This is a genomic window from Ensifer sp. EB106-03-01-XG145 (genome assembly GCF_058792075.1).
Genome location: NZ_JBYTEC010000010.1, coordinates 225,012 through 282,056, shown reverse-complemented (window position 1 = coordinate 282,056; position 57,045 = coordinate 225,012). Strand labels below are relative to the sequence as shown.

At 61.7% G+C, this 57,045-nt stretch carries 45 protein-coding genes, 1 tRNA gene and 1 pseudogene (1 of these 47 cut by a window edge); 25 read left to right on the top strand and 22 right to left on the bottom strand.

Features of this window, described 5'->3' with window-relative positions:
• Positions 1-479, top strand: a pseudogene (locus AC3WWH_RS23195) (ISNCY family transposase); the annotation flags it as partial.
• 273 nt (positions 480-752) lie between these two features.
• Here AC3WWH_RS23195 and AC3WWH_RS23190 read toward each other — a convergent pair.
• Positions 753-1,481, bottom strand: coding sequence for a sulfite exporter TauE/SafE family protein (locus AC3WWH_RS23190; RefSeq protein WP_058324190.1), 729 nt, complete (start codon positions 1,479-1,481; stop codon positions 753-755).
• Between the two features lie 113 nt (positions 1,482-1,594).
• Complete coding sequence (locus AC3WWH_RS23185) at positions 1,595-1,942, bottom strand: GNAT family N-acetyltransferase (RefSeq protein ID WP_058324189.1); 348 nt, start codon at positions 1,940-1,942, stop codon at positions 1,595-1,597.
• A 177-nt stretch (positions 1,943-2,119) separates the two neighbouring features.
• Here AC3WWH_RS23185 and AC3WWH_RS23180 point away from each other — a divergent pair, with 177 nt between their 5' ends.
• Positions 2,120-2,542: a DUF4864 domain-containing protein gene (locus AC3WWH_RS23180; RefSeq protein ID WP_058324188.1), complete on the top strand. Its 423-nt coding sequence runs from the start codon at positions 2,120-2,122 to the stop codon at positions 2,540-2,542.
• 33 nt (positions 2,543-2,575) lie between these two features.
• On the opposite strand, the gene tgt is transcribed toward AC3WWH_RS23180, so the two are convergent.
• The 5 genes from tgt to coaD form a co-directional block, all read right to left on the bottom strand.
• On the bottom strand, positions 2,576-3,706 hold the full coding sequence (gene tgt, locus AC3WWH_RS23175; protein WP_057250314.1) for a tRNA guanosine(34) transglycosylase Tgt: 1,131 nt from the start codon (positions 3,704-3,706) through the stop codon (positions 2,576-2,578).
• A complete protein-coding gene (gene queA / locus AC3WWH_RS23170) occupies positions 3,707-4,789 on the bottom strand; it encodes a tRNA preQ1(34) S-adenosylmethionine ribosyltransferase-isomerase QueA (protein ID WP_057250312.1) in 1,083 nt (360 codons plus the stop codon).
• A 73-nt stretch (positions 4,790-4,862) separates the two neighbouring features.
• A complete protein-coding gene (locus AC3WWH_RS23165; protein WP_057250311.1) occupies positions 4,863-5,372 on the bottom strand; it encodes a peptidylprolyl isomerase in 510 nt (169 codons plus the stop codon).
• Between the two features lie 22 nt (positions 5,373-5,394).
• On the bottom strand, positions 5,395-5,967 hold the full coding sequence (locus AC3WWH_RS23160; protein WP_058328208.1) for a peptidylprolyl isomerase: 573 nt from the start codon (positions 5,965-5,967) through the stop codon (positions 5,395-5,397).
• Positions 5,968-6,002: 35 nt separating this feature from the next.
• Positions 6,003-6,497: a pantetheine-phosphate adenylyltransferase gene (gene coaD / locus AC3WWH_RS23155; protein WP_058324186.1), complete on the bottom strand. Its 495-nt coding sequence runs from the start codon at positions 6,495-6,497 to the stop codon at positions 6,003-6,005.
• A gap of 360 nt (positions 6,498-6,857) precedes the next feature.
• Between coaD and AC3WWH_RS23150 the strand changes: the two genes are divergently transcribed.
• Positions 6,858-6,986: a hypothetical protein gene (locus tag AC3WWH_RS23150; protein WP_255571450.1), complete on the top strand. Its 129-nt coding sequence runs from the start codon at positions 6,858-6,860 to the stop codon at positions 6,984-6,986.
• A 135-nt stretch (positions 6,987-7,121) separates the two neighbouring features.
• On the opposite strand, the gene AC3WWH_RS23145 is transcribed toward AC3WWH_RS23150, so the two are convergent.
• The 3 genes from AC3WWH_RS23145 to AC3WWH_RS23135 all read right to left on the bottom strand — a co-directional run bounded on the left by AC3WWH_RS23145 (position 7,122) and on the right by AC3WWH_RS23135 (position 11,074).
• Positions 7,122-8,534, bottom strand: coding sequence for an MATE family efflux transporter (locus AC3WWH_RS23145; RefSeq protein WP_058324185.1), 1,413 nt, complete (start codon positions 8,532-8,534; stop codon positions 7,122-7,124).
• 142 nt (positions 8,535-8,676) lie between these two features.
• Positions 8,677-9,999, bottom strand: coding sequence for a TCR/Tet family MFS transporter (locus AC3WWH_RS23140; RefSeq protein ID WP_082641120.1), 1,323 nt, complete (start codon positions 9,997-9,999; stop codon positions 8,677-8,679).
• Between the two features lie 166 nt (positions 10,000-10,165).
• Entirely contained in the window at positions 10,166-11,074 is a 909-nt protein-coding gene (locus AC3WWH_RS23135) for a LysR family transcriptional regulator (RefSeq protein WP_058324184.1), read from the bottom strand.
• A gap of 119 nt (positions 11,075-11,193) precedes the next feature.
• Between AC3WWH_RS23135 and AC3WWH_RS23130 the strand changes: the two genes are divergently transcribed.
• Positions 11,194-12,186: an aldo/keto reductase gene (locus tag AC3WWH_RS23130; protein WP_058324183.1), complete on the top strand. Its 993-nt coding sequence runs from the start codon at positions 11,194-11,196 to the stop codon at positions 12,184-12,186.
• Positions 12,187-12,247: 61 nt separating this feature from the next.
• Here AC3WWH_RS23130 and ypfJ read toward each other — a convergent pair whose 3' ends face one another.
• Entirely contained in the window at positions 12,248-13,186 is a 939-nt protein-coding gene (gene ypfJ, locus AC3WWH_RS23125; protein ID WP_057250299.1) for a KPN_02809 family neutral zinc metallopeptidase, read from the bottom strand.
• A gap of 593 nt (positions 13,187-13,779) precedes the next feature.
• Here ypfJ and carB point away from each other — a divergent pair.
• The gene (gene carB / locus AC3WWH_RS23120) at positions 13,780-17,271 is read left to right on the top strand and encodes a carbamoyl-phosphate synthase large subunit (RefSeq protein WP_058324182.1); all 3,492 of its coding nucleotides are present in this window, start codon (positions 13,780-13,782) and stop codon (positions 17,269-17,271) included.
• Between the two features lie 219 nt (positions 17,272-17,490).
• Positions 17,491-17,766: a DUF6894 family protein gene (locus tag AC3WWH_RS23115; RefSeq protein ID WP_063893379.1), complete on the top strand. Its 276-nt coding sequence runs from the start codon at positions 17,491-17,493 to the stop codon at positions 17,764-17,766.
• A 28-nt stretch (positions 17,767-17,794) separates the two neighbouring features.
• Here AC3WWH_RS23115 and AC3WWH_RS23110 read toward each other — a convergent pair whose 3' ends face one another.
• On the bottom strand, positions 17,795-19,285 hold the full coding sequence (locus AC3WWH_RS23110; protein ID WP_058324181.1) for an MFS transporter: 1,491 nt from the start codon (positions 19,283-19,285) through the stop codon (positions 17,795-17,797).
• Positions 19,286-19,578: 293 nt separating this feature from the next.
• Between AC3WWH_RS23110 and greA the strand changes: the two genes are divergently transcribed.
• A complete protein-coding gene (gene greA, locus AC3WWH_RS23105) occupies positions 19,579-20,055 on the top strand; it encodes a transcription elongation factor GreA (protein ID WP_058324180.1) in 477 nt (158 codons plus the stop codon).
• An 86-nt stretch (positions 20,056-20,141) separates the two neighbouring features.
• On the top strand, positions 20,142-21,200 hold the full coding sequence (locus tag AC3WWH_RS23100; protein ID WP_057250291.1) for a glycosyltransferase family 4 protein: 1,059 nt from the start codon (positions 20,142-20,144) through the stop codon (positions 21,198-21,200).
• 41 nt (positions 21,201-21,241) lie between these two features.
• Here AC3WWH_RS23100 and AC3WWH_RS23095 read toward each other — a convergent pair whose 3' ends face one another.
• From AC3WWH_RS23095 to AC3WWH_RS23085, 3 genes are read right to left on the bottom strand one after another with little or no spacing between them, the layout of a single operon-like run.
• Positions 21,242-22,264, bottom strand: coding sequence for a glycosyltransferase (locus tag AC3WWH_RS23095; RefSeq protein WP_058324179.1), 1,023 nt, complete (start codon positions 22,262-22,264; stop codon positions 21,242-21,244).
• Between the two features lie 7 nt (positions 22,265-22,271).
• The gene (locus AC3WWH_RS23090; protein WP_058324178.1) at positions 22,272-23,093 is read right to left on the bottom strand and encodes a glycosyltransferase family 2 protein; all 822 of its coding nucleotides are present in this window, start codon (positions 23,091-23,093) and stop codon (positions 22,272-22,274) included.
• A gap of 9 nt (positions 23,094-23,102) precedes the next feature.
• Positions 23,103-23,573, bottom strand: coding sequence for an Lrp/AsnC family transcriptional regulator (locus AC3WWH_RS23085; RefSeq protein ID WP_053247447.1), 471 nt, complete (start codon positions 23,571-23,573; stop codon positions 23,103-23,105).
• A 657-nt stretch (positions 23,574-24,230) separates the two neighbouring features.
• Between AC3WWH_RS23085 and trxB the strand changes: the two genes are divergently transcribed.
• The 5 genes from trxB to AC3WWH_RS23060 all read left to right on the top strand — a co-directional run bounded on the left by trxB (position 24,231) and on the right by AC3WWH_RS23060 (position 29,163).
• Positions 24,231-25,205, top strand: a complete 975-nt coding sequence (gene trxB / locus AC3WWH_RS23080; RefSeq protein WP_057250287.1) for a thioredoxin-disulfide reductase — start codon at positions 24,231-24,233, stop codon at positions 25,203-25,205.
• A gap of 117 nt (positions 25,206-25,322) precedes the next feature.
• A complete protein-coding gene (locus AC3WWH_RS23075) occupies positions 25,323-26,219 on the top strand; it encodes a LysR family transcriptional regulator VtlR (RefSeq protein WP_034791460.1) in 897 nt (298 codons plus the stop codon).
• 617 nt (positions 26,220-26,836) lie between these two features.
• Positions 26,837-27,127 carry an ArsR/SmtB family transcription factor gene (locus AC3WWH_RS23070; protein ID WP_058324177.1) on the top strand — a complete coding sequence of 97 codons (291 nt, stop codon included), beginning with the start codon at positions 26,837-26,839 and terminating at the stop codon, positions 27,125-27,127.
• A gap of 45 nt (positions 27,128-27,172) precedes the next feature.
• On the top strand, positions 27,173-28,294 hold the full coding sequence (locus tag AC3WWH_RS23065) for an alkene reductase (protein WP_058324176.1): 1,122 nt from the start codon (positions 27,173-27,175) through the stop codon (positions 28,292-28,294).
• 65 nt (positions 28,295-28,359) lie between these two features.
• Positions 28,360-29,163, top strand: a complete 804-nt coding sequence (locus tag AC3WWH_RS23060) for an aminoglycoside phosphotransferase family protein (RefSeq protein ID WP_058324175.1) — start codon at positions 28,360-28,362, stop codon at positions 29,161-29,163.
• On the opposite strand, the gene AC3WWH_RS23055 is transcribed toward AC3WWH_RS23060, so the two are convergent.
• Positions 29,160-29,735 (bottom strand): helix-turn-helix domain-containing protein, encoded by a 576-nt coding sequence (locus AC3WWH_RS23055; RefSeq protein WP_058324200.1) that lies wholly within the window; start codon positions 29,733-29,735, stop codon positions 29,160-29,162. The genes AC3WWH_RS23060 and AC3WWH_RS23055 overlap by 4 nt on opposite strands.
• Before the next feature lie 37 nt (positions 29,736-29,772).
• Here AC3WWH_RS23055 and AC3WWH_RS23050 point away from each other — a divergent pair, with 37 nt between their 5' ends.
• Together AC3WWH_RS23050 and AC3WWH_RS23045 are read left to right on the top strand one after the other, a co-directional pair.
• Positions 29,773-30,282, top strand: coding sequence for a GNAT family N-acetyltransferase (locus tag AC3WWH_RS23050; RefSeq protein WP_058324174.1), 510 nt, complete (start codon positions 29,773-29,775; stop codon positions 30,280-30,282).
• 80 nt (positions 30,283-30,362) lie between these two features.
• Positions 30,363-31,325, top strand: coding sequence for a lytic transglycosylase domain-containing protein (locus tag AC3WWH_RS23045; protein ID WP_058324173.1), 963 nt, complete (start codon positions 30,363-30,365; stop codon positions 31,323-31,325).
• 55 nt (positions 31,326-31,380) lie between these two features.
• On the opposite strand, the gene AC3WWH_RS23040 is transcribed toward AC3WWH_RS23045, so the two are convergent.
• Positions 31,381-32,400 (bottom strand): SDR family NAD(P)-dependent oxidoreductase, encoded by a 1,020-nt coding sequence (locus AC3WWH_RS23040; RefSeq protein WP_082641118.1) that lies wholly within the window; start codon positions 32,398-32,400, stop codon positions 31,381-31,383.
• Positions 32,401-32,501: 101 nt separating this feature from the next.
• Between AC3WWH_RS23040 and AC3WWH_RS23035 the strand changes: the two genes are divergently transcribed.
• Positions 32,502-33,422, top strand: a complete 921-nt coding sequence (locus tag AC3WWH_RS23035) for a LysR family transcriptional regulator (protein ID WP_373419929.1) — start codon at positions 32,502-32,504, stop codon at positions 33,420-33,422.
• 8 nt (positions 33,423-33,430) lie between these two features.
• On the opposite strand, the gene AC3WWH_RS23030 is transcribed toward AC3WWH_RS23035, so the two are convergent.
• Together AC3WWH_RS23030 and gyrA are read right to left on the bottom strand one after the other, a co-directional pair.
• Positions 33,431-33,826: an SgcJ/EcaC family oxidoreductase gene (locus AC3WWH_RS23030; protein ID WP_113398891.1), complete on the bottom strand. Its 396-nt coding sequence runs from the start codon at positions 33,824-33,826 to the stop codon at positions 33,431-33,433.
• 275 nt (positions 33,827-34,101) lie between these two features.
• Positions 34,102-36,879: a DNA gyrase subunit A gene (gyrA, locus tag AC3WWH_RS23025; protein ID WP_058324169.1), complete on the bottom strand. Its 2,778-nt coding sequence runs from the start codon at positions 36,877-36,879 to the stop codon at positions 34,102-34,104.
• 422 nt (positions 36,880-37,301) lie between these two features.
• Here gyrA and AC3WWH_RS23020 point away from each other — a divergent pair, with 422 nt between their 5' ends.
• Entirely contained in the window at positions 37,302-37,931 is a 630-nt protein-coding gene (locus tag AC3WWH_RS23020; RefSeq protein ID WP_057250268.1) for a MarC family protein, read from the top strand.
• Between the two features lie 122 nt (positions 37,932-38,053).
• On the opposite strand, the gene AC3WWH_RS23015 is transcribed toward AC3WWH_RS23020, so the two are convergent.
• Positions 38,054-38,611, bottom strand: coding sequence for a single-stranded DNA-binding protein (locus tag AC3WWH_RS23015; RefSeq protein WP_057250266.1), 558 nt, complete (start codon positions 38,609-38,611; stop codon positions 38,054-38,056).
• A 279-nt stretch (positions 38,612-38,890) separates the two neighbouring features.
• Between AC3WWH_RS23015 and uvrA the strand changes: the two genes are divergently transcribed.
• The 4 genes from uvrA (at position 38,891) to AC3WWH_RS22995 (ending at position 47,741) form a co-directional block, all read left to right on the top strand.
• Positions 38,891-41,812: an excinuclease ABC subunit UvrA gene (uvrA, locus tag AC3WWH_RS23010; RefSeq protein ID WP_058324168.1), complete on the top strand. Its 2,922-nt coding sequence runs from the start codon at positions 38,891-38,893 to the stop codon at positions 41,810-41,812.
• Between the two features lie 45 nt (positions 41,813-41,857).
• Positions 41,858-42,310, top strand: coding sequence for a GNAT family N-acetyltransferase (locus tag AC3WWH_RS23005; RefSeq protein ID WP_082641124.1), 453 nt, complete (start codon positions 41,858-41,860; stop codon positions 42,308-42,310).
• 42 nt (positions 42,311-42,352) lie between these two features.
• Positions 42,353-43,156: a DUF72 domain-containing protein gene (locus tag AC3WWH_RS23000; RefSeq protein ID WP_058324166.1), complete on the top strand. Its 804-nt coding sequence runs from the start codon at positions 42,353-42,355 to the stop codon at positions 43,154-43,156.
• Positions 43,157-43,937: 781 nt separating this feature from the next.
• A complete protein-coding gene (locus AC3WWH_RS22995; RefSeq protein WP_058324164.1) occupies positions 43,938-47,741 on the top strand; it encodes a vitamin B12-dependent ribonucleotide reductase in 3,804 nt (1,267 codons plus the stop codon).
• Positions 47,742-47,986: 245 nt separating this feature from the next.
• On the opposite strand, the gene AC3WWH_RS22990 is transcribed toward AC3WWH_RS22995, so the two are convergent.
• Together AC3WWH_RS22990 and adhP are read right to left on the bottom strand one after the other, a co-directional pair.
• Positions 47,987-50,335, bottom strand: coding sequence for an ethanolamine ammonia-lyase (locus AC3WWH_RS22990; RefSeq protein ID WP_058324163.1), 2,349 nt, complete (start codon positions 50,333-50,335; stop codon positions 47,987-47,989).
• 205 nt (positions 50,336-50,540) lie between these two features.
• Positions 50,541-51,566 (bottom strand): alcohol dehydrogenase AdhP, encoded by a 1,026-nt coding sequence (gene adhP / locus AC3WWH_RS22985; RefSeq protein WP_058324162.1) that lies wholly within the window; start codon positions 51,564-51,566, stop codon positions 50,541-50,543.
• Between the two features lie 464 nt (positions 51,567-52,030).
• Between adhP and AC3WWH_RS22980 the strand changes: the two genes are divergently transcribed.
• The 4 genes from AC3WWH_RS22980 to AC3WWH_RS22965 all read left to right on the top strand — a co-directional run.
• Positions 52,031-52,106 (top strand) — tRNA-Ala (locus AC3WWH_RS22980).
• 209 nt (positions 52,107-52,315) lie between these two features.
• Entirely contained in the window at positions 52,316-52,981 is a 666-nt protein-coding gene (locus tag AC3WWH_RS22975; protein WP_058324161.1) for a CBS domain-containing protein, read from the top strand.
• Between the two features lie 211 nt (positions 52,982-53,192).
• Positions 53,193-55,655 (top strand): phosphoketolase family protein, encoded by a 2,463-nt coding sequence (locus AC3WWH_RS22970; protein WP_082641107.1) that lies wholly within the window; start codon positions 53,193-53,195, stop codon positions 55,653-55,655.
• 22 nt (positions 55,656-55,677) lie between these two features.
• Positions 55,678-57,045 carry the 5' portion of a GH36-type glycosyl hydrolase domain-containing protein gene (locus tag AC3WWH_RS22965; protein ID WP_058324160.1) on the top strand. 2,484 nt of this gene lie beyond the right edge of the window, so the window shows 1,368 of its 3,852 coding nt (coding positions 1-1,368); it begins with the start codon at positions 55,678-55,680; its stop codon lies off the right edge, out of view.

Below are 57,045 nucleotides of genomic sequence, written 5' to 3'. Positions count from 1 at the left end.
AGCTGTCGCAGTCCCTGACGCTGCGCTATGACAAGGTGATGTTCATCCTCGATCCGACGGATTTCGCCACGGCGCTCGCCGGCAAGAAGGTCATTGTCTGCGACTATCCCGATGGTCGCCTCGAGGTCACCCATGAGGGGACGTCCCTGCCCTACAGAACCTTTGACACGCTGCGCTCGGTGCACCGCTCCGAGGTGGTTGAGAACAAGCGCCTCGATGACATGCTGGCGCTGGTGGCCGAGATGCAGGCCGGCCGAGAGCAACAGCGCAGCAAGGGTGGGCCGCGCCGCACCGGCCAGACGGACCATATGTTCGGCATTCCCGACGGCAGCCAAAGCAATGGCTACCAAAAGCGCGGCACCAAGCCTGGCCGGAAGACCGATTTTACCAAGGATCCCGTGGTCATCGCCCGGCGACAACAGGCGCTGGCAAGACTGAAGGCTGCCGAGTATCCGACGGGTTCGGGCTCTCAAAGCTAAAGTTTATCTTTGCACCTCAAGCCATCCGCCGCCGACCGGCCTGCGCAACCCTGACCAGCTCCAGCCGATCGGCGGCTTGCGTCTACGTATTAATCAAATATGTCCTCTTGAAATCGCAGTAATAAACGATAGGATGATGTCGCGTTTCTAAGTTGACTACTTTGTCTCATCTTTAAATAGCTGTGACATTGTGTGTAGCCGCAAAGTTAAAGTGTCCTGATCCTGCAAAGTTGGAATGTCACTCTCCCCGGGGTTTTGATGACCTGGGAGATTTCAGCTTGCGGCGCCCCATAGCAGGCTTGCGCCCGTGCCAAGCAAAAGCGCGTCCATAACGTGCCTGAACGTTTCAGGTGTGAGGCGAAGAAGAAACGGCTTGGCCAGCAGCGAACCAACCATCAACGATTCGCCGACCGTCAATCCCTTTGCCAGCGTGGCAAACGGCAGCGCGCCGAAACTCTGGAATGTGAGCGTCTTGGTGATGTAGATCGTCAGCGAGGCTGCGGCTTCGGTGCCAATGAAGCTCCCCTTCGTCAATCCATACCCCAGGAACACCGGAACGGATATGGGGCCGGTAGAAACAACGATACCCGTCAGGAAGCCGATGATGGCTCCGGCAAAGGCCAGGTGCCGCAAGCTCAGTTGCCGCAAATATGCGGCACACCGTCGACGCATCGGGATCATGGCCAGGAAGAAAATTCCAATGGATGCATCCACCACGTGTGGAGGCAGAACAAGCATGGTCCGCGCGCCCAATGCCGCCGCCGGTATCCCGGTTGCTGCATAGGCCGCAACCGCGCGCCAATCGACGGAGCGCGACCATACAAGAATGCGCGAGACATTTGCCATCACCGCCGCCACCGCCATGATCGGGATCGCTTCCTTCGGGCCATAGACGTACGTCAAGATTGGCAAAAGCATGATCGAGGATCCCGTCCCGATGATGCCACTAATGACCCCGGCAACAAGACCAACGATGAGGACAAGAAGCAATTCAGGCTCCATCAGTTTCCGACCCATCGCGGATAGAATCCGAGTTTCCTGATTCTGAAAAGCGCGAACGCCACCCTCGCCGGTGGTTTGCAGAATGCCTGGCGGCGGGCTGCTCTGCGTTGCTGTCATTCCAGTTTCTTGGTGAGGCGCTCAGCAGACCCGAACTCAGTCGCCACCTTTCCCGCATGCTGAAAGCCGAGAGCGCGATAGAAGGAAACCGCATGGCCACCGGGTGTGACGCACAGCGTGTTCACGCCAGCCATTGCGGCGCGCCGCTCCGTCTCGATCAGGAGCAATCTCCCGATACCCCTGCGCCAGACGCCAGGATCGATGAAAACGGCATCGACTTCCGCAAGACCCGCCGATATCGGCAGCATGGTGCAGAAGCCGACGACCTGAGGCCTTAAAGCTTGCGCCACTTCCAACGCCATTTTGGTGATCGGGCAGCCCTGCCCGATCAGCCAATGCTGCATATCACCAACTTATGATATATAAAGTATATTATTCGAAATGCTTTTTAATAAATTGATTTTCATTGTAAATACCGAACGGAATTTGGATTGAATGGCGCATGCCTGGCGGGCACGACCATTTCCAAAGCGCTCGGCCATCCTATGCTCATCTTAGCTGGCTTGGATGGAGAGAACGCGATGTTCAGGACCTTTGCCATTGCCCTCGGACTGACGACCCAACTTTTCACTGCATGTGCCTCTCGCGCCGATGAACCTGTCGATACCGCACGCGCGATCATTCAGGAGCAGATCGCAGCCTTTCTGCATGATGATGCAGAAACCGCCTATTTCTTCGCCTCACCGGCGGTCCGCGGCAAGTTTCCCGACAAGACCACATTCTTCGACATGGTCAAACGCGGCTACCAGCCCGTCTACCGGCCCGGCAACTTCGCCTTTGGCCGGTCGAAGGTCGTCGGCGATCAGGTCCTGCAGGAGGTGTTGATCTCGGCCCCTGATGGCAAGGACTGGACGGCAATCTACCAACTGGTGAAGCAACCGGACGGGAGCTACAAGATCAACGGCGTCATGATGCTGCAGGCAGCACCGGGGCCGGCGATCTAGGCCCTGCACAAAGCGCCAAGCGTCCTCCAACCGTCAGACCGGCGGAAGGTCCCCTCGCCGCCAGGTTTCCTGGGTTTCCGCCATGAAGTCGGCGAAGCGACCTTCGTCGATCGCCAGACGGATGCCGGCCATGAGCTCCTGGTAATAGGCCAGGTTATTCCAGCTCAAGAGCATGCCGCCGAGCGACTCGTTCGAACGGATCAAGTGATGCAGATAGGCGCGCGAATAGTCGCGCGCCGCCGGGCACGAGGATTCTTCGTCGAGTGGGCGCATGTCTTCGGCGTGCCGCGCATTGCGCAGGTTGATGCGGCCATGACGCGTGAACGCGAGGCCATGGCGCCCCGAGCGGGTCGGCATCACGCAGTCGAACATGTCGATGCCCTCGGCCACCGACCGCAGGATATCATCGGGCGTGCCGACCCCCATGAGGTAACGCGGCTTGTCCACCGGCATGATCGGGCAGGTAATGTCGAGCATGCGCAGCATCACTTCCTGCGGCTCGCCGACGGCCAGACCGCCGACAGCGTAGCCCTTGAGATCGAGCCCCTTCAGCGCCTCGGCCGAGCGTTCGCGCAGCTTTGGAATGTCGCCGCCCTGCACGATACCGAACATCGCCTTGCCTGGCTGGTCGCCGAAGGCCACCTTGCAACGCTCTGCCCAGCGCAGCGACATTTCCATCGCGCGCTCGATTTCCTTGGGCTCGGCCGGCAGCGCCACGCATTCGTCGAGCTGCATCTGGATATCGCTGTCGAGCAGGCCCTGGATCTCGATCGAGCGTTCCGGCGACATGTGGAAGAGCGCGCCGTCGACATGGCTCTTGAAAGTGACGCCCTGCTCGTCGAGCTTGCGAAGGCCCGCAAGCGACATGACCTGGAAGCCGCCGCTGTCTGTGAGGATCGGTCCCTGCCAACGGATCAGGCCGTGCAGACCGCCGAGCCGTGCGACGCGCTCGGCGCCGGGGCGTAGCATCAGGTGGTAGGTATTGCCGAGAATGATGTCGGCGCCGAGATCCTTCACTTGGTCGAGATACATCGCCTTGACCGTGCCGACCGTGCCAACCGGCATGAAGGCCGGCGTGCGGATCGTGCCGCGCGGCATGGACACTTCGCCGCGACGGGCCTTGCCGTCGGTCTTGTGAAGCTTGAACTGGAAGGTCTCGGTCATCTAGTCTTTCCGGAAAAGCAGGCTGGCGTCGCCATAGGAATAGAAGCGGTAGCCGGTTTCGATCGCATGTGCGTAAGCCGCGCGCATAGTTTCCAGGCCTGAGAAGGCCGAAACCAGCATGAACAGCGTCGATTTCGGCAGATGGAAATTGGTCATCAGCATGTCGACGGCGCGAAAGCGGTAGCCGGGCGTGATGAAGATGCCGGTCGGCCCGGACCACGGCTTGACGATACCCTCTGCCGAGGTCGCGCTTTCGATCAGCCGGAGCGAAGTCGTGCCGACGCAGACGATGCGGCCACCCCTCGCCTTCACGGCGTTCAGCCGCTCGGCGGTGCGGGCGTCGACGTGGCCGATCTCCTGGTGCATCACATGGTCGTCGGTGTCGTCGGCCTTGACCGGCAGGAACGTGCCCGCCCCGACATGCAGCGTCACAAAATGCCGTTCGATGCCGGCCTCGTCGAGCTTGGTGAAGAGACGGTCGGTGAAGTGCAGTCCGGCGGTGGGCGCGGCTACGGCGCCCTCCTCCCGGGCATACATCGTCTGGTAATCGGCGCGATCCTGGGCGTCCTCGGCGCGCTTGGAGGCGATGTAGGGCGGCAGGGGAATGTGGCCGACCGCCATGATCGCCTCGTCGAGCGACGGGCCCGAGAGGTCGAAGCGCAGCGTCACCTCGCCGGCATCGCCCTTTTCCTCGACCGTCGCGTCGAGTGTGCCCAGCAGGCAACTCGAACCGCCATGGCCGAAGGCGATGCGGTCGCCGACCTTGAGGCGCCGCGCCGGGCGGGCAAAAGCCTTCCAGCAATCGGGTGCCGTGCGCATGTGCAGCGTCAGCGAAACCGGTGTGGTGATCTCCTCGCCGCGGCGGCGGATGCCTTCCAGTTGCGCCGGAATCACCTTGGTGTCGTTGAAGACCAGTGCGTCGCCTTCCCTGAGGAACGACGGCAGATCGAGCACACCTTTGTCGGACAGAACTTCCGCGCCATCAGGGCGAACGACAAGCATGCGGGCGCTGTCGCGCGGGCTTGCGGGCCGAAGCGCAATCGAGGTTTCCGGAAGGTCGAAGTCGAACAGGTCTACGCGCATTGTTATCTTCAGACAAAAGCAAACCCGCCCCGGCGCAGTTGGCGACCGGGGCGGGTCCGTGCATTAGCGCAAATCAGGCGTCTGCGGCAACCCGCATCGTGACGATCGAGTCGGGATCGCGCACGGGTTCGCCGCGCTTGATCTTGTCGACATTGTCCATGCCTTCGATGACCTGGCCCCAAACGGAGTACTGCTTGTTGAGCCAGGGGGCATCGGTGAAGCAGATGAAGAACTGCGAGTTTGCCGAGTTCGGCATCTGGCTGCGGGCCATCGAGCAGGTGCCGCGAACGTGGCTGACGTTCGAGAATTCGGCCTTCAGATCCGGCTTGGAGGAGCCGCCCATGCCGGCACGCGCCGGGTTGAAGTGCTCGCCGCCGGTCTTGCCGTACTGAACGTCGCCGGTCTGCGCCATGAAGTCCTCGATCACGCGGTGGAATACCACGCCGTCATAGGCACCTTCGCGAGCCAGTTCCTTGATGCGGGCGACATGACCCGGAGCGACGTCAGGCAGAAGCTCGATGACGATCTTGCCCTTGGTGGTCTCCATGATGATCGTGTTTTCCGGATCCTTGATCTCGGCCATGGGTTTTCTCCTTCTGTTGACTTTACTTGCCGACCTTGACGCTGATCATGCGGTCGGGATCGGTGACGGAGCCGTTGTTGGCATCGTCGCCGAGCTTGATCTTGTCGACGTTCTCCATACCCGAAACGACCTTGCCGACGACCGTGTATTGGCCGTTCAGGAAGTCGCCCGGTGCGAACATGATGAAGAACTGCGAGTTGGCGCTGTTCGGATCCTGCGAGCGCGCCATGCCGACCGTGCCGCGTTCGAACGGAACGTCGGAGAACTCGGCCGGCAGATCCGGCTTCGACGAGCCGCCGGTGCCGGCAGCCTGTGGCTGGTAGCCGTTTTCCATATCGCCATACTGCACGTCGCCGGTCTGGGCCATGAAGCCCTTGATCACGCGGTGGAAGGCAACGTTGTCATACTCGCCGGCGGCGGCAAGCGCCTTGATCTGCTCGACATGCTTCGGGGCAATGTCCGGACGCAGTTCAACGACGACCGGCCCATCCTTGAGCGTGATCGTGATGAAGTTGTCGGCCGATTGCGCGATCGCCGTTCCCGTCCAGGAGGCAAGCGCAAGGGCGCCGGCAAAAGCGAGGTGGAGGATTTTCATGGTTTCTCCCTGCGTGGTGTAAAGAGGGCCGCGCCTCAAGCGCGGCGTTTGGCCTGCAGTGCTTGGTAAACTGCCGCGGGCACGAAGGCGCTGACGTCACCGCCCATGGCGGCGATCTGGCGGACCAATGTGGCCGTAATGGGCCGCGATGCCGTGCCTGCGGGCAAGAATAGCGTCTGGATGTCGGGGGCCATCTGCCGGTTCATGCCGGCCATCTGCATCTCGTAGTCGAGGTCCGTGCCGTCGCGAAGCCCGCGCACAAGCAGTTTCGCGCCGCGCTCGCGCGCCGCGTCGACGACCAGATTGTCGAAGGCGACGACGTCGATATCGCCGACCCGGTCGGGCAGGAATTCCTGAAGCGACCGACGGATGAGTTCGGCGCGTTCGTCAAAGGTAAACAGCGGCGCCTTCCCCGGGTGGATGCCGATTGCGACGATGACCTTCGCCGCCACATTCAGCGCCTGCACGAGTACGTCGAGGTGGCCGTTCGTCATCGGATCGAAGGAGCCGGGATAAAATGCCGTGGTCATCGCACCTGTTTCCGTTTGGTGAAGCCTTTTGTCACGGACGGCGACGGATCGCAAGAGTTGTGCCGATGGCTAGAGCTGTTCCCTGGGAAACAGCGGGACAGAAAGAATGAATGCTAAATGAATGCCATGTTCAACGGTGCTTCACACGCAGAACGCTAGTGTAAGCGCAGTAAACAACGGAACTTTTCGAACGTACTGCCGTTTAGGATGCGAAAGGATTACGGCTATGGGACTTGCTCTGTTTTCGATGGCGATGTTTTTCGCGATGCTGTTTGCGACGATACATGGACTTCGCAATGAGTCCCGTGCCCGGCGCGAGCAATTCGTGACCCAGAAGATCTTCCGTTGATGGAGGGCGTCATGGCCACCCTGTTCATGATCGCGGCAGCGGTCATCAGTTTCGTTTTTTTGATCGATTTTGCCCGAACGATACGCGACCTCCAGCGCGATCGCCAGGGTTCGGAGCGGCTTGACGGTTTCAACGTCTAGCGGTTTCGAGGCTTCGTAATCGAAGCTTGGTAGTAGGCGACGCCGTTCCCTTCCCCTGAGGCGGTCGCCATTGTAAGCCGGACGGCATCCCCTGCCCGTCCGGCTTTTTCTTTGCCCGCAGCCTGGAGCCTATCGCTAAATCGCGGTGTGCCTCGGGGGCGTGGTCGAAATCGCGCCGATCATCCGGAAGAAGCGCCAGTTCAAAAGCACGGCGGCTGCCGCGAGCCCGAGGACGAAGCCGAACCAGACGCCCATGCCGCCGAAGTTGAACGGAAAGGCGAAGGCCCAGGCGCAGACGAAGCCGATCGGCCAATAGGAGATCAACGCCAGCAGCATCGGCACCTTGGTGTCCTTCAACCCGCGCAGCATGCCGGCGGCGATCGCCTGCATGCCGTCGACGAGCTGGAAGGCGCCGGCAATGACGATGAGCGGCGCGGCGAAGGCCAGTACTGCCGCGGCATCCGGGCGGTTGGTGTCGAGATAAAGGGCGGCGAGATGGCTCGGGAACAGGGCAAAGATCGCGCTCCCGACGACGGCAAAGCCCGCACCGAGCACGAGTGATGCAACCGCCGCGCGCCGGACGCCCAGCATGTCGTTTCGGCCGTAGGCAAGGCCGACACGCACCGTGGCGGCTTGCGCGAGCCCGAGCGGGATCATGAAGGCGAGTGAGGCGAACTGCAGGGCGATGCCGTGCGCGGCAAGTTCAATCGTGCCGATCGTGCCCATCAGCAGCGAAGCGACGGTGAAGAGGCTCACTTCGGCAAGGATCGTCAGCGAGATCGGAATGCCGAGAGACACGACCTCCCAGAACGCCGTCCAGTCAGGCCGCCAGAATCGGACGAACAGTTCGTACTGGTTGAGCTCAGGCTTGCTCTTGATGTAGCCGATCGTCAGCGCCGCGCCGAGCAACGCAACGCCGAGCGCCGCTACCGCTGCACCGAAGATGCCGAGCTGCGGGAAGCCGAAATGGCCGAAGATCAGCACGTAACAAAGAGCGGCATTGAGTACGAGAGTCGCCAGCGTCACGTAGAGAATGATTCCTGCCCGCTCGAGGCCGCTCAAGAAGGCTCTGAGCACCATGAAAATCAGGCCGGGAAAGATCGCCCACTGGGCGATGCGGATGTATTCCCCTGCAAGGGCTGCGACCTCGGGTTGCTGACCGGCGAAAAGCAGGATCGGTTCGGCCATCCAGAGCACCGGCGCCGTCAGCACCCCGTAGAGCAGCACGACCCACATGCCCATGCGCACGGAGCGGCGCACCGAAACCTTGTCGCCTCGACCAACGGCTTGGGCTGCCATCGGAACCACCGCGTTGGCAAAGCCGTTCCCGAAAACATAGACGGTGAAATACATCTGCGTCGCAAGAATGATCGCCGCGAGTTCGGTGGCGCCGAGCTTGCCCACCATCAGGACGTCCGTCGTGTTGATCGCGAGCTGGGCGAGCTGGGCGCCGATAAAGGGCACGCCGAGATAGAAGCTCGCGCGATAATGCATCCGCCAGGAGTTGTCGGTCGTCAACGGCTTCGGGCTCGCATTCGCGGTCAGCATGGCAGATTCCTGGCGGTCGATGCGGCCTCGGCCGCAACTAAAGGTCGGAGGGAGGAAAACCGGAGATAGAATACCCCCGGGCAAAGAGCCAGCCGCAAGGGCGAGGTTGCTCAAACTTTCATCGATAGATCACGAAAATTGATCAATTTCCGTGCATTCTTGGCTGTTCGATCCCTTCAGCCTCTTCCGCTGCTGCAACCGCAGCCGCAGCCGGCTCGATAGCCTCCTCCAGCCCTTGCGGTCCTACCGCCCTGCTTCTGGGTATCTTCAACAGGAACACGACGAGCGCGCCGACGAGGAAGCAACTCGCGAGCGCATAGGGCGCACCGGCGAAGGCGACGGGAGCGCTAGGGCTGGTGAAATAGCCGAAAGCCTGGGTGAAGACCAGCGGGCCGATGATCGTGGTGATGCTGCCGATGCTGGTCAGCGCGCCCTGAAGTTCTCCCTGTGCCGATGGCGGCACGTGGGCGGCAGCGATACTGCGCAATGGCGGATCTGCGAGGCTTTCGAGCGCGGTTGCGATGATCACCGCATAGATCATCCACCCCTGCCAGGCACCCGCATAGCCGATGGCGCCAAGGGTGGTGAAGGTCAGTCCCAGCACCGCCGTCCGCCACTCGCCAAGCCGTGGCACGACGCGCGGCAGTATGACGGCCATGACAAACGCGCCGCCGATGCCGAAGATACCGAGAGATAGCCCGATCTGCCCCTCGCTCCAGCCATAGCGGTAGTTGGATACGAAGGACCAGACCGCCGGATAGACGGAGTGGGCGAGCCAGAAGAGAAAGAAGACGAGCCCAACCCAGCCGATGCCTGGGTAGTTGCGCATCTGCTTGAGGGCGCCGAGCGGATTGGCGCGCTTCCACTCGAAGCGACGGCGATTGGCGCGATCCAGCGTCTCGGGCAGCAGAAATACGCCGAGAATGAAATTGACGAAGGAGAGCGCCGCGGCACCGTAGAACGGCACGCGTGGCCCCAATTCGCCGAGCAGACCGCCAAGCACCGGGCCGAGGGCGAAGCCGGTCCCGAAGGCGATGCCGATCAGCCCAAAATTCTTGGCGCGGTTTCCGTCATGGCTGATGTCGGCGATATAGGCCGATGCGGTGCCGAAACTTGCACCGCTGATGCCGGCGAGCACACGGCCGATGAACAGCATCCAATAGCTGGTGGCGAGCGCACAGATCAGATTGTCGAGTGCGAAGGTGAAGACCGATGCGAGCAGCACCGGACGGCGGCCGAATCGGTCGCTGAGGTTGCCGATCAGCGGCGCGAAGAGAAACTGCATCGCCGCATAAACGAGCAGCAGCCAACCACCGTCGATTGCCGCTTCGCTGATATCGGAGCCGGTCAGTTCCTCCAGATAGGTCGGCAGCACTGGAACGATGATCGCAATGCCGATGATATCCAGGAACAGGATGAGGAAGACGAGGAACAGGCCGCGTCGCACAAACTTCTCGTCGCGCATGCGATCCCTCCCCCGAGCGGCCTGCCCCGGGATGCGGGACAGAACGTGAACAACGCTACCAATTTAGGTGTAACGGATCATTTCGCGCGAAACAATCCGTGAACGTCTCAAATTATCTGATGGGACTATCGCAATGGTTGATGTGACGGGTGACGTGCATCTGCCTTCACCCGTTGTCGCGCCGCTGTTCAAGCTTCAAGAAATCCACGAAGGCGCGCAGCGGCGTCGGCATATGCCTGCGGCTCGCATAGTAGAGAAACGGTCCGGAAAAACTCGTCGTCCAGTCTTCAAGAATGGGCCGGAGCCGTCCTGCCGCGATGGCCGGGGCGACGAACTCCTCGAAGGTCCGGATGATGCCAAGCCCGTCAAGGGCAGCGCCGAGTTCGAGGTCGATCGTATTGGCGGTCACGACGGCAGGAGGCGCGATCGTCAGCGCCGCCTCCCCTTCACCGAACTCCCAGGGAAGAGAAATGCCGCTGGCGAAACGGTGGCGAATACAGCCATGGTCAAGCAGATCGCGTGGATGTTGGGGCACGCCGTGCCTGGCGAGATAATCCGGTGCCGCCGCGGTGACGTAGCGGTGCCGGCTCGGCCCGATCGGTATGGCGATCATGTCGCGCTCGACCCGTTCCTCATAGCGAACGCCAGCGTCGAAACCCGCCGCCAGAACGTCGACGAACCCATCTTCCGCCGTCACTTCCAAGGAGATTGCCGGATGCTTGCTGAGGAAGCGGCCGACGATCGGTGGTAGGATTTCGCGGGCAACGATGGTCGGGACATTCAGTTTCAGCGTTCCCGCCGGACTGTCGCGCATCTCGTTGACCTGATCGAGCGCGCCGGCAATCTCGCCGAGCGCCGGCGTCAGCCGATCCAGCAACCGCATGCCCGCCTCCGTCAGTGTCACGCTGCGGGTCGTGCGGTTGAGCAGGCGCACTTGCAGCTTGGCTTCGAGCCGTCGCAGCGCCTCGCTCAGCGACGACGCGGAAACGCCGCGCTTCTTGGCAGCGGCGCGGAAGCTGCGCGTCGCGGCAACGGCGGTAAAGGCATCGAGATCTGCAAGCGGCAGGTCGTTCATTGTGCGGAATTTCGTACAAGTCGTTCGATTGAGGTCGGATTATCGCACGACGCCAAAGGAAGTAAACAAGAGACCGATCAACGGCCGGCGGATTTCGGCCATGTCGAAGGAGAACGAGAATGGATTACGTTTCACTCGGAAAGACCGGCCCCTCGGTGTCGGCGCTCGGACTCGGCTGCATGGGCATGTCCGGCATGTACGGCCCGGCCGACCGTGCCGAAAGCATCGCCACCATCCACGCCGCGCTGGAGGCCGGCATCACGCTGCTCGATACCGGTGACTTCTATGGTATGGGCCACAACGAGATGCTGATCGGCGAGGCGCTGAAGGGCGGTAGGCGCGACAAGGCGCTGTTGAGTGTGAAGTTCGGCGCATTGCGTGACGCTGCCGGCAACTGGGCTGGCTATGATTGCCGGCCGAAGGCGGTTCGCAACTTTCTCGCCTACACGCTGCAGCGGCTTGGCGTCGATCATATCGACATCTATCGTCCCTCCAGGCTCGATCCCGACGTTCCGATCGAAGATACCGTTGGTGCGATTTCCGACATGGTGAAGGCTGGATATGTCCGCCATATCGGCCTCTCCGAGGTTGGGCCCGAGACCATCCGCCGCGCCGCTGCCGTCCACCCGATCTCGGATCTGCAGATCGAGTATTCGCTGATTTCACGCGGCATAGAGACCGAGATCCTGCCGACCTGCCGCGCTCTCGGTATCGGCGTCACCGCCTATGGCGTGCTGTCGCGCGGCCTGATCAGCGGCCACTGGCAGAAGGGTGTGGCCGGCAAGGGCGATTTCCGCGCCATGAGCCCGCGGTTCCAGGAGGGCAACATCGACAAGAACCTCGCCCTCGTCGAAGCGCTGAGGCAGGTCGCTGAAAGCAAGGGCGTTTCGGTGGCTCAGATCGCGATTGCCTGGGTAGCCGCCCAGGGCAAGGACATCGTGCCGTTGATCGGTGCACGCCGGCGCGACCGCTTGGCGGAAGCCCTCGCGTCGCGCGATGTCGATCTCAGTGCCGGCGATCTGGCGGTAATCGAACAGGCGGTTCCGAAAGATGCCGCTGCGGGCGCCCGCTATCCCGAGGCCCAACTCGCCCATATGGACAGCGAACGCTGACCCGACAAACGAAAGGGCCGGCAATCGTGCCGACCCTGACAGTTTTCTTGTTTAGAAGCGGCTAGACGGCGCCCGATAAGGTATCGCAGGCCGACATCTTGCCGCTGTCGAAGCCACGCTTGAACCAGCGCATGCGCTGTTCGGAGGTGCCGTGGTTGAAACTCTCCGGAACGACGTAGCCCTGCATCCGCTTCTGCAGCGTGTCGTCGCCGATCTGGGTGGCGGCGTTCAGCGCCTCTTCGAGGTCGCCTTGCGAGAGCAGGCCCTTCTGCTCGGTAAATTTGCCCCAGACGCCGGCGAAGCAATCGGCCTGCAGTTCGACACGCACCGACATCTGATTGGCTTCGGTTTCGCTCATCGACTGGCGCATCTGGTTGAATTTCGGCAAGACGCCGATCAGGTTCTGGACGTGGTGGCCGACCTCGTGCGCAACCACATAGGCCTGGGCGAAGTCGCCGGATGCATCGAACTTCTGGGCGAGTTCATCGAAGAAGCTCATGTCGAGATAGACCTTGTGGTCTCCCGGGCAATAGAACGGCCCGGAGGCGGCAGACGCGAAGCCGCAGGCGGAGCGCACTTGGCCGCGGAAGAGCACCATCTTGGGCTCTTCGTACTGTTTGCCGCTCGCCTGGAAAATGCCGTTCCAGGTATCCTCGGTCTCGGCGAGCACGGTCGCCATGAAAGACTTCATTTCCTCTTCCTGGGCCGAACCGCGCGGTGCCGGCGAGCCGTCACTCTGCTCGAAACCGGGCAACTGTACCTGACCGCCGCCACCTTCCAGCACCTGCAGCATGTCGATGCCCATGGCCTTGAGGATAAAGTAGAGGATGACGAGGAAGATGATCGTTCCGAAGCTCATGCCGCCGCCGGCGCGCCGCATACCGCCTCCGCCGCCCGGCATGCGGAAACCACCGCCGCGCCCGAACGGATTGCCGCCACCCGGGCTCGCGCCGCGCTGGTCTTCGATGTTTTCGGATTGGCGGCGGCCTTTCCATTCCATGATCTGTCCTCCCAGCCTCTGTAAAAAGGGCGTTGTCGGTTTGCTCTTTTATAAGATGCGCCCAACGTCGTTGTAAAACGCAATCGCCGCCCGTAAGTTCGCGATCTGGCCAAACTTTTTGCTGCGGCTGCTAGCTCCCGCTACGGATATCGGCAGCGAAAACTCCGCCGGCTGAAGTCTGCTCCGCTCTCCTTGACGTAAAGTCGCTTTGCCGCTCCTAAGCCACCCGCAGAGCGGGACGAGGCGGAGCCTTCGTGAAGGCGTTGCGGCTTGAAGGAATCGGTCGCCTCGGCGTGGAAGAAGTGCACAAGCCCCGGCCCGATCCGCACGACCTGCTCGTCCGGGTCGAAGCCGCCAGTGCGCGCCGTCGGCGCCTAACGCTTTGGCGCGGTTTTAGTGCCGCCGAGCGAGCGATAAAGCAGAGAACGCGCAAATATGCCGGCTTCTTGTCGATTCCGGTATTTTCGGGGTTTCGCTTGCAGATACATTTGCCTATAAGCCGCTTCTAGCCTGAAAAGACCATCAATGCGTGCCCGGCCGGTGACCTCCCACTTTGGCCGGTTTTTCGCGCAGCTAGAAACGGATGACCGACCATGCCGAAGCGCCAAGATATCAAGTCCATTCTTATCATCGGCGCGGGGCCGATCGTCATCGGTCAGGCATGCGAATTCGACTATTCCGGCACCCAGGCCTGTAAGGCGCTGAAGGAGGAAGGCTACCGCGTCATCCTCGTCAACTCCAACCCAGCGACGATCATGACCGATCCGGGCCTCGCCGATGCGACCTATGTCGAGCCGATCACCCCGGAAGTCGTCGCCAAGATCATCGCCAAGGAGCGCCCGGACGCGCTGCTCCCGACCATGGGCGGCCAGACCGCGCTCAACACCGCACTGTCGCTGCGCCGTATGGGCGTTCTCGACCGCTACAATGTCGAGATGATCGGTGCCAAGCCCGACGCGATCGACAAGGCCGAAGACCGTGCCCTCTTCCGCGAGGCGATGGCGAAGATCGGCCTGGAGACGCCGAAGTCGCGGCTGGCGAACGCCACCGACATCAAGGACCATGACCGCAAGGTGCATGAGGCCGAGCGCGCCGAACTGAAGGGCCGACTGTCCGGCCCGGACCTCGACAAGGCGCTCGACGAGCTGGAGAACCAGTGGAACCTCGGTGAAGGCGACCGCAAGCAGCGCTATCTGAACCATGCGATGGCGATCGCCGCGCAGGCGCTCGACGATGTTGGCCTGCCCGCGATCATCCGCCCGTCCTTCACGCTCGGCGGCACCGGTGGCGGTATCGCCTATAACCGCACGGAATTCTTCGACATCGTCGGCAGTGGCCTCGACGCTTCGCCCACCACCGAAGTGCTGATCGAAGAATCGGTGCTCGGCTGGAAGGAATACGAAATGGAGGTCGTCCGCGACACGGCGGACAACTGCATCATCATCTGCTCGATCGAAAACATCGATCCGATGGGCGTGCACACCGGCGATTCGATCACCGTTGCTCCGGCGCTGACGCTGACCGACAAGGAATACCAGATCATGCGCAACGCCTCGATCGCGGTTCTGCGCGAGATCGGCGTCGAGACCGGCGGCTCGAACGTGCAGTTTGCCGTCAACCCGAAGGACGGCCGTCTGGTCGTCATCGAAATGAACCCGCGCGTATCGCGCTCCTCGGCGCTCGCCTCCAAGGCGACCGGCTTCCCGATCGCAAAGATCGCGGCGAAGCTCGCCATCGGCTACACGCTGGACGAACTCGACAACGACATCACCGGCGGCGCGACGCCGGCCTCCTTCGAGCCCTCGATCGACTACGTCGTCACCAAAATCCCGCGCTTCGCCTTCGAGAAGTTCCCGGGCGCCTCGCCGGTCCTGACCACCGCGATGAAGTCGGTCGGCGAAGTCATGGCGATCGGCCGCACCTTTGCCGAATCGCTGCAGAAGGCGCTGCGTGGCCTTGAGACCGGCCTCACCGGCCTCGACGAAATCGAAATCCCCGACATGGACGACAACGGCGATGGCCGCAACGCCATCCGCGCCGCGATCGGCACGCCGACGCCGGACCGGCTGCGTATGGTTGCCCAGGCGCTCCGCCTCGGCATGAGCGAGGCAGATGTTCACGAGGCGAGCAAGATCGATCCGTGGTTCATCGCCCAGTTCAAGGCGATCGTCGACATGGAGGCACGCATCCGCGAGCACGGCCTGCCCCAGGATGCCGAGAACCTGCGCATGCTGAAGGCCATGGGCTTCTCCGATGCGCGCCTCGCTACGCTCGGCGGCAAGCGCCCGAAGGAAGTGGCCGAACTGCGCAACGCGCTGAATGTTCGCCCGGTCTACAAGCGCATCGATACCTGCGCCGCCGAATTCGCCTCGCCGACCGCTTACATGTACTCGACCTACGAAACGCCCTTCGTCGGTGCCGCCCGGTCGGAAGCTGGGGTTTCCGACCGCAAGAAGGTCGTTATCCTTGGTGGTGGTCCGAACCGTATCGGCCAGGGCATCGAGTTCGACTACTGCTGCTGCCACGCGGCATTCGCGCTGAAGGATGCCGGCTACGAAGCGATCATGATCAACTGCAACCCGGAGACGGTTTCGACCGACTACGACACCTCCGATCGCCTCTATTTCGAGCCGCTGACGGCCGAAGACGTGATCGAGATCATGCGCGCCGAACAGGAAAAGGGCGAACTCGTCGGCGTCATCGTGCAGTTCGGCGGCCAGACGCCGCTGAAGCTGGCCGAAGCGCTGGAAAAGAACGGCATCCCGATCCTCGGCACGGCACCCGACATGATCGACCTTGCCGAGGACCGCGACCGCTTCCAGAAGCTGCTGATGAAGCTCGACCTCAACCAGCCGCGCAACGGCATCGCCTACTCGGTCGAGCAGGCCCGCCTGGTCGCTGCCGAGATCGGCTTCCCGCTGGTCGTGCGCCCGTCCTACGTTCTTGGCGGCCGCGCCATGCAGATCATTCATTCGGAAAGCATGCTGCAGACCTATCTGCTCGACACGGTTCCGGGCCTGGTTCCGGAAGACATCAAGCAGCGCTACCCGAACGACAAGACCGGCCAGATCAACACGCTGCTCGGCAAGAACCCGCTGCTGTTCGACAGCTACCTGACGAATGCCACGGAAGTGGACGTCGACTGCCTCTGCGACGGCAAGGACGTCTTCGTCTCGGGCATCATGGAACACATCGAGGAAGCCGGGATCCACTCGGGCGACAGCGCCTGCTCGCTGCCGGTGCATACGCTCGACACGGCCATGGTCGACGAACTCGAACGCCAGACGGCAGCGCTTGCCAAGGCGCTCAATGTCGGCGGCCTGATGAACGTGCAGTTCGCCATCAAGGACGGCACGATCTACGTGCTTGAAGTCAACCCGCGCGCATCGCGTACCGTGCCCTTCGTCGCGAAGACGATCGGCGCGCCGATCGCCAAGATCGCAGCCCGCGTGATGGCCGGCGAAACGCTCGACGTCGCGATCGCCGCCTATGGCGAGAAGCCGGATCCGCGCAACCTGAAGCACATTGCGGTGAAGGAAGCGGTCTTCCCCTTCGCCCGCTTCCCCGGCGTCGACACGCTGCTCGGTCCGGAAATGCGCTCGACCGGCGAAGTCATCGGTCTCGACACCGACTATGCGCTGGCCTTCGCCAAGTCGCAGCTCGGCGCAGGCGTCGACCTGCCGCGCGATGGAACGGTGTTCGTTTCGGTGCGCGACGAGGACAAGACCCGGGTTCTTCCGGCGATCCGCATTCTCGTCGATATCGGCTTCAAGGTCATGGCCACGGCCGGCACCGCGCGTTTCCTCGGTGAAAACGGCATTGCCGCCACCAAGGTCAACAAGGTCCAGGAAGGCCGGCCGCACGTCGAAGACGCGATCCGCAACCGTCACGTCCAGCTCGTCATCAACACGACCGACGGCAACAAGGCGATCTCGGACTCCAAGTCGCTTCGCCGCGCGACGCTGATGCAGAAGGTGCCCTACTACACCACCATGGCCGGCGCGGAAGCGGCAGCCCATGCGATCAAGGCGCTGAAGGCCGGCAGCCTCGAAGTGCGTCCGCTGCAGAGCTATTTCAAGGCCTGATACGACGAGCGGCGCGCGACAATCTCGCGCGCCGTTTTCGCTCCCCGCGAAACGATCGTCCGTGTGGGATGCCGTATGGCGCGACCTTTGTCCGGCACCTCCGGCTGAATGCCCGATGAACGAGCGGTTCAGCCTGCATTCTTCCGCACCATGCTCTTATACGCCTGCGCACTTCGGGATCGGAGAAACCTCCGGCATGGCGCGATATGGGGCAAGATCGTGCAACTCTATTTCTTCGATCTGCATTGCGGCGACGAGCACTTCGTCGACGAGGACGGCATCATCCATTTCGATGAGGGCTCGGCCCTCTATTATGGTCAGCGCATCGCCGACAAGATCGGCCGCGACGCGGACTATGGATCGCTGAAGGTCGAAGTCTTCTCCAGCAATCGCAGGCTGCTCGCAACGATCGTGCCATCGATCGGGCGCGGCGGCGAGCAACGGGCGCTTCTTGGGCGCCGTCACGTCGGTACGCCGCTCCACGCAGCTGCCTAGAACGTCATCTGTCTGAACGCACGGCGCTCTAGTCTCCTGCGAGCGCCCCGAGCGCCGCTCCTCCTTGGGCGTGCCGCGATCGTTTGCCTGCAAGCCGCACGGTTCTGACGCCGAAATAGAGCGATGCCGTCGATATCACGGATGCGACCACAAAGACGGTGAACAATGCGCCATGCATCGTCGCCACGCTTGCCTTCTCGTCAAAGCCGCGAAGATTTGCGGTAAGCCCGCAGATTGCAGCACCGATGGCGTAGCCGGCCGATTGCAGCGTCGGCAAAAAGGCTGACGTCTTGTCGCGTTCCTTATGCGGCGACACATCCATCATCAACTGGCTGAGCGTGCCCCAGGAGATGCCAAAGCCGGCGCCAATCGCGATCTGGCTCGGAAAGACCAGGCGGAATTCGTCGATGGCGACCGCGATCGTCAGGCCGGCAAGTCCGATACTGAGAAGAGCCGGCCCGGCCTGGATCAGCTTCACGCGCAGATCATGTGAGCGCAGGCTCGCAACGAGAATTGCGGTCAGGCTCCAGGAGATCGCCATCAGCGCGCCGGAAAAGCCGGCGGCCGTCGGGCTGAAGTTCCACACGTGCTGCAGGCCGTAGATGAGGTAGATCGAGCCGGATGCCTGCGCCAGCGGCATCAGCAGCACCACCCAAAGGCCGGTGCCGAGCGGTTTTGCGAGCGTGAAAGCGCCGGCAGGCAGGATCGAATGTTCTGCGCGCCGGTCGGTCTGGACCACCGCCCAGAGGATCGTTAGCGCTGTCGCTAGCGCTGCGACCATCAAGGGGACGCTTCTGGCCGTGGTCGATACCGATATCAGCAATATGCCGGTGCCGACGATGACCAACCGTAGAAGCGGGATCGGACGTGATTTCGTGGTTGGTATCTTCTGTGCCGGCACGATGGCGAGGACGAGCACGACGAAGATTGCGGCTGCCGGAATATTGACGCCGAAGGCCGCCCGCCAGGACCAATGTTCCGTCAGGAAGCCGGAGACGAGCGGACCGCCAAAGGCAGCCATCGCCCAGACGATGGCTTCGGCTCCGAAGACCTTCGGCACCAGCCGCGGCGGGAAGAGTTCCGGGATCAGTGCGTAGCAGACCGCGGCGATGATACCTTCGCCGAATCCCTGGAACACCCGTCCGGCAAGCACCTGCGGCATGCTGCTCGCGGTCGTCGCGATCATGGTTCCGGCGACAAATACGACGGCGGCAGCAATCAGCGTGCCACGTGCGCCGAACCTCGCCTTCAGATTGGCGGCAAGCGCCCCGCCGAGAATCGCAAAGACGAGATAGAGCGTAACCGCCCATGAAAGCAGCGTGGCGCCGCTGATCTGCGCGACAGCCGTCGGTAGCGCCGTCGAAATGAAAAATTCATTGAACGCAAAGAGTGCGACCCCAAGGCAAAGTGTGACCGTTGCCGCCAGATAGTCGGGCCGGAGCAGTTCGCTCCAGCGGCCATCCGCTTGCGGCTCCGCGTTCGGGCCTGTCTTGATGTGGTGATCCTTGGCCAGATCCATGGGCCATGCTTCCTCGTGATATTCTGCAGGAGCAGTTCTGATACGACCTCAACCGCAGTTGAGGTAAAGCTGTTTCTGCAAAACTTGCCACCGGTTTCCTTCGTCTACAAGTTGCGGATGGTTTGTTGGCTTCGGTGGATGGTGGCGAAATATCTGGCTTTCGCGCTTCCGTTTCTGCTATAACGAAGGTTCGAAGTTTCGGACGGTTCCGGTGTTTACGCGCCGGAGACCGTTTTCTTTTGCGTTGGCGCCGCCCAAAGGGCGGCGCCTCGTGCTTGATGAAGGACAATGAAATGGTCGAAAAAGTGCCGATGACACAGGGTGGATTCGTCAACCTGCAGGAGGAGCTGCGCTGGCGCCAGCAGGAAGAACGACCACGAATCATCGAGGCGATTGCCGAAGCCCGTGCACATGGCGACCTGTCGGAAAATGCCGAATACCATGCCGCCAAGGAGGCGCAGAGCCACAACGAAGGCCGCGTCACCGAGCTCGAAGACTTGATCGCCCGCGCGGAAGTCATTGATCTCTCGAAGATGTCCGGCTCCAAGATCAAGTTCGGCGCCAAGGTCAAGCTGGTCGACGAAGACACCGAAGAAGAAAAGACCTATCAGATCGTCGGCGACCAGGAAGCCGACGTGAAGGCTGGCCGCATCTCGATCTCGTCGCCGATCGCGCGCGCCCTGATCGGCAAGGAAGTCGGCGATTCCATCGAAGTGAACGCCCCCGGCGGCTCCAAGGCCTACGAAATTCTCGCGGTCAACTGGGGCTGATCAGCCCCGGCAGGGGCGAAGCCTCCCTTCGCCCCATTTCTCTCTTTCCAAAAGACGAACGTTGCTCGCGCAAGGAGTGCGCTTTCGTGGCCGATATCCGGAACGTCGAGGTCATCGCTCCCAATTTCAAGCGCCGCCTCTCGGGCGTGACGTCCACCATTATCCAGTTGGTTCCGATCCAGCGCGCGCTTGGCGAAAAGGTCGCCGTGCTTGGCCCGGGGCTGCCGGACACCCTGCCCTCGATCCGATTCCGCGATCTCCTGCGCTTGTGGAGCGCACCGGATGGCCGCCCCTGCCGGGTCTGGCATGCACGCCGTAACGTCGAGATGCTGCCGGCAATCGTGCTGCGCGATCTGCTCGGTATGAAGCTGAAGATCGTCTTCACCTCGGCTTCGCAGCGGCGCCACACCGGCTGGAGCAAGTTCCTGATCTCCAGGATGGATGCGGTGATTGCGACGAGCGGCAAGACCGCCGCCTATCTCGAAGTGCCGAACACGGTCATCCTGCACGGCATCGACACGAAACGCTTCCAGCCGCCGGCGGATACAGTCGCCGCCAAGTCTGCGCTCGGGCTCGATCCGGCGCAGAAATATGTCGGCTGCTTCGGACGGGTGCGTAAGCAGAAGGGAACCGATCTGTTCGTCGATAGCATGATCGCGTTGCTCCCCTGCCGGCCGGGCTGGAGCGCCATCGTCGCGGGGCGCGCGACCGGCCCGCATGTGGCGTTCGAGAACGAGTTGAAGGAACGGGTCGCAAAGGCCGGGCTGACGGACCGCATTCGTTTCGTCGGCGAGCACACCAACATTCCCGATTGGTATCGCGCGCTTGATCTCTTCATCGCGCCGCAGCGCTGGGAAGGTTTTGGCCTGACGCCGCTCGAAGCCATGGCAACCGGTGTGCCGGTTATTGCGACCGATGTCGGTGCGTTTTCGGAACTGGTCGTCGTCGGCGAGCAGGAAACCGGTACGGTCATTGCGGCAAACGATCTGCAGGCGATGGTTGAGGCGACTGCCGGCTTCATGGATGATGATCGCCGCCGCACGATGGCAGGCGCCAACGGCCTGGGGCTCACCTGCGCCTCCTTCGCCATCGAGGGCGAGGCCCGTGCGATCAACGCCGTCTACGAACGGCTGATGCGTTCCTGATCGGCTGCCATTCGTGTGGCAGCCGCGCGAGCGAAATTAGCTCAGCGCCTGGAAGCGAAGAGCTTCAAGTAGGCGTCAGTGATCGCCTGCTTCGAGAACTGGTTCATCAGCGTCTCGTGGCCGCGTGCGGCGAGGCGCTCGCCCAGTGACGCGTCGCTCGCGATGCGGTCGATCGCCTGGGCGAAACCGTCGGCGTCGCCGATATCGACCATCGAGCCGTTCTCGCCATCGCGCATGAACCATTGCGGCCCTTCCGAACGGCTGGAGACAACCGGCGTGCCCTGGGCCCAGGCCTCGAGGATGACATTGCCGAGCGGCTCATGGCTCGATGCCATGACGAAGATGTCCGAAGCGGCGAGAAACGGCCGCGTATCCTTCTGCCAGCCGGCAAAGCGCACACGCTTTGCCACCCCGAGGTCGGCCGCAAGTTTCTCGAGGTTTTCCCGCTCCTCGCCGTCGCCGACCAGCCAGAGATAGGCGTCCGGCACCTTGGCGATGGCTTGTATCAGCGTGTGGAAGCCCTTGCGCGGCACGAACCGGCCCATCGACATGACGACCGGCACATTCTCCGGCGTGTCGAGCGTGGCGCGACTGACTGGCGCGACGCGTTCCGTCCCGGTGAAGTTGGAGATCACTTCGACGTCGCGTTTCCAGCCGATCTTGCGCACATGCTCGGCAATTCCGGGCGTGTTGCAGACGAGACAATCCGTGTTACGGAAATAGTCGAGGCGCAGCGGATAGTCGCCGAGCCGGGAGATCTTGATGCAGCCCTTGTAGTTCGGCATCAACCGGCTGGCGCGCGGCATCCAGGCAAAGAGCGCGTCCGGCTTCTCGCGGCGCGCCATGCTGCTGACCTTCATCGGCAAAAGGATCCGGTCGAGCGACAGGTTGCGGAAATTGCTTTCGATGATGCGCGTCGCACCTTCGATATCCTTCCGCCAGATGCGTCCGGGCCGGATGACCGAGGTCTGCTCGACGCCGCGCTCGCCAAGCGCATTCACCAGATGAACGAAGAAGCGCTCTGCGCCGCCGTCCTTGCCGAAATGAAAGTGCATGATTTTCATGGGAACCTCACGGACTGGTCTGGCGCCGATCCATGTCGTCATGGTTCGGACGGCGCTTCAGCGCGTGCCTCTGATAGATCTTGGCTGCGGTCAGGAAGGCGTAGACTGCCCCCGTCGTCGCTTCGATGAAACCCGGAAAGCCGCAGCGCCAAAGGCCATTGCGGAAATAGAGCCGGTAGAAATAGAGCGGTGGGCTGAACAGCATCTTGTAGGGTCGCGCGGACTTTCCGGCCGCAAACTGCTGGTCTGCCTTCAGCGTCGAGTATTTGTTTTCCTTGAGGATCTGTTCGTCAATGATCAGCGGCCGGTAGTGCAGCAGGCTGCCCTTGCCTGCGGCGCTGACGGCACCGTCCGGAACGATCCCCTCATGGACCTTCTGGTTGAGGTCGTAGCGTCCCCTGCCCTGGCGGATCAGCCTGAGGTTCCGCCGCTCGTGCACCCGCTCGGGCGTGTAGCCGTAACCGATCAGATAGGGCCTGCGGGCGACGCGCCAGCCGACCGTCTCCGCCGGTGCATCGAGCAGCGATGGCAGCAGCGCCTTCAGCGGCTCATCGAGGCGTTCGTCGGAATCGATGTTGAGGCACCACGGCTGCGTGCACTGATCGAGGGCGAACTGCTTCTGGCCGGCATAACCCCGCCAGGGCTCATGCAGGAAGCGGATCGGCCAGCCCTTGTCGATATAGGACTGCACGAGTACCGGCGTGCCGTCGGTCGAACCGGAATCTACGATGACGATTTCCGCGCATTGCTCGAGGCTCTCGATGCAATTACCGAGGTAGGCTTCTTCGTTCTGGCAGATGATGAAGGCGGAAAGCGGAAGCTTGCTCATGGGCGGGCCTTAGATCTGAACGAGGCCGATATCCTTGACCTGGCGAATGGTCAGCATCGTGCGCACCGTGTCGACCCGTTCGTTGGCCGTCAGCACTTCGATGACGAAATCCTGGAAAGCCGTCAGATTCTCGGCGACACAATGCAGCAAAAAGTCGCTTTCGCCGGAAACTGTCCAGGCTTGGCGGACGATCTGCCATTCGGCCGTTGCCGCGGCGAAAGCCTTCAGGTCTGCTTCCGACTGGCGCTTCAGACCCACCATACAGAAAGCGACGAGGTCGAAGCCGAGTGCCGGTGCGTTCAGGAGCGCGTGATAGCCCTTGATGACGCCGGTTTCCTCGAGCTTGCGCACGCGCCTGAGGCACGGCGGCGCAGAGATGCCGACCCTTTGGGCGAGATCGACATTGGTCATCCGGCCATCACGCTGGAGCTCGCGAAGGATCTTGAGATCGATTGCGTCGAGCTCGACTTGTTTCGTCATGAACGTTCGTCCTTCTTGCGTGGTGACATTTTGCGCGAGGGCAAAGTCAAAAACTTTGTATTTGCTGACGGTTGAGCTGGCCCCGATGGCCGGCGATGTTGACTGGTGCGTCCCCTATCCCGGCGCAGCCGCGATCATCTCGGTCGAGATTCTCGGCAAGGCGCGCTCCAGGAGGGCGAGGTCGTCTCGAGTCGGTGCGTGGCCGAGCGCAGCGCGATGGAACCAAGCACGGCCGGCATTCAACCCCATATGCTTCTCCAGCAAAGTGAATCCGCGTGAAATATCGCCAAACCCGCTGGACAACAAGCAGTCCCGCCGACTATTCGCGGGAAAATGGCATGGCTGACACCGGTCTTACCGCAAAAATGGGCCGCCACAGTCCGAAGCGGCATCGGCTTGGCCCGATGCGGCATTCATTCCGCTGTCGCACTGCTCCCGGCGCATGGCTCGGTAAAGACGGATCGCATGGCCGAAACCTGGTGCACAAACGCGTCATCTGGTGGCAAAACTAGGCTTGGCGCTCAAGCACTTGTGTGTATCAGGGCCGACGCCCTTGAAAGTCGTGGTAGGGAATACCTAAACTATGGAACTATTTCCCATTGACGCAATGGAATCGGACGAGAGCGTTCCCTCTCCCCGTGAACGAAGGACAAGACTATGACTGCCCGTCACGTGAAAGTGCTGATCATCGGCTCCGGCCCGGCCGGTTATACGGCCGCCATCTATACGGCGCGCGCCCTGCTCGAGCCGGTGCTGATCGCCGGCCTGGAACAGGGCGGCCAGTTGATGATCACCACCGACGTGGAGAATTATCCGGGCTATGCCGACCCGGTCCAGGGCCCGTGGATGATGGAGCAGATGCTGAAGCAGGCGACCCATGTCGGTGCCGAGATCGTCAACGATCTCGTGACTGACGTCGATCTGTCCGTGCGTCCGTTCCGCATCAAGACCGATAGCGGCACCGACTGGACGGCGGACGCCCTGATCATCGCCACCGGCGCCAAGGCGAAATGGCTTGGGATCGAGACCGAGCCGACCTTCATGGGCTTCGGCGTCTCGGCCTGCGCCACCTGCGACGGTTTCTTCTACCGCAACAAGGATGTCATCGTCGTTGGCGGTGGCAACTCGGCCGTTGAAGAAGCGCTTTACCTGTCGAACCTTGCCAAGACCGTCACCGTCGTGCATCGCCGCGATTCCTTCCGCGCCGAGAAAATCCTGCAGGAGCGCCTGTTCGCCAAGCCGAACGTCAAGGTGATCTGGGACCATGAGGTCGTCGAATATCTGGGCGCACCGGCCAAGCCGCCGATGCCCGCCTCGGTCGACGGCGTGAAGCTGCGCAACACCAAGACCGGCGAAACCTCCGACATGGTCACCGACGGGGTGTTCGTCGCGATTGGTCACGCCCCGGCGGTCGAACTTTTCAAAGGCAAGCTTCGGCAAAAGTCCAACGGCTATCTGTGGACCGCGGCCGATTCGACGGCGACCGACGTGCCCGGCGTTTTTGCCGCAGGCGACGTGACGGACGACATCTATCGTCAGGCGGTGACGGCGGCCGGCATGGGCTGCATGGCAGCGCTCGAGACCGAGAAATACCTGGCGGGTCATATGCCCGTCGCAATTGCAGCCGAATAGAAGCTGCGAATCGGGGTGGTGCCGCTGAGGCACCTCGCCCCGTGTGGGAACAGACGCATCAGCCACATCCGGAAGACAGGACCCCGTCTTCCGGAGTGGTTTCTTATGGGGGACTTCATGTCGCTGGACTGGGACAAACTGCGCATTTTTCACGCGGCGGCCGAGGCTGGGTCGTTCACGCATGCGGCAGACAAGCTCCATCTTTCGCAATCGGCGATCAGCCGGCAGGTGAGCTCGCTTGAGCAGGACGTCGGCATCAAGCTGTTCCACCGCCATGCGCGCGGCCTGATCCTCACCGAACAGGGCGAGATCCTCTACCGGACGGCGCACGAAGTGCTGATGAAGCTCGAAAGCGTCAAGGTCCAGCTGAGCGAAACCACGGACAAGCCAAGCGGCAAGCTGCGCATCACCACGACCGTCGGCCTCGGCCAGGGCTGGCTCACCGACAAGATCCAGGAGTTCATGTCGCTGCACCCGGACGTGCAAGTCCAGCTCATCCTCGACAATGAAGAGCTCGACGTGAACATGCGCCATGCGGACTGCGCCATCCGCCTGCGCCAGCCGCAGCAGTCGGACCTCATTCAGCGCAAGCTGTTCACGGTGCACATGCACGTCTATGCAGCACCCTCCTATATCAACAAATACGGCGAGCCGCAGTCGGTCGAGGATCTCGACAATCACCGCATCATCACCTTCGGTGAGCCGGCGCCGAACTATCTGCTCGACGTCAACTGGCTCGAAATCGCCGGCCGCGATTCCGACAATCCGCGCGTGTCGCACCTGCAGATCAACAGCCAGACCTCGATCAAGCGGGCCTGCCTCCTGGGCATCGGCGTTGCGATGCTGCCTGACTATATCGTTGGCCGCGATCCGGGCCTCATACAGCTTCCGATCAGCGCCGACATCCCCTCGTTCGATACCTATTTCTGCTATCCGGACGAGATGAAGAATGCCGCCAAGCTCAAGGTCTTCCGCGATTACATCGTCGCCAAGGCCCGGAACTGGAACTTCTGACGTTCAATCGGCAAATGCTCTTTTTGTGAGCATTTCTTGGCTGTTCCCGTAACTATATGTTTTTAATTTGATATTTTGAATGCGCCCTCTATTTTATGCGGCGCATTTTCTTTGTGCGATGCAGAAATGGGCAGGGATGCGCACATGACATGGCTGTCATGCATATTAAATGATTGCTGCCCGCCCAAAAAAGCAGCATACCAAACTCAGCTGATGCATCTTTGGTGGCTTCTCCTCCCAGTGCCACCGCAGCAGCTGTTCCCCTCTGGAGGTTTAATTACCTTCACAACTTATAAGGGCCCAAGTCATCTTGTGGCCCTCTTTTTTTGTCTACTGTTTGAAGACGAGCGAGCCGTGACGAAAATCACAGTCGGCTATTGAAAGCCGATACTTCGCTTCCCATATCAAAATGCAGCTGATGCATTCTTGGTGGCTCCTCCTCCCCCGCCACCGCATTAGCTGTTCCCCTCTGGAGGTTCTTATTACCTTCACAACTACAAGGGCCCAAGTTTTCTTGAGGCCCTCTTTTTTTGCCGTCATGGTGTTCACGGTCTTGTGATTTGAATATCGAGTTTTGGCGATACATCTATCGATAAAACACGATATGGCGATATACAATGGATCGAGACGAGATATTGAAGGCGCTTGCCCATCCAGTGCGGGTGAACATCCTCGCCTGGCTGAAGGAGCCTCAGCTCCATTTCCCAACACAGGAACATCCGCTCGATCTCGGCGTATGCGCCGGTCAATTCGAACGCTGCGGCCTGTCGCAGTCGACCGTTTCCTCGCATCTCGCAGTGCTTCAGCGCGCCGGCCTCGTGACAACGCGCCGGGTTGGCCAGTGGATCTTCTACCGCCGCGATGAAGAGACGATTGCCGCCTTCCTCAAAAGCATCGGCGATCTCTAAAAGCAAACAGCTCCTCCCAAGCAGACTCCACCGAAAGGACTTCCCATGGCCTCGCTTTTTGACCCCATCACCATCGGCGACATCGCGCTGAAGAACCGCATCGTCATGGCGCCGTTGACACGCAATCGTTCACCCGGCGCCGTTCCGAACACACTGAACGTCACCTACTACGAGCAGCGCGCGACGGCCGGCTTGCTGATCACTGAGGGAACGGCGATCACCCAGCAGGGCCAGGGCTATGCCGACGTGCCCGGTCTCTATACGCCGGAGGCGTTGGAAGGCTGGCGCAAGGTGACGGATGCGGTGCATGCGAAGGGTGGCCGGATCGTCGTGCAGATGTGGCATGTCGGCCGTATCTCGCACAATTCGCTGCAGCCAGATGGTCTCAAGCCGGTTGCGCCCTCTGCAATCCGTGCCAAGTCCAAGACCTATCTGATCAATTCTGACGGTACCGGTTCCTTTGCCGAAACCTCCGAACCGCACGCGCTTGATGTCGCCGAGATCGGAGGTATCGTCGAGGACTACCGCAAGGCTGCGCGCGCTGCGATCGACGCCGGCTTCGATGGCATCGAGATCCATGCGGCCAACGGCTATCTCATCGACCAGTTCCTGCGTTCCGGTTCGAACCACCGCACGGATGGCTACGGCGGTTCGATCGACAACCGTGCCCGCTTCCTGTTTGAGGTCATGGATGCCGTGACGACGGAAATCGGCGCCGGACGCGTCGGCATCCGCCTTTCGCCCGTCACGCCGGCCAACGACGTTTTCGATCCGGAGCCGCAAACGCTCTTCGGCTATGTGCTAAAGAACCTCGCTCGCTATCCCCTCGCCTACATCCACATCATCGAAGGCGCGACGGGTGGTCCACGCGACCACCAGCAGGGCGACCGGCCATTCGATTATGACGCTCTGCGTTCCACCTACGTCGCGGCCGGCGGCAAGGCTGCCTGGATGACGAACAACGGCTATGACAGGACGCTGGCGGTGAAGACGATCAAGGACGGCGAAGCCGATCTCGTCGCTTTCGGCAAGTCGTTCATCGCCAATCCGGATCTCGTCGAGCGGCTGAAGCGCGACGCGCCGCTCAACCCGCCGGATCAAGCGACCTTCTATGGTGGCGGCGCCAAGGGCTACACGGACTATCCGGCCCTTGAACAGGTTGCCTGACGCTCCCACATGGCCGATGCCCCGTCACCCGACGGGGCATTTGTCCATTGGGAAATTAACTCCTTATGTTTTCTAGATATTTTGAAAAATGGTCATTGCAGCCTGACGGCGAAATTATCGTCACGCCTTCCAGCCATCTTCAACCCGTCCGCTACCGCAACCAGTCGGCGATGCTGAAAGTCGCGCAGGATCCCGAGGAAAAGTTCGGTCGCCTGCCGATGCTCTACTGGAACGGGCACGGTGCGGCAAAAGTCTATGAGTCCGATGGCGATGCCGTCCTGATGGAGCGCACGGACAGCCAGCGCAACCTCTTTCACATGGCGATGACGGGAAGCGATGAAGACGTGACGCGCATCATCTGCCGCACCGTTGCCGAGCTTCATGCTCCGCGTTCGACACCCGTTCCCCAGGATCTCGTGCCGCTCGACAAATGGTTCGCTTCACTTGAGGCGGCCGCTCCTGCTCAAGGCGGCTTTTTTGTCCGTGCGCTCGAGGCGGCGAAAGGCCTGTTTGCCGATCCGGAACCACCTGTCGTGCTGCATGGCGACGTGCATCACGCCAACATTCTTGATTTCGGCGACCGCGGCTGGCTGGCAATCGACCCGAAGCGCGTCCTTGGCGATCGCGGCTACGACTATGCCAACCTGTTCTGCAATCCGGAGCTGCCCCTGGTCACCGCGCCGGGCCGGCTGCAGCGGCACCTGCCCATCGTCGCCGAGGAGACCGGCCTTCACCCGCGCCGCATCCTGAATTGGGTGTTGGCCTATGCCGGGCTTTCCGCCGCCTGGTTCCTGGAGGATGGTGACGACTTCGGCGTGGAGAGCGACCTGGCGATGGCGCAGATCGCAATCGCCGAGCTCGACCGTTAAGTTCGGCCGGTCCTCAACAGGACGACGGCGTAGATACAGGTCTCGCCGCTGGCGTTGCGGAAAACGCAATCCTGCGGCGGGCCAAGCTCCAGGCAATCCCCCTCGCCGAGAACATGGGTATCGAGGCCTTCCACAAAGGTCAGGCTGCCCTGCTTCACCCATATCCATCGACGATGAAGCGCATAGGCGGATGCCGGGATCGACACGTCGGCGCCTGCCGGAAGCTCGATCTCGACCAGTTCGAGCGGCAGCTCCGACATCGGTGACACGTGGCGCCGGAGATATCCTGTTTGTGGATCGCGCCAGACCGATTGGTCCCGGCGTCGCGACAGCCTGCCCTGGCTCATTTCTGCGCGCGCGATCAGGCTGGACATGGTGAGCCCGAACGCGCCCGCAAGCTTGGCGAGCAATGTTGCCGTCGGGCTGCTGTCGCCCCGCTCGACCTTGTGGATCATTGCGCGCGAGACACCCGAGCGCTCCGAAAGCTCGCTCAGCGACCAGCCGCGCGCTTCTCTTTCGAGCCGAATTCGTTCACTGAGCCGTTGATCCAGGCTGTCTACTTTAGTATCCATATCGTAGTCATATAGTGAACGAATGTGAGGAGCAAGCATGCTGATCCGAGCGGCCATCCAAGACGATCTGCCAGTCATCTGCGAGATCTACAATGACGCGGTGGCAAACACGACGGCGATCTGGAACGAGACCTTGGTCGACGTCGCCAATCGAGCGGCCTGGCTGAAGGCGCGCGCGGACGCGGGCTATCCGGTGCTGGTGGCCGTATCCGATGAAGGCGACGTCGTCGGTTATGCGTCCTTTGGCGACTGGCGCGCTTTCGATGGTTATCGCCACACGGTCGAGCACTCCGTCTATGTTCACAAGAATCGGCGCGGCGGTGGCATTGGCCGGGAACTCATGGTCGCGCTGATCGCCGAGGCCGAACGGCTGGGCAAACACGTGATGATCGCGGGCATCGAATCGGAAAACACGGCCTCGATCCGTCTTCACACCCAACTGGGCTTCATCGACACCGGCCGCATGCGCGAAGTCGGCACGAAATTCGGCCGCTGGCTCGATCTGACATTCATGCAATTGGTGCTCCCGACAGGTTCGCCGCGCTAGACCGTCTCGACAATGACCGTTTGTCGAGGCGGTCTTAGATGCTATGAACGCGCAAGGATTGTTTCTGGAAACACTTAAACGTGGGTCTTCGGCGGAAGGTGAGAGCGGGCGCTTGGGCACGGGTCGCGAGAGCGGCGCTGGCGCTGCTTGTCAGCCTTCCGGCATACAGAGCGGTCCCCGCGGCCGCTCGTATCGATGAGCTCCTCCCCCAACCGAAATGCGTCTATTCAGGGCAGTCTGTCATCGATCCCGCGAAGGCGCTCTGCATCAGCAAGGAGAACTTCGCCCGCGATGTTTGCGGCGTGATCGACCATTACGCGACGGTGAACGACCTGCCCGCGGCCTTCTTCGCCCGCCTGATCTGGCGTGAAAGCCTGTTCCGGCCGAATGCGGTCAGCCCCAAGGGGGCCGAAGGGATCGCGCAGTTCATGCCTGGAACGGCGAAGATGCGGGGGCTCAACAACAGCTTCGATGTCGTCGAGGCGCTGGGCAAGTCCGCGGAATATCTGAACGAGCTCAAGTCGCGCTATGGCAATCTCGGCTTTGCCGCCGCCGCCTACAATGCCGGAGAAAACGGGCTGGAGCGTTTTCTCGAGGTCGATTGGCTGCCGACTGAGACGCGCAACTACGTCCTGGCGATCACCGCCTACAGCGTCGAGGACTGGCGCGACAATCCACCGAAGACGCTCGACCTGACGCTCGACAAGGGCAAGACCTTTCTCGATGGTTGCGTGGCGCTCGCCAGCACCCGCAACCTTCGCGATATCGAGGTGATCGACGAAGCCGAATGGGCGCCCTGGGGCGTGCAACTCGCCGCGCACTTCCAGAAGTCGGTGGCGCAGCGATTGTTTGTGCGTGCTGCCAAGCGCCTGCCGGAACCGATCCGCAGCGAGAAGGCCCTCCTGCTCAGGGAGCGCAATGCCAGCTTTGGCCTCAGGATCCGCTACGCCGCACGCATCGGCCGCGAGACCCAGGCGGAAGCAAACAAGCTCTGCGCCACCATTCGCAAGAGCGGTGGCGCCTGCCTTGTCTTCAGGAACTGACGGTTCGACGCGCCATCCGTGCCGCTAGCCGTAGCGGCTTCGCCAGGCAATTCCACTACGCGAGAACGCGGTCACCAGTGGCCGTTCTGGCCTCTGCCTCTATAGGCGGCATGCAACCAAGTCCCCTGAGCGTCGTTGCGACCGCCTCGTCGATTGGCGTATGCGGTTCTTCGCCGAGAACCGCCAGGAGCCGCTCGTTCGGCATTCTCAGAGGTTCGCGCCAAACGTAGCGCATCTTGCGCAGTTCCCTGAACAGCGGGACGAAGGGCGAGACAAGGCCGATCAGCCACCAGGGAAAAGCCCTGACGGGTAGCTCCGGCTTGCCGACGACGCGGCGGATCGCCGCCACCATCTCCGTTCCGTTCCGGTCGAGGAAGCCGCGCATATGATAGACGGCAAAGCGCGGCAGGCTTTCGGCACGCTCCACGAGGCGGAGCATGGTTTCCGCGACATCGGGCAGATAGGCCCACTGGTGGGAGGTGCCTTCACGGCCGGGATAGGAAATCGCCGTCAGCGGTTTTCCGGGCTTTACCAGCCCTTGCGAAAACCAGTTGTTGGCGGCTCCCGGGCCGAAAAAGTCTCCTGCCCTGACGATGATGACGCCGATGCCTGCCTCGGACGCGTCCTTCAGGCGACGCTCCATCTCCTTGCGGATCAGGCCCTTGTCGGTGTCAGGGTTCTGCGGGGCGTCCTCGGTCAGAATGGGAAAGGCATCCCGGCCGAAATTATAGATCGTTCCCGGCAGGAGGATGCGCGCGCCTGAGGCTTTCGCAGCCGCGATGGTGTTGTCGAGCATCGGCAGCACCAGGGTTCCCCAGTTGCGGTAGCCGGGCGGATTGACGGCATGCACGATCAGATCGACCCCTTCCGCCGCAGCGCGAACGTCGCGTGCGTCCATGGCATCGCCTTGCCGCCAGTCGAACGCCGGCTCCGCCTGCGCTGCCTTCTCGGCGTTTCGGTTCAAGGCGCGCACCTGCCAGCCGCGCCTGCTGAGCCCGCGTGCCACAGCGCTGCCAATACCGCCCGTCGCCCCCAGCACCAGCGCGCTCTTTGTTCTTTCCGGCATCTCGGCCATGTCTCGCTCCATCCGTTTCGATGAGGACAGGATCACGCATCGCCGAGCTAAACGGAATTGCCGAAAACTCTTGATCAGATATACTGAAATATATGAGCAAGATGGACTTGAGCTGGGATTTCTACAGAACGTTTCTCGCGGTGCTGCGGGAGGGGTCGCTATCGGCGGCCGCCCGTGAGCTTGGCTTCACGCAGCCGACCGTCGGCCGGCACGTGGACGCGATGGAAGCGGCACTCGGCTATCCGCTCTTCGTGCGCTCCCCGCATGGCCTGCTGCCGACCGATGCCGCGCTGGCGCTCAGGCCCTATGCGGAGACGCTCTCCGCGACATCTGCGGCGCTGTTGCGGGCGGCGTCCAGCCAGCGTGATGCCGTTAGCGGTACCGTGCGCATCAGCGCCAGCGAGGTCATCGGCATCGAGGTCCTGCCGCCGATCCTGGCGAAGCTGCACGAGGCCTATCCGGAGCTGACGATCGAACTCTCCGCCTCCGACACCGTGGAGGACCTGCTGCGTCAGGAGGCCGATATCGCTGTGCGTATGGTCGCGCCCGCGCAGGATGCATTGATCGCCCGCCACCTCGGCGTCGTCCCCATCAGTTTTCACGGCCACCGCAGCTACATCGCGCGGCGCGGCATGCCGCAGGCACTGACCGATCTCGCCGATCACAGCCTGATCGGCTACGACCGGGAAACCGCGGCGATCCGGGCGATCATCGCCCGATCCCCCGAACTGCCGGCGGCACGGTTTGCGCTCAAGGCCGACAGCAACCTTGCTCAGCTCGCAGCGATCCGCGCCGGCTTCGGCATCGGCATCTGCCAGAACGGGCTGGCAGCGCGCGACCCCGACCTTCTCCCGGTGCTGCCTGGTCTCTTCGAGATGAAGCTCGATACCTGGCTGGTGATGCACGAGAACCTGAAAACGGCGCCGCGCTGCCGCGTCACTTTCGATGCGCTCGCCAAGGGGCTGCGCGACTACATTCGCAGTGTCGCACCTGCAGCCCAGGACGGTGATGCTTCCACTTAGCGCGGCGACTACCCATCAAGCAGCGTCGTCCCGTAGGAATTGTCGATGACGCAAAGCCATTTTCCGGCATCCGACTTGCGGAAGACGTAGGTTGCCCGCCTCACGATGGAGACATCGGCGCCCTCCGCGTCCACCGTATCGAGTACCGTTTCCATGATGACGAGCGCGGTGTCGCCTCCTTCGATCACTTTCATCTCGCCCTGGCGGACTTTCATCTGGTTCTTGAAATGGGCGGCGATCGCCACGAACGCTCTTTGGATCTGGGGCTTTCCGGTCGCGTTGAGACCGGGTTTGACGACCAGCGTCGCGTCGTCGGCGTAGAAATCCATCAAGCTCTCAAAATCTTCCGCCGTGATTGCACGGTCGGCAGCTTGGATAACCTGTTTCAGTTCGTGATCTGACATGTCCGTCTCTTGGGTTGCGCAAGACGGATAAACAAAACCCGCCTTGCGGCGGGTTGCTGCTTTCGGAAAAGGAGCGCGCGTCAACCCACCATTCGATGAATAGTGCGAATAATCGAAGCATTGACGTTGCCGACATTTTCCATGGTTCGCGCGTAACACGCTTCGATCTCGTGGGCAAGTTGCGTTGCCCGCAAAGGGACGCGTGCGCCACCAATAGAAAAGCCCGCCAAGATGGCGGGCTTTCAAAATCCTTGGCGCTTCTATCGCGTGGGCAGTTAACCCTCGGATTCGGCTGGCGTTTCCGGCGCTCCGTTCTCGACAGCCGCCTCCTCGCCTTCCTCGTCGCCCTCAGGCTCGCTGATGCGCTCGACCGAAACGACCTTCTCGTCCTTGGCGGTCGAGAAGATGGTGACGCCCTTGGTCGCGCGGCTCGCAAGCCGGACGCCATTGATCGGCACGCGGATCAACTGGCCACCATCGGAGACGAGCATGATCTGGTCGTTGTCTTCGATCGGGAAGGCCGCAACGAGTACGCCGATTTCCGTCGTCTTCGAGGTATCGGTGGCGCGGATGCCCTTGCCGCCGCGGCCCGAGGTGCGGAAATCGTAGGACGACGAGCGCTTGCCGAAGCCCTTCTCCGAGACCGTCAGCACGAACTGTTCGCGTGCCTTTAGTTCTTCGAAGCGTTCGTTCGACAGTTCGCCGCCGTCGGTGACTTCCTCGCCGACCAGAGCGATTTCTTCCTCTTCGCCGTTCGTCGTGCGCCGCTCGGCGGCCGCACGCTTCAGATAGGCTGCCCGTTCCCAGGGCTCGGCATCGACATGGCCAAGGATCGCCATCGAGATGATGCGGTCGCCGTCGCCGAGGTTGATGCCGCGAACGCCGATCGAGTTGCGGCCGGCAAAGACGCGCACGTCGTCGACCGGGAAGCGGATGCACTGGCCGAGCGCCGTCGTCAGCATGACGTCGTCATGCTCCGTGCAGGTGTCGACGGAGAGGATCTCGTCGCCCTCCTCCTCGAGCTTCATCGCGATCTTGCCGTTGCGGTTGACCTGGACGAAGTCCGACAGCTTGTTGCGGCGAACCGTGCCGCGGGTCGTCGAGAACATGACGTCGAGGTTTTCCCAGGTCGCCTCGTCCTCGGGCAGCGGCATGATGGTGGTGATGCGCTCGCCGGGCTCCAGCGGCAGCATGTTGATCAGCGCCTTGCCGCGCGATTGCGGGGTGCCGATCGGCAGGCGCCAGACCTTCTCCTTGTAGACGATGCCACGCGAGGAGAAAAACAGAACGGGCGTATGGGTATTGGCGACGAATAGCCGGGTAACGAAATCCTCGTCCCTGGTCGCCATGCCCGAGCGACCCTTGCCGCCGCGGCGCTGCGCCCGGTAGGTCGTCAGCGGCACGCGCTTGATGTAGCCGAGATGCGAGACGGTCACGACCATATCTTCACGGGCGATGAGGTCCTCATCGTCCATGTCAGGGCCGCCTTCCATGATCTCGCTTCGGCGCGGGGTGCCGAATTCGTCACGGATAGCGATGAGCTCGTCCTTGACGATGGTCATGATGCGCAGGCGCGAGGACAGGATGTCGAGGTAATCCTTGATTTCCTCGCCGATCTTGTTGAGTTCGTCGCCGATTTCGTCGCGGCCGAGCGCAGTCAGGCGCTGGAGGCGCAGGTCGAGGATGGCGCGGGCCTGCTCTTCCGACAGGTTGTAGGTGTTGTCTTCATTGATCCGGTGGCGCGGATCGTCGATCAGCCGGATGAGGCTGTCGACGTCATGGGCGGGCCAGCGGCGTTCCATCAACTGTTCGCGTGCGGTCTGCGGATCGGGCGCATGCCGGATCAGCTTGATCACTTCGTCGATGTTGGCAACGGCAATTGCGAGACCGACCAGGACGTGGGCGCGGTCACGCGCCTTGCGCAGCAGGTACTTCGTTCTCCGGCTAACGACTTCCTCGCGGAAGGAGACGAAAGCACGCAGCATATCGAGCAGCGTCATCTGTTCCGGCTTGCCGCCGTTCAGCGCCACCATGTTGCAGCCGAACGAGGTCTGCAGCGGCGTGTAGCGGTAGAGCTGGTTCAGGATAACGTCGGCATTGGCGTCGCGCTTCAGTTCGATGACGACGCGATAGCCTTGACGGTCCGATTCGTCACGCAGATCCGAGATGCCCTCGATGCGCTTCTCGCGCACCAGTTCGGCCATCTTCTCGATCATCGTCGCCTTGTTCACCTGGAAGGGGATCTCGGTGATGATGATCTGCTCGCGGTCGCCGCGCATCGGCTCGACATGCGCACGGCCACGCATGATGACCGAACCGCGGCCGGTCTCGTAGGCCGAACGGATGCCGGAGCGGCCGAGGATCAATGCGCCGGTCGGGAAGTCCGGGCCCGGGATGATCTCCATCAATTCCGGCAGTTCGATCGCCGGATTGTCGATGAGCGCCATGCAGCCGTCGATGACTTCGACCAGGTTATGCGGCGGGATGTTCGTCGCCATGCCGACGGCGATACCGCCGGCGCCATTGACGAGCAGGTTGGGGAACTTCGCCGGAACGACGGACGGCTCGCTCAGCGTGCCATCATAGTTGTCGCGGAAATCGACGGTTTCCTTGTCGAGATCATCGAGCAGCGTATGGGCCGCCTTCTGCAGGCGGCATTCGGTGTAGCGCTCGGCTGCCGGCGGGTCGCCGTCGACCGAACCGAAGTTGCCCTGGCCGTCGATCAGCGGCAGGCGGAGAGACCAGTCCTGCGCCATACGCGCCAGCGCATCGTAGATCGCTGCGTTGCCGTGCGGGTGATACTTACCCATCACGTCCCCGGTGACGCGGGCGCATTTGACGTATTTCTTGTTCCAGTCGATGCCGAGCTCGCTCATCCCGTAGAGGATGCGGCGGTGCACGGGTTTCAGACCGTCACGCACGTCGGGAAGCGCGCGGCTGACGATGACGCTCATCGCGTAATCGAGATAGGACCGCTGCATTTCCTCGATGATGGAAATCGGCTCGATGCCTGGCGGAGTTTTTCCGCCGCCGGGAGTGCTTTGCTCAGTCAATGGTGATCACGATCTTTGTTCAGAATCAGTCGGATATTTATAGCGGATTGCCACGGGAAGCGCCAATTTGCGGCCCTTCGCGCCGTTCACCCGCCAACCTGTGAAGATGTCACTGTAACGCTTTGATTCGCTGCATGATTCGTTCGACAGTCCAGATCAGGAGCCGAAGAGCCATGCGGCAGTTGTGAACAGTCTTTTGCCGCCGGAGCAGGCTTTTCTAGGGCATCGCGCGGGAAATCGGAAGACCCCTGCCGCCAATCGCCGCGACGCCGCGCATTTGCGGTCCGATTGCCGCAAGGGATTGCTCATTAAGTCATTGCTGAGACTTTGTTTGCCGCCCTCTTCCCAAGCCCGTGCCGCTTGCCTAACAATGCCTTCATGCCACCGGGAAAACCCGGGGCGAAATCCGGAAGGGGAAACGGATGTTCAATGTCGACCTCCTGGTCAATGCACTCACCACGCTTCTCGTCACGCTCGATCCGCCCGGCCTCGCGCCGATCTTCCTAAGTCTGACGGTCGGTCTCAGCCGACAGGAGCGCTTTCAGGTGGCCACCCGCGGCTCGCTGATCGCCTTCTTCATCCTTGCCGCCTTCGCCGTGTTCGGCAACGGCATCCTCGGGCTGCTCGGCATCTCGATCGGCGCCTTCCGCATCGCCGGCGGTCTTCTACTGTTCTGGATCTCTTTCGAGATGATTTTCGAGAAGCGGCAGGAACGCAAGGAAAAGACCGGCGAGAACGCGACCACCAAGGATCACATCCATAACATCGCGGTCTTTCCCCTCGCGCTTCCCCTGATTGCCGGGCCAGGCGCGATCTCCGCGACGATCCTCCTCGCCGGCTCGTTCCCGACGGCGGTCGAGCGCACGCAACTCTTGATCGTCATCGCGCTGTCTATGCTCAGCCTGTTCCTTGCGCTCGTCATCGCCGAGCGCATCGATCGCTTTCTCGGCGTCACCGGCCGCGCCATCCTGACGCGCCTGCTCGGCGTCATCCTGGCGGCGCTGGCGGTGCAGTTCGTTGTCGACGGCGTCAAATCGGCAATGGCGCTTTAGAGCCGCGGCTGATCGCCTTTCGTCGCCGAACGAGCGACAAAGAGAACGGACAACAAAAAACGCCATGTCCCAGAGGACATGGCGTTTTGCGTCAATACTGATCGACACTGATCGATGGGCGATCAGAACGGGATGTCGTCGTCCATATCGCGCGAGAAGCCACCGCCCTGGCCGCCTTGACCGCCCTGGCCACCGCCCGAACGGCCGCCACCGGAAGACTGGCGCGACTGGTCGTAGTCGTCGTAACCACCGCCGCCACCGCCGCCGTAGTTGCTGCCGCCAAAGTCGCCGCCGCCACCGCGGCTGACGCCGGAGCCGCCGCCCTCGCCGCGACCGTCCAGCATCGTCAGCGTCGAGTTGAAGCCCTGCAGCACGATTTCGGTCGAATAACGGTCGTTGCCGTTCTGGTCCTGCCACTTGCGCGTCTGCAGCGCGCCTTCGATATAGAGCTTGGCGCCCTTCTTCACATATTGTTCGACGACCTTGCAGAGGCCCTCGTTGAAGACGACGACCGTGTGCCATTCGGTCTTTTCCTTGCGCTCGCCGCTGTTGCGGTCGCGCCAGGATTCCGAGGTTGCGATGCGCAGGTTGGCAATCGGCCGGCCGTCCTGCGTGCGCCGGATTTCCGGGTCTGCCCCGACATTTCCGATCAAGATTACCTTGTTGACGCTTCCAGCCATGTTGCTTTTCCCGTGGTTTCACCGGGCCGCCGGCCCGGCTTGGAATTTCAAGAGCGCGCATCTTAGCGGTCCGATGCCGCCGATACGCCCCGCCTCGCACATAATCCACAACAGATTTGGTCGTTTTATGGGCGATTTGTTCTTTCTTTGTTCTAGTATTTGGCTATGATCCTGTCAACCGACTCGAATTGGCCGCCTGTTTTGCCGATTGCGCCTCGACATGGGCGTTAGCGTCATTACATAGGGGGCTTTCAACCGACATGCAAAAGCTGGCTTCCGATGAGTGAACTCAAGACCATCTCCATTCGTGGTGCGCGCGAGCACAATCTGAAAGGCATCGACCTCGATCTGCCGCGCAACAAGCTGATCGTGATGACCGGACTTTCCGGCTCCGGCAAGTCCTCGCTCGCCTTCGATACGATCTATGCCGAAGGGCAGCGCCGCTATGTCGAGAGCCTGTCGGCCTATGCGCGCCAGTTCCTCGAGATGATGCAGAAGCCGGATGTCGACCAGATCGACGGCCTGTCGCCGGCGATCTCGATCGAGCAGAAGACGACCTCGCGCAACCCGCGCTCGACGGTCGGCACGGTCACCGAAATCTACGACTATATGCGCCTGCTCTTCGCGCGTGTCGGCGTGCCCTATTCGCCGGCAACGGGCCTTCCGATCGAGAGCCAGACGGTTAGCCAGATGGTCGACCGCGTGCTGGAGTTCGGCGAAGGCACGCGCCTTTACATTCTTGCGCCGCTCGTTCGCGGCCGCAAGGGCGAATACAAGAAGGAACTCGCCGAGCTGATGAAGAAGGGCTTTCAGCGCGTCAAGGTCGACGGCACCTTCTACGAGATCGCCGAGGTTCCGGCGCTCGACAAGAAATACAAGCACGACATCGATGTGGTGGTCGACCGTGTCGTCGTCCGGCCGGACCTTGCCTCGCGCCTCGCCGACAGCCTGGAGACCTGCCTGACGCTGGCCGATGGGCTTGCCGTGGCCGAGTTTGCCGACAAGCCGCTGCCGCCGGAAGAAACGGCCGCCGGCGGCTCCGCCAACAAGTCGCTCAACGAGACTCATGAGCGCGTGCTGTTTTCGGAAAAATTCGCCTGCCCGGTCTCCGGCTTCACGATCTCCGAGATCGAGCCGCGCCTGTTCTCCTTCAACAACCCCTTCGGCGCCTGCCCGACCTGCGACGGCCTCGGCAGCCAGCAGAAGATCGACGTGGCGCTGATCGTTCCGGAGGAGCACCGGACGCTGCGCGACGGCGCGATTGCGCCCTGGGCCAAGTCCTCCTCGCCTTACTACAACCAGACGCTCGAAGCGCTCGGCAAGGCCTTCGGCTTCAAGCTCGGCAATCGCTGGAACGAACTGTCCTCCGCAGCGCAGAATGCGATCCTGCACGGAACGGAAGAGAAGATCGTCTTCCACTATGAGGACGGCGCTCGTTCCTACAACACCACCAAGAATTTCGAGGGCATCGTGCCCAATCTGGAGCGTCGCTGGAAGGAGACCGACAGCGCCTGGGCGCGCGAGGAAATCGAGCGCTACATGTCGGCGGCGCCCTGCCCGGCCTGCGCCGGCTTCCGGCTGAAGCCTGAGGCGCTTGCGGTCAAGATCGACAAGCTGCACATCGGCCAAGTCACCGAGATGTCGATCCGCATCGCGCGCGACTGGTTCGAAGCGCTGCCGGCGCATCTCAACACCAAGCAGAACGAAATCGCCGTCCGCATCCTCAAGGAAATCCGCGACCGTCTGCGTTTCCTCAACGATGTCGGCCTTGAATATCTCAGCCTGTCGCGAAACTCGGGAACGCTGTCGGGTGGCGAAAGCCAGCGCATCCGGCTCGCATCGCAGATCGGCTCCGGCCTGACGGGCGTGCTCTACGTGCTCGACGAGCCGTCGATCGGCCTGCACCAGCGCGACAATGCCCGCCTGCTCGACACGCTTCGCCATCTGCGTGACATTGGCAACACCGTGATCGTGGTCGAGCACGACGAGGACGCGATCCTGACCGCCGATTATGTCGTCGATATCGGCCCGGCTGCCGGCATCCATGGCGGCGAAGTCATCGCGCAAGGGGCGCCTGCCGACGTCATGGCCAACCCGAAATCGCTGACCGGAAAGTATCTCTCAGGCGAGCTTGCGGTTGCCGTGCCTGGAGAACGCCGCAAACCGAAGAAGAAAAAGGAAATCACCGTTGTCGGCGCGCGCGCCAACAACCTCAAGAACGTCACCGCCTCGATCCCGCTCGGCGTCTTTACGGCCGTGACCGGCGTCTCCGGCGGCGGCAAGTCGACCTTCCTGATCGAAACGCTCTACAAGTCCGCCGCCCGCCGCATCATGGGCGCGCGCGAGAACCCGGCCGAGCATGACCGTATCGATGGCTTCGAGCATATCGACAAGGTGATCGACATCGACCAGTCGCCGATCGGCCGCACGCCGCGTTCGAACCCGGCGACCTATACCGGCGCCTTCACGCCGATCCGCGACTGGTTCGCCGGTCTGCCGGAGGCAAAGACGCGCGGCTACCAGCCGGGCCGCTTCTCCTTCAACGTCAAGGGTGGCCGCTGCGAGGCCTGCCAGGGCGACGGCGTCATCAAGATCGAGATGCACTTCCTGCCGGATGTCTACGTCACTTGCGACGTCTGCCACGGCAAGCGCTACAACCGCGAAACGCTCGACGTGCACTTCAAGGGCAAGTCGATCGCCGACGTGCTCGACATGACGGTCGAGGAAGGCGTCGAGTTCTTTGCCGCCGTCCCGGCCGTGCGCGACAAGCTGGTGACGCTCAACCAGGTCGGCCTCGGCTACATCAAGGTGGGTCAGCAGGCAAACACGCTCTCGGGCGGCGAAGCCCAGCGCGTCAAGCTCGCCAAGGAACTGTCGAAGCGTTCCACCGGCCGTACGCTTTATATCCTCGACGAGCCGACGACCGGCTTGCATTTCCATGACGTAGCCAAGCTTCTTGAAGTTCTGCATGAGCTCGTCAACCAGGGCAATTCCGTCGTGGTCATCGAGCACAATCTCGAAGTCATCAAGACCGCAGACTGGGTCATCGACTTCGGTCCCGAGGGCGGCGATGGTGGCGGCGAGGTCATCGCCAAGGGCACGCCCGAAGAGGTGGTCAAGGAGAGGCGCTCCTATACCGGCCAGTTCCTGAAGGAGCTTCTCGATCGCCGGCCGATGAAAAAGGTCGAGGCGGCGGAGTGAACGCCTCGACGCCGATCGGCGATCGGAAGGAGTGATCGCGGCATGATGCGGCCTGCTCGTCTGGAAGATCTGGCCGCGGTGCAAAGCATGACGGAGGCGGCCTACGAGCCCTATCGGGCGCTGCTTGGCGGGCCGCCGCTCCCGGTCACCGAGGACTCTGCGCCTCGCATTCTTCGCGGCGAGGTTTGGCTTCGGGAGCAAGATGAAGTTGTCGCGGCGCTTGCCGTTTTCGAGCGGCACGCCGATCACCTGCTGATTTTCAGCATTGCCGTTGCCCCAGCCTGTCAGGGCCAGGGGCTCGGCATCGAATTGCTGAAATTCCTGGACGGCAAGGCGGCCGAGTGGGGCTTGCCGGAGGTGCGGCTCTATACCAATTCACGCATGGAGCGAAACATCGCCCTCTATCGCGCCTATGGATTTCAAGAAACGGGTCGCCGACCCAATCCCTATCGTCCAGGGTGGACACTCCTGGACATGGCGAAATCGATCAAAGACTGAAAAGCACGCGGTCAAGCGACGACCGTTGTTGAGGAGGATGGCATGGCAAAATCCGGAAAGATCCGCGTTGGTATCGGCGGCTGGACCTTCGAGCCCTGGGAGGGCACCTTCTATCCGAGCACGCTGGCAAAGAAGCGGCAGCTCGAATACGCCGGCAAGCAGCTTCGTGCGATCGAGGTGAACGGCACCTATTATTCGTCGCAGAAGCCCGAGACCTTCGCCAAATGGGCCTCCGAGGTGCCGGATGATTTCATCTTTTCGCTGAAGGCAAGCCGCTTCGTCACCAACCGCAAGGTTCTCTCGGAAGCCGGTGAATCCATGGAGCGATTCCTGACGCAGGGCTTGACCGAGCTTGGGCCTCATCTCGGACCGATCCTCTGGCAGTTCGCGCCGACGAAGAAGTTTGAACCTGACGACTTCGAGGGTTTTCTGAAACTATTGCCGGCAAAACAGGATGGGCTTTCGCTCCGCCATGTGGTCGAGGTCCGAAATCCCACCTTCCAGGTTCCGGAGTTTGTGGCGCTGCTGGAGAAATACGGCGTTGCCGTGGTGCTCGCCGAACATGCGGATTATCCGATGATCGCCGACGTTACCGCCGACTTCGTCTATCTGCGTCTGCAGAAGGGCAGCGACGATATCGAGACCTGCTATGCGGCCGACAAGCTCGACCTCTGGGCCGAGCGCGCCAAGAGCTTTGCCAGTGGCGACGAGCCGAGCGGGCTTGAGAAGAGCGCCCCGGACCGCAAGGCCAAGAAAGAGCCGCGCGATGTGTTTGCCTACTTCATCACCGAGGGCAAGGTGAATGCGCCGAATGGTGCCCGCGCGTTGCAGAAGCGCGTCGATTGAGTTCCAAGGCGGGATCAGTGCGTGCCGCTGATCCCGCTCACCCCTCACGAACCTGCCAGTCTTTGCACCTGCGCCAGTATCGTCGGCCGGGAGCGGGATGGTGTAGAGCACTATAGGTAGTGCCGATACTCCGTTCGCGACCCAAAAGGCGAGCCGCCTCAAGGCGTAAGGCGCGAATCACCACGGCCACCCCATATCGTTTTCCTGAGCGCAACCGAGGGTACCGTTGGGGACGGTTTTTATGCGGTTTTTTACCCGTCAATTTTTTGATTTGGTGCTGACCGTTGCGTTAGTCTCACAGGTAACCTCTGGAAGTGCCTGATTTTCATGGGGTTGGCCGATGTCCCCGTTTTCCACAGTCGGTCCACACAACATCTAGCGCTCAAACTTCCGTCACAAACCACCCCTTGACGCCCCCGGACGATTCACGGTTAATGGATTTCACGTTGCGACGGCGGCGGACCGGATTGTTTAGCGCCCGGTTCATCTCACCAAATCGTCGGTTCTGACAGGCGGCAGTCATGGATTTCACCATGCGGTCGCCGTGAGGATTTTTGTGCGATTTTTTGGGCCTGCTGGGGCAATATTTGGCTGGCAAAAAGATGCTGTTAACACTATATTTAGTGCTTGCAGCCAGCCTATATCACAAGATACAGGGTAACCCGGTTATGGGTTTCTCTCCAAGGACGGAAGCTGAGACTGGCTGCGGGATGACCCTCGCGGCCGGGCGGGGACAATTGCGCCTGTGGCGGGCGCTAGGCAACACGAAGGACCAGGGACAATGAAGATCGAACGTCGTTTCACCAAGGCCGGGCAATCCGCCTATGCGGAGATCGAATTCCGCAAGGCTACGAGTGAGATCAAGAACCCCGATGGTTCGATCGTCTTCCGCCTAGCCGATATCGACGTTCCGGCTCAGTTCAGTCAGGTCGCTGCCGACATCCTCGCCCAGAAGTATTTCCGCAAGGCCGGCGTGCCTGCCAAGCTGAAGCGCGTCGAGGAGAACGATGTCCCCTCCTTCCTCTGGCGCTCGGTTCCCGACACGGAAGCGCTGAAGGCGCTGCCGAAGGATGAACAATACGGCTCCGAAACCGATGCACGCCAGGTTTTCGATCGCCTGGCCGGCACCTGGGCCTATTGGGGCTGGAAGGGCGGTTACTTCGCCAGCGAAGAAGACGCCTCCGCCTTCCGTGACGAACTTGCCTATATGCTCGCCACTCAGCGCGTTGCGCCGAACTCGCCGCAATGGTTCAACACCGGCCTGCATTGGGCCTACGGCATCGATGGTCCCGGCCAGGGCCATTTCTATGTCGACCCCTTCACCGGCAAGCTGACCAAGTCCAAGTCGGCCTACGAACACCCGCAGCCGCACGCCTGCTTCATCCAGTCGGTTGCCGACGACCTCGTCAACGAGGGCGGCATCATGGATCTCTGGGTGCGTGAAGCGCGCCTGTTCAAGTATGGCTCGGGCACCGGCTCCAACTTCTCGCATCTGCGCAGCGAAGGCGAAAAGCTCTCGGGCGGCGGCAAGTCCTCGGGCCTGATGTCGTTCCTGAAGATCGGCGACCGCGCCGCCGGCGCCATCAAGTCGGGCGGCACCACCCGTCGCGCCGCCAAGATGGTCGTCGTCGACATCGACCATCCGGACATCGAGGAATACATCAACTGGAAGGTCAAGGAAGAGCAGAAGGTTGCCGCCCTCGTCACCGGTTCCAAGGTCGTCGCCAAACACCTGAAGGCGATCATGAAGGCCTGCGTCAACTGCGACGGCACCGACGACGCCTGCTACGACCCGAAGCAGAACCCGGCGCTGAAGCGCGAGATCCGCGCTGCCAAGCAGGCGCTGGTTCCGGAAAACTACGTCCAGCGCGTCATCCAGTTCGCAAAGCAGGGCTACAAGGACCTCGAGTTCAAGACCTATGACACCGACTGGGATTCTGAAGCTTATCTTACGGTTTCGGGCCAGAACTCGAACAACTCGGTCTCGATCAAGGACGACTTCCTGCGCGCCGTCGAAGCCGATGGCGACTGGCACCTGACCGCCCGCAAGGACGGCCGCGTGATGAAGACGCTGAAGGCCCGTGACCTCTGGGAGTCGATCTCCTACGCCGCCTGGGCGTCCGCCGATCCGGGCCTGCACTTCAACACGACGATGAACGACTGGCACACGAGCCCCGCCGCCGGCCCGATCCGCGCGTCGAACCCGTGCTCGGAGTACATGTTCCTCGACGACACCGCCTGCAACCTTGCCTCGCTGAACCTGATGATGTTCAAGGATGCGGCGACCAAGCGCATCAACATCGCCGATTACGAGCACGCCGTCCGCCTCTGGACCGTTGTCCTCGAAGTCTCGGTCATGATGGCGCAGTTCCCGTCCCGCGAGATCGCCGAACTCTCCTACGAATACCGCACGCTCGGCCTCGGCTATGCCAATATCGGCGGCCTGTTGATGTCCTCGGGCATCCCCTATGACTCAACCGAAGGCCGCGCCATCGCCGGTGCCCTGACCGCGATCATGACCGGCATCTCCTACGCCACCTCGGCCGAAATGGCCGAGAAGCTGGGTCCGTTCCCGGGCTTTGCCCCGAACCGCGACAACATGCTGCGCGTCATCCGCAACCATCGCCGCGCCGCCTATGGCGAGACGACCGGCTACGAGGCGCTCTCGGTCAACCCGGTCGCCCTCATCCATGGCGACAATCCGGACCAGGACCTCGTCATCCACGCCATGAGCGCCTGGGACAAGGCGCTGGAACTCGGCGAAAAGCACGGCTACCGCAACGCCCAGGCAACCGTCATCGCGCCGACCGGCACGATCGGCCTCGTCATGGACTGCGATACGACCGGCATCGAGCCCGACTTCGCGCTGGTGAAATTCAAGAAGCTCGCCGGCGGCGGCTACTTCAAGATCATCAACCGTGCCGTACCGGAAGCGCTGCGCTCGCTCGGTTATAGCGAAAGCCAGATCGCCGAGATCGAGGCTTACGCCGTCGGCCATGGCAACCTGAACCAGGCGCCGGCAATCAACCCGTCAACGCTGAAGGCCAAGGGCTTCACCGACGAGAAGGTCGAAGCGGTCAACGCCGCGTTGAAGAGTGCCTTCGACATCAAGTTCGTCTTCAACCAGTGGACGCTGGGCGCCGACTTCCTCAAGGGCACGCTGAAGGTCACCGACGAGCAGCTCGGCGCGATGGACTTCAACCTCCTCGACCATATGGGCTTCTCGAAGAAGGACATCGAAGCAGCCAACATCCACGTTTGCGGCGCGATGACGCTTGAAGGCGCGCCGTTCCTGAAGAACGAGCACCTGCCGGTCTTCGATTGCGCTAACCCCTGCGGCAAGATCGGCAAGCGCTACCTCTCGGTCGAAAGCCACATCCGCATGATGGCGGCTGCCCAGCCGTTCATCTCGGGCGCCATCTCCAAGACGATCAACATGCCGAACGAGGCGACCGTCGAGGACTGCAAGAACGCCTACATGCTTTCCTGGAAGCTGGCGCTGAAGGCGAACGCCCTTTACCGCGATGGTTCCAAGCTGTCGCAGCCGCTGAACGCCTCGCTGATCGAGGACGACAAGGACGAGGATGCGCTGGAGGATCTGATCCAGGCGCCGGCCGCCGCCCAGGCCGTGACCATCACCGAAAAGATCGTCGAGCGCGTCATCGAAAAGGTGATCCGCGCCCGCGAAAAGCTGCCGAACCGCCGCCAGGGCTACACCCAGAAGGCCGTTGTCGGTGGTCACAAGGTGTATCTGCGCACCGGCGAATTCGGTGATGGCCGCCTCGGCGAGATCTTCATCGACATGCACAAGGAAGGCGCTGCCTTCCGTGCGATGATGAACAACTTCGCCATCGCCATCTCGCTCGGCCTGCAATATGGCGTGCCGCTCGAAGAATATGTGGAGGCCTTCACCTTCACCAAGTTCGAGCCGGCCGGCATGGTCCAGGGCAACGATGCGATCAAGAACGCGACGTCGATCCTCGACTACGTCTTCCGCGAACTCGCCGTCTCCTATCTCGGCCGCCACGACCTCGCCCATGTCGACACGTCCGATTTCAGCAACACGGCGCTCGGCAAGGGGATCCAGGAAGGCAAGACCAACCTGATTTCGACAGGCTGGACCCGTGGCTACAAGCCGACCATCGTCGGTGGCACGGCCGAACGCGCCGGCGAGCCGAAGGGCTCGGCAACGGCTGCTCCTGCCCGCGCCTCTTCTGGCGCAACCGTAACGGCGATCGCCGGCAACACGGTGCGCAAGATCGAGACGACAACCGCCATCGCGACCTCCGAAATCGTCGCCTTCAAGCGCGATTACGAAGAACGTGCGGCGGAATTGGCCGAAGAGATTGCCGAGGAAACGGCTGAGACGGTTACGGAAGTGACGGCTCTCTTCTCCGACAAGGCAGCCGCCGAAGCGGCATCGGCCAAGACGGACGCCAAAAAGGTGGAGGCCGAGCGCCGCGCCCGCTCGATCATGCAGGGCTACACCGGCAACATGTGCACCGAGTGCCAGAACTTCACGATGGTGCGCAACGGCACCTGCGAGAAGTGCGACACCTGCGGTGCGACGAGCGGCTGCAGCTAACCTGCTCCACCGAGATGGTGGTTGTGGTGACGTATCAATCAGTCACGCGGTTTTCATGGAACGCGTGACTGTCCCCCGACCAGAATTTTGCCCAGGGGCGTTTGAGCCGTGCCCCTGGGTTTTTTCGTGGATGGGACGTGACTCGGTCAGTCAGCGCGTCCTGTCGTGCTTGTGTGCAAAGCTGACGCCGCTGTTGCCGCTCCCAGGGCAGATACCGCTCTGCTGTCCTGCAGCACGATGCGCGATCATCCATATCGCCGGCTGCCGTTCACATCCTTGCCGATGATCTCCCGGATGATCGTCAGGGTCTCCCTCGCCGCCTCCTTGGGGGCAAGCGCGGTATCGGCGACGTTGCTGACCAGTTTCGTCATGTCGTGGTCGATGTCCTTCTCCGCCCAACGCTTGCCCTTGGCGACGGTGATATAGACCGAGTAGGCATGGTGCATGGTGCCTGGCCGCTCGCCGATGATGTGGAGGATGCCTCGGAAACTGTTGGGATCTGCATCTCCAAAAAGCATCTCGCCGATCCTGTAGCCGGCCCGCACCCTGCCGCTGGTCACCAGGATGTTCTTGTCGCTCACCGTGACACCGGCGTCTCCAAGCAACCTTCGCATCTCTTCGAGGTAAGGCGCTAGATGCCCGTCATCCATGATGGCCTTGGCATTGAGACCGTCCGATATGACGATCTGACCTTTGGGCATGTCGCCCTTCCACGAAGCCCTTATCCGCTCAATCTCCTTGATGGAATCCGGGCTCAGCGCTTCACCGGTGGTCGGGTGCGCGATGTAGTCGTTCCGGTCCTTGGACAGGGTGCGAACCGGGACGACGCCGGGCACGGCAGCGATAAACTCCGGCGTAAGTTCGGCCCAAAGAGATTGTTTGGCGTCGTCATACAGACCCCTCACCTTCGTCGCGAGCGCAGGGTTGAGATCCCAGATCTTCTCGCCGTGACCCGTCGCCAGGTCGACGCCTCTTGCTTCGACCTCCATCATCATCTGCCTGCCTTCGGCGTAGACGGTTTCCTTTGGCCGCTTGTCACCCTTGGCGAGGCGGTACTGATAATAGACCCAGAGGGGATCCCCGTAGTTTGACGTGTAGCTGTTGTCGTTGCCGACGATCCCGATGCGTTTGTAGAAATCCCACATCGCATCGTTGACCTTGAAGCCAAATTTCTCCCTCACGCGTACGTGATCCTGAAACGCGGTCGTCAGATAACTCAACATCGGGTCGTTTTTGGTGGGCAGAGCAATCAGGTAGGCCGGATTGGCCGGCATGATCTGGTCCTGGCACCAATCCAGATCGTCCAGGCTGACAGTCATATGCAGGGTGGTGCAGATATCGAGGCCGATGGTCAGCCCATGGAGCTTACCCATGACCATGTCTTCGAGGCAGCACCGTACGAGTTGTTCGCGACTCTTGAAGACCTCCGGCCCGATGAAGCCGGCAACATCGTTGACATGGAGCCATGCGCCCTTGGGCTGCACCTTCGCAAGCTCCAGGCTCACGGCCCTGCTGAAGCCGTACTTTCGAGACTCAAGCACCATCATGTCGACGCCGTTTGCCACGCCGTTGGTGAATTCCGAGCCTTGCCCGGTCTCGAAGTAGAGGCCATATCTTTCCCCTGCCTTCGCGCTTGCATATTTCAGGATCTTCTCATTGGTGATGTCGAAGATCTTGTTGCAGTCATCCGTTCCCGCGAGGCTCTGGAACACCGTGGATACCGTTCCGGGGAAGCTCTCGTTCACCTCGGCCTGAACGTCGATGTGGGCGAGCACGCACCAGGGAATGACGTCAACCAGCTTGAAGGTATCGACGATATCCTTGAGGGCACGTTCCACCGTGACGACGCTGTTGACGGTACTGTCCACCGGGTTGGTGCCGATGACGATGTCGCCGGTTGCATAGGAGAACGCATCGAAGACCTGCCACATGATGTCGTCGGGGTGGTCGGTTGGCGAATTCGGCTGAATACGCGCGCCCATATACCCCTTGGCCCCCAACTTGGTGCCGGGCATGACGTTGAAGATCTTTTGGCTGACGGAGATAAGCTCTTCGTTGCTCATCAGTTTCGGCACGCAACCGATCGTATCGCTGGTCAGCCCATTCATGATGCCTTTGATCTCTTCTTCCGATGCAGTCAGGAGAAACTCCTTCAGCTGGCCCATGGTCCAGTCTTTGACCTTTTCGTGCTGGGCCTGGTCCGTTGTCTGCCAGATCAGCCTTTGCAGATCGTCCTCAAGCAGCGGGCGCTGGTGAAGGTCTCCGATCTTCGTGCTTGCCAGAAGGGTCCGGGCGTTCGTTCGCGATGTGTCATTTTCCGCCACCACCCCGATCGTCTGATCTCCTTCCTTGAACGCGTTCGCACACCCCAGCACCTGTCGATAGGTCGTCTCGTCAAAAGCGCCCTTGATCCTGCTGATATAGGCAAAGACGTCCTCGCCCTGCTTCACCTCATCGATCACAAGGGTGCCTCCGCCCGGTGCTGCCCGGGCAGCCTGGCTATATGTGGCAAGCGTGGCCGCCGCAGTCCCTGCCACCAGCAGGAGATCTCGTCTGGAAAGTCCGTGCTGATCCGAGAACATGCCCTTGCTCATTGCCATTTCCTTTCTGCAAAAGGTCTGCGGGCATTTCGCCAAACGGCCCGGGTGGGGACGGCGATTTGAGGAGGCGCGCAGTTTGGGTGCGCAATACATTCTCCAGTCCGGGCATGGGCCTGCTATTCCCATCAATCGATGCGGCACCGTTCCTTTGGCGGAAACGAAGCGGGGCCTCTCGACCGGACGGGCACGGCTGCGCCGGCTACTGCAGGCTCATGACGATGCGCCCGTCGATCTTGCCGGCCTCCATCCGGTGGAAGATCTCATTGATGTTCTCGAGGCTGTCCCATGAGAAATGCGGCGCCACCTTGCCTTCAGCGGCAAACTGCAGCGATTCCTCCAGATCCTGGCGGGTGCCGACGATCGATCCGCGCACCGTTATGCGCTTGAGCACCGTTTCAAAGACCGGCACGGAGATCATCCCAGGGGGAAGGCCGACGAGCGCCATCGTGCCCCGCGATCGCAGGAATCCGAACGCCTGTTCCATTGCAGCAGGTGAAACCGCAGTTACGAGCGCCCCATGCACGCCGCCGGTCGCCTTGATTACCTGCTCTACGGCATCCTTCGCCTTGCCGTTGACTGTAATGTCGGCGCCTAGCTGCTTTGCAAGTGCCAGCTTGTCGTCGAAGATGTCCGCGGCGACGACATGCATGCCCATCGCCTTTGCGTACTGCACAGCCATGTGGCCAAGGCCACCGATGCCGGAGACGGCGACCCATTCGCCGGGCCGTACTTCCGTTTCCTTCAATCCCTTGTAAACGGTCACGCCGGCGCAAAGAACCGGCGCAGCAGGGCCGAAGTCCAGCCCGGTGGGCAGGCTGCCGACGAAGTCGGGATCCGCCAGTCCATACTCGGCAAATGTTCCGTCGACGGAATATCCGGTGTTCGACTGTGATGCGCACAGTGTTTCCCAACCGGTGCGGCAATGCGGGCAGTAACCACATGCGCTGTGAAGCCAGGGAACGCCGACCCTGTCCCCCTCTTTCACTCTTTTGACACCGGCACCCACTGCCGAAACATAGCCGACGCCCTCGTGTCCCGGAATAAACGGCGGGCTAGGCTTTACCGGCCAGTCTCCATTTGCTGCATGGAGGTCGGTGTGGCAGACGCCCGTTGCTTCATATTTGACGAGGATCTGCCCAGGTTGCGGCGTCGGCACCGCCACCTCCTCGATCACAAGGGGCGTGCGGAACTGCCGAACGACGGCGGCCTTCATCGTCTGGGCCATTGCTAATCCTCCTCCAAATCGCCGGGCCCACGGAGAGGCCCATTAAGGGAAGTGCGGAGCCGGCAGGCGCCTATGTCGGATACCGAAAAAGTGCACATTGATCCGGACGCCATGGACGTTCGCGGCCGGGACTCGGGCGTCATCTCATCGTTGACACGCACCGCCAGTATTTCAGCGAGGTTCGGGCGGTGCTTTCGTTAGGCATCAGCGTAAACCCGCGAGCATAGTTCGACAATGGCTCCCCGCGCGTGGGGGCGTGACCTACTGTAACATACAGCGGCGCGCGTCGATGAGGGCCCCGAGCGGAAATGGCGCGTCTGCCCGCTACTTTCGAAGAAACGGTTTTGAAACGGATCGCCCGACGAACCGATCGAGCGCGTCGCTTCGCGCAATGATGTCCAACCAGGCGCGTCGTCTCAAGTGTATTGACATGCTCGGCGCGTGTCGTGTTGACTGGATGTAATGGGGCCGTAGCTCAGTTGGGAGAGCGCCGCAATCGCACTGCGGAGGTCGAGGGTTCGACTCCCTTCGGCTCCACCAGAACACAACCGCGCGCGTCGAGAGCTAGTTAAATCCAATCGGGCTGTGCACGAGTGTTTGCGCTCGACTAGAAGCTGCAGCATGGGTTCTGCCAGCGCCGGCGCTCAACTCGAACGTCTCCCCCACGAACAGGTTGTCGAACCGCCGCGATAGGTTTACCTTACGCCCGCCAATGACGGTACCAAGGTCCTTTTCGGAGTTGGATCGACATGCGCGTCAAAGATGTGATGACGACAAAGATCGTCAGGCTTTCGCCTGACAACAGCGTCAGACAGGCAGCCCGGATCATGTTCGACAGCCACGTCAGCGGCCTTCCGGTCGTTGACGATGAAGGCCGTCTCATTGGGCTGATCAGCGAGGGCGACTTGATCCGGCGCACGGAACTCGGTGGCGGCGGACCGCTGGCGGACGCGACGCTTGCGGCCGACGACAGGGCCCACGCCTATATACGCCGATCCTCCTGGAGGGTGGGCGACGCCATGACAGCCGATCCCGTTACCATCGACGAGGATGCGCCGCTCGCGCGGGTGGCGGCGCTGATGCAGGAACGTGGCATCAAGCGCCTTCCCGTTCTCAGGAACGGCGTACTGGTCGGCATCGTCAGCCGCGCCGATCTGTTGCAGGCGGTTTTGTCAGCAAAGCAGGACGAGACGGCCGCGGGTGATGAAGCGATCCGGCGCAGCATTCTTGTGCGCCTCGGCGAGAACACCGGCCTCGAAGGTCTGGATGTGAAGGTCGCCGTGACCGATGGCATCGTTCATCTCTGGGGCAACGTGGAGACGGCCGAGTGCCGGAGGGCCGCACGGATCGTTGCCGAAAATGTCCGCGGCGTTCGGGGCGTGGTCGAGCATTTCTCGGAACCATATCCGCAATAGCGCCCCTTTTAATTGTGCCGCGACACGCAGGTGTTCGCGACACCGAGTTGGCAAGACGATCCCAGCCGCTGTCGTCCGAAGACAGGTGTTCCATCATTCTGCCCGTCGCCGGCAAACAGCAACGACCGTAGCGAATTCAAGAGACTGCAGTGGCTTGCACGACTGCAAGTCGGAGAAATCCAGGCAATGTCCTAATGATCGGGAGGTTCAGATGGTTTCGCCTGAAACGGTATCGATGAAAGAGACGGCATCCGGGAGCTCGCATTCAACAACGCCATTATCGGCAGACGAACTCCGACTGATGGACGCCTATTGGCGCGCGTCGAACTACCTTTCTGTCGGCCAGATCTATCTGCTCGACAATCCGCTCCTGCGCGAGCCGCTGAAACGCGAACACATCAAGCCGCGCCTGCTCGGCCACTGGGGCACCTCGCCTGGCCTCAACATGCTCTATGTGCATCTCAACCGCGTGATCAAGCGCGACGATCTCAACATGATCTATATCATCGGGCCGGGGCACGGCGGGCCGTCGCTGGTGGCGCATGCCTATCTCGAAGGGACCTACACCGAGTTCTATCCGAACATCGGTGAAGATGCCGAGGGTATGCAGCGGCTCTTCAAGCAGTTCAGCTTTCCAGGCGGCATCCCGAGCCACGTGGCGCCGGAAACGCCCGGCAGCATCCATGAGGGCGGCGAACTTGGCTATGCGTTGAGCCACGCCTATGGCGCCGCCTTCGATAACCCGGACCTTGTCGTCGCCTGCATCGTCGGCGATGGCGAGGCCGAGACCGGGCCGCTTGCTACCGGCTGGCAGAGCAACAAGTTCCTGAACCCGGCCCGCGACGGCTGCGTGCTGCCGATCCTGCATCTGAACGGCTACAAGATCGCCAATCCGTGCTTCCTCGCCCGCATTCCGCGTGACGAGCTGCAGAAGTTCTTCGAGGGCATGGGCTACAAGCCCTACTTCGTCGAAGGGCATGATCCGGCAAGCGTGCATCAGCAACTCGCCGCTGTGCTGGATACGGCGATGGCCGAGATCCGGCAGATCTGGGACGATGCCCGCGTGAGGGGCAATCTGAAGCGGCCGGCATGGCCGATGATCGTCTTCCGCACGCCGAAGGGCTGGACCTGCCCCCCCGAGATCGACGGCAAGAAATGCGAGGACTACTGGCGGGCGCACCAGGTGCCGATGGGCGAGATGGACAAGCCCGAGCACATCCGCATCCTCGAGCAATGGATGAAGAGCTATCGCCCCGAGGAGCTTTTCAGCGATCAAGGCCGGCTGAAGCCGGAGATCGCAGCGCTCGCGCCAACGGGGCATCGCCGCATGAGCGACAATCCGCACGCCAATGGCGGCCTGTTGCTGCGTGACCTGAAGATGCCGGCGTTCCGCGACTATGCCGTCGAGGTTCCCCGTCCCGGCGGGACCAATGTGGAAGCGGCCCGCGTCATGGGCAAGTTCCTGCGCGACGTGATGAAATCCAACATGGACGCCAGGAACTTCCGCCTGTTCAGTCCGGATGAAAACAACTCGAACCGCTGGCAGGACGTGCTGGAGGTCACCAATCGCTGCTACATGGCCGAAATCTATCCGGAGGACGACCACCTCTCACCGGATGGCCGCATCATGGAGGTGCTGAGCGAACACCAGTGTCAGGGCTGGCTCGAAGGCTATCTGCTGACCGGCCGCCACGGCTTCTTCTCCTGCTACGAAGCCTTCATCCACATCATCGATTCAATGTTCAACCAGCATGCCAAGTGGCTGAAAGTCTGCAACGAGATCCCCTGGCGCCGGCCGGTGGGGTCGCTAAACTACTTCCTGAGTTCCCATGTCTGGCGGCAGGACCACAACGGCTTCAGCCATCAGGATCCCGGCTTCATCGATCACGTCGTCAACAAGAAGGCCGACGTCATCCGCGTCTACCTGCCACCGGACGCCAACACGCTGCTGTCCGTCACCGACCATTGCCTGCGCAGCCGCAACTACATCAACGTCGTCGTGGCGGGAAAGCAACCCGCGCCGCAATGGCTGACGATGGAACAGGCCGTGCGCCATTGCAGCATGGGCGTCAGCATCTGGGATTGGGCGAGCAACGATGCCGACAGCGAACCGGATGTCGTCATGGCCTGCTGCGGCGACACTCCGACGCTCGAAACGCTGGCCGCGGTGCAATTGCTGCGCGAGCATCTTCCGGAAGTGAAAGTGCGGGTCGTCAATGTCGTCAACCTGATGAAACTGCAACCGGCGGAAGAACATCCCCACGGCCTCACGGACCGTGATTTCGATGGTATCTTCACCAGGGACAAGCCGATCATCTTCGCCTTCCACGGCTATCCGTGGCTGATCCATCGCCTCACCTACCGCCGGACCAACCACGGCAACCTGCATGTTCGTGGCTACAAGGAGGAAGGTACGACGACGACGCCGTTCGACATGGTGGTGCTCAACGAGCTCGATCGTTTCCATCTCGCCGGCGATGTCATCGACCGCCTGCCCCACCTCGGGGCGCGCGCCGCCTATTTCAAGCAGGCAATTCAAGCCAAGCTGATCGAGCATCGCGAATATATCGAGAAGCATGGCGATGACATGCCGTCGATCAGCGGTTGGAAATGGGGCGTTCAGGGTGCGCATCAGGCGAAGCCGAGGACGTCGACCGAGGGTGACAACGTGTAGCCCGCAATGAAGGATCGGTCTGATGGTCCGGCCAGCTGGCAAGGTTGACGTCAGTGCGACACGTCCGGCAGGCGTGCCTCCTGACACGACCCTGCTTTCGAATGGGAACTACAACGTGCTTCTGACCGAGGCCGGTGCCGGGTATGAAACCTGGCGCGGCCTCGACATCACGCGTTGGCGTGAGGACGGCACACGCGATTGCTGGGGCCAGTTCTGCTACATCCGCGACCTTGAGAGCGGCGAGGTCTGGACGATTGGCCGGCAGCCGATCTGCCATGCGGAGGCGATCTACGAACACACGTTTCACGGCGAACGTGCCGAGTATCGCTGTTTGCTCGGAGATATCGATATTCGATGGGACGTGTCGGTCGCACAGGACTGCGATGCCGAAGTGCGTTTGCTGAAACTCTGCAACAAGGGTGGGAAAGCGAGAAAGCTTGAGCTGACAAGCTATTCCGAAGTCTGCCTGAATGGCCGAAGCGCCGATAGCGCACATCCGGCATTTGCCAAGCTTTTCATCGAAACCTGGTTCGACACCGAAACAACCGCTTTGTTCGCACGGCGCCGGCCGCGCAGTGCATCGGAGCGCCCCGTCTGGGCGGTGCACGTGTCTGCGTCAAGCCGCCAGGGCCATGCGGTGGAATATGAAACGGACCGCTACAGATTTCTTGGCCGGCGGCGGACGGCCTCAAACCCTGACGCCCTGGTGCCGGGGAGCCGTCTATCAGGGACGACGGGTCCCGTGCTCGACCCCATCTTCAGCCTGCGCCGGACAGTCGATCTGGAACCCTCCGGAGCGGAGGTGATCGCGTTCGTAACGGGCGCAGCCGATAGTGATTTAGACGCTGCCGCAATAGCAAGACGCTTCGCCAATATCGACGCCGCGCGCCAAACGTTGGTGGATGCCGAGAAAAACAATGAAGGCCCGCCCCGGTCACCCTCTCCTCAAGAGTTGGCCGTCTACAATCGGCTCGTAGCACATCTGGCATTTTCTGTTCCCGGCTTAAGGGAAGGCAGCACGCCCGGCACGAGGCGGCTGAACCGCGACGACTTGGGATCGGCGGGACTATCGGGAGCCATCCCAATTCTCCTGCTGCGTATCGACAAAACAGGCGAGGACGCTCTCGTCGACGATGTCATCAAGGCCCACGCATTCCTTGCCAGTCGCGGATTTCCCTTCGATCTCGCGGTCCTTGATGAAGAGGAAGCGAGCGAAAGCTTGCAGTTGAGCGCCAAGGCGACGGTCCATGTGGAGCAAACCCTCGGCAAAGCCGGGGGTGTTCATTTCCCACCGAGGGCCAGTGTTTCGGCCAGTGCAGAAAATGCGATCACGGCCGCCGCGCGCCTCGTCCTTTGCTGCAGTCAAGGATCCCTTTCAGCTCAACTTTCG

Coding starts and splice junctions, on each gene's coding strand:
- trxB (WP_057250287.1), top strand. CDS start 24,231: ATGACTGCCCGTCACGTGAAAGTGCTGATCATCGGCTCCGGCCCGGCC.
- AC3WWH_RS23180 (WP_058324188.1), top strand. CDS start 2,120: ATGTTCAGGACCTTTGCCATTGCCCTCGGACTGACGACCCAACTTTTC.
- carB (WP_058324182.1), top strand. CDS start 13,780: ATGCCGAAGCGCCAAGATATCAAGTCCATTCTTATCATCGGCGCGGGG.
- AC3WWH_RS23020 (WP_057250268.1), top strand. CDS start 37,302: ATGTTCAATGTCGACCTCCTGGTCAATGCACTCACCACGCTTCTCGTC.
- AC3WWH_RS23070 (WP_058324177.1), top strand. CDS start 26,837: ATGGATCGAGACGAGATATTGAAGGCGCTTGCCCATCCAGTGCGGGTG.
- AC3WWH_RS23130 (WP_058324183.1), top strand. CDS start 11,194: ATGGATTACGTTTCACTCGGAAAGACCGGCCCCTCGGTGTCGGCGCTC.
- AC3WWH_RS23160 (WP_058328208.1), bottom strand. CDS start 5,967: ATGAAAATCCTCCACCTCGCTTTTGCCGGCGCCCTTGCGCTTGCCTCC.
- AC3WWH_RS23095 (WP_058324179.1), bottom strand. CDS start 22,264: ATGAAAATCATGCACTTTCATTTCGGCAAGGACGGCGGCGCAGAGCGC.
- AC3WWH_RS23145 (WP_058324185.1), bottom strand. CDS start 8,534: ATGCTGACCGCGAATGCGAGCCCGAAGCCGTTGACGACCGACAACTCC.
- AC3WWH_RS23150 (WP_255571450.1), top strand. CDS start 6,858: ATGGCCACCCTGTTCATGATCGCGGCAGCGGTCATCAGTTTCGTTTTT.
- AC3WWH_RS22970 (WP_082641107.1), top strand. CDS start 53,193: ATGGTTTCGCCTGAAACGGTATCGATGAAAGAGACGGCATCCGGGAGC.
- AC3WWH_RS23165 (WP_057250311.1), bottom strand. CDS start 5,372: ATGGCCGAGATCAAGGATCCGGAAAACACGATCATCATGGAGACCACC.
- AC3WWH_RS23185 (WP_058324189.1), bottom strand. CDS start 1,942: ATGCAGCATTGGCTGATCGGGCAGGGCTGCCCGATCACCAAAATGGCG.
- AC3WWH_RS23050 (WP_058324174.1), top strand. CDS start 29,773: ATGCTGATCCGAGCGGCCATCCAAGACGATCTGCCAGTCATCTGCGAG.
- AC3WWH_RS22975 (WP_058324161.1), top strand. CDS start 52,316: ATGCGCGTCAAAGATGTGATGACGACAAAGATCGTCAGGCTTTCGCCT.
- AC3WWH_RS23140 (WP_082641120.1), bottom strand. CDS start 9,999: ATGCGCGACGAGAAGTTTGTGCGACGCGGCCTGTTCCTCGTCTTCCTC.
- ypfJ (WP_057250299.1), bottom strand. CDS start 13,186: ATGGAATGGAAAGGCCGCCGCCAATCCGAAAACATCGAAGACCAGCGC.
- AC3WWH_RS23065 (WP_058324176.1), top strand. CDS start 27,173: ATGGCCTCGCTTTTTGACCCCATCACCATCGGCGACATCGCGCTGAAG.
- uvrA (WP_058324168.1), top strand. CDS start 38,891: ATGAGTGAACTCAAGACCATCTCCATTCGTGGTGCGCGCGAGCACAAT.
- AC3WWH_RS23090 (WP_058324178.1), bottom strand. CDS start 23,093: ATGAGCAAGCTTCCGCTTTCCGCCTTCATCATCTGCCAGAACGAAGAA.
- AC3WWH_RS23000 (WP_058324166.1), top strand. CDS start 42,353: ATGGCAAAATCCGGAAAGATCCGCGTTGGTATCGGCGGCTGGACCTTC.
- AC3WWH_RS23005 (WP_082641124.1), top strand. CDS start 41,858: ATGCGGCCTGCTCGTCTGGAAGATCTGGCCGCGGTGCAAAGCATGACG.
- adhP (WP_058324162.1), bottom strand. CDS start 51,566: ATGGCCCAGACGATGAAGGCCGCCGTCGTTCGGCAGTTCCGCACGCCC.
- AC3WWH_RS23030 (WP_113398891.1), bottom strand. CDS start 33,826: ATGTCAGATCACGAACTGAAACAGGTTATCCAAGCTGCCGACCGTGCA.
- AC3WWH_RS22990 (WP_058324163.1), bottom strand. CDS start 50,335: ATGAGCAAGGGCATGTTCTCGGATCAGCACGGACTTTCCAGACGAGAT.
- AC3WWH_RS23085 (WP_053247447.1), bottom strand. CDS start 23,573: ATGACGAAACAAGTCGAGCTCGACGCAATCGATCTCAAGATCCTTCGC.
- AC3WWH_RS23015 (WP_057250266.1), bottom strand. CDS start 38,611: ATGGCTGGAAGCGTCAACAAGGTAATCTTGATCGGAAATGTCGGGGCA.
- tgt (WP_057250314.1), bottom strand. CDS start 3,706: ATGACCGAGACCTTCCAGTTCAAGCTTCACAAGACCGACGGCAAGGCC.
- coaD (WP_058324186.1), bottom strand. CDS start 6,497: ATGACCACGGCATTTTATCCCGGCTCCTTCGATCCGATGACGAACGGC.
- AC3WWH_RS23035 (WP_373419929.1), top strand. CDS start 32,502: ATGGACTTGAGCTGGGATTTCTACAGAACGTTTCTCGCGGTGCTGCGG.
- queA (WP_057250312.1), bottom strand. CDS start 4,789: ATGCGCGTAGACCTGTTCGACTTCGACCTTCCGGAAACCTCGATTGCG.
- AC3WWH_RS23135 (WP_058324184.1), bottom strand. CDS start 11,074: ATGAACGACCTGCCGCTTGCAGATCTCGATGCCTTTACCGCCGTTGCC.
- AC3WWH_RS23060 (WP_058324175.1), top strand. CDS start 28,360: ATGTTTTCTAGATATTTTGAAAAATGGTCATTGCAGCCTGACGGCGAA.
- AC3WWH_RS22995 (WP_058324164.1), top strand. CDS start 43,938: ATGAAGATCGAACGTCGTTTCACCAAGGCCGGGCAATCCGCCTATGCG.
- AC3WWH_RS23190 (WP_058324190.1), bottom strand. CDS start 1,481: ATGGAGCCTGAATTGCTTCTTGTCCTCATCGTTGGTCTTGTTGCCGGG.
- AC3WWH_RS23040 (WP_082641118.1), bottom strand. CDS start 32,400: ATGGCCGAGATGCCGGAAAGAACAAAGAGCGCGCTGGTGCTGGGGGCG.
- AC3WWH_RS23110 (WP_058324181.1), bottom strand. CDS start 19,285: ATGGATCTGGCCAAGGATCACCACATCAAGACAGGCCCGAACGCGGAG.
- AC3WWH_RS23055 (WP_058324200.1), bottom strand. CDS start 29,735: ATGGATACTAAAGTAGACAGCCTGGATCAACGGCTCAGTGAACGAATT.
- greA (WP_058324180.1), top strand. CDS start 19,579: ATGGTCGAAAAAGTGCCGATGACACAGGGTGGATTCGTCAACCTGCAG.
- AC3WWH_RS23075 (WP_034791460.1), top strand. CDS start 25,323: ATGTCGCTGGACTGGGACAAACTGCGCATTTTTCACGCGGCGGCCGAG.